This window comes from Paractinoplanes deccanensis (genome assembly GCF_016862115.1).
Taxonomy (GTDB): Bacteria; Actinomycetota; Actinomycetes; order Mycobacteriales; family Micromonosporaceae; genus Actinoplanes; species Actinoplanes deccanensis.
This window is the reverse complement of the sequence record NZ_BOMI01000191.1, coordinates 1-57,671: the sequence shown is the minus strand read 5'-3', so window position 1 is coordinate 57,671 and position 57,671 is coordinate 1. Positions and strand designations below refer to the sequence as shown.

Sequence of the window (57,671 nt, the reverse complement as noted above, 5' to 3'; positions counted from 1 at the left end):
CTGGACGCACCGGCCGGACCGGACGCGCCGGCCGCGCGTGCCGCACACGAGGACTGGAGCTACACGATCGCGTGGCGGCCGCTGGCGATCGGAGCGGCGGCCCCGGCGCCCGGCCGCTGGCTGGTCGCCGGCGATCCGGCCGACCCGCTGGTCACCCGGGTGGCGGCGGCCCTGCGGGCGGCCGGCCTGGAGCCGCACCTGACCGCGCCGGGCGAGACGGTTCCGGACGGCCTGGCCGGGGCGCTGTTCCTGGCCGGGACGGCCGGTGACGACGCGGCCGCGGCCACCGCCGCGCTCCTGCGCGAGCTGGGGGACAGCGGCGCCGACGCGCCGCTGTGGTGCGTCACCTCGGGCGCCGTCTCGACCGGACCCGAAGACCCGCTGGTGAGCGCGGCCCAGGCCGAGGTGTGCGGGGTCGGCCGGGTCGCCGCGCTGGAGCACCCGCGCCGATGGGGCGGCCTGATCGACCTGCCGGCCGACCCGGACGACCGCGCGGTGACCCGGCTCGTCGCGCTCCTCGCCGGCGCCGGGCAGCACGGCGAGGAGGAGATCGCCGTCCGCGAGGGCGGGGCGCTGGTGCGCCGCCTGGTCCGCAAGCCGCTCGCCGAGGCGGCCGAGTGGCGGCCGCGGGGCACGGTGCTGATCACCGGCGGCACCGGCCTGCTCGGTGCCCACCTGGCCCGCCGGCTGGCCGCCCGCGGCGTGCCGCACCTCGTGCTGGCCGGCCTGCGCGGCCCCGCGGCGCCCGGCGCGGCCGAGCTCGCCGCCGAGCTGACCGCGCTCGGCGCCCGCGCCGACGTGGTGGCCTGCGACGTCGCCGACCGGGAGCAGGTGGCCGCGCTGCTGGACACCCTGCCCGGCCTCACCGCGGTGGTGCACGCCGCCGGTGTCCTGGCCGACGGCATGCTGGAGACGCTCACCCCGGAGCGGTTCGCCGCCGTCCGGGGGCCCAAGGTGGACGGCGCCCGCCACCTCGACGAGCTCACCGCGGACCGGCCGCTCGACGCGTTCGTGCTGTTCTCGTCGGTGGCCGGCAGCTTCGGGGCGGCAGGGCAGGGCAACTATGCCGCGGCCAACGCGCACCTGGACGCGCTGGCCCGGCAGCGCCGGCAGCGCGGACTCCCGGGCACCTCGATCGCGTGGGGATCCTGGGGCGCCGGCATGGCCGCGGACGTCGCCGAGCGGCTGCGGACCCGCGGCTTCCCCGCGCTCGACCCGGATCTCGCCCTCGACCTGCTCGACCGGGCCATGGCCGCGGACGAGACCTACCTCGTGGTCACCCACGTCGAGTGGGACCGCGCGGCGCCGGTGTTCACGATGGCCCGGCCCAGCCCGCTGATCCTCGAGATCCCGGAGGCCCGCCGGGCCCTCGACGGAGCCCGCGCGACGGGGGACGCCGGATCGTCGGCCCTGGCGGCCCGGCTCGAGCAGGTGCCCGAGGCCGGACGCGAGCGGGTCGTGCTCGAGCTCGTCCGGGCGGAGGCGGCCGTGGTGCTCGGCCACTCCGGCGCCGCCGCGATCGAGGCCGACCGGGCGTTCCGCGAGCTGGGCTTCGACTCGCTCGCCGCGGTGGAGCTGCGCAACCGGCTCTCCGCCGCCACCGGCCTCGGCCTGCCCGCCACGCTGGTCTTCGACCACCCCTCCGCCCGGACCCTGGCCCGTCACCTGCTCGGCCGGGTGACCGGCGCGGACGGCGCGGTGGCGGTCACCGCCGCGGCGGCCCGCGCCGACGAGCCGATCGCGATCGTCGGGATGGGCTGCCGGTTCCCGGGCGGTGTCCGCACCCCCGAGGAGCTCTGGCAGCTGCTGGCCGACGGCGGCGACGCGATCACGCCGTTCCCGGCCGACCGCGGCTGGAACCTGGCCCAGCTCTACGACCCGGACCCGGACCGGGCCGGGCGCACGTACGCCCGCGCGGGCGGCTTCCTGCACGACGCGGGCGACTTCGACCCGGCCTTCTTCGGCATCTCGCCGCGGGAGGCCCTCGCGATGGACCCGCAGCAGCGCCTGGTGCTGGAGACCTCGTGGGAGGCCGTGGAGCGGGCCGGCATCGACCCGGCCACGCTGCGCGGCAGCCGTACCGGCGTCTACGTCGGCGGCATGTACTCGTTCTACGGCGCCGCCACCCAGCCGAGCGAGCGCCTCGAGGCGCACCTGATGACCGGCGTGTTCACCAGCGTGATGTCGGGCCGGGTGTCCTACGTGCTCGGCCTCGAAGGCCCCTCGCTCACCGTCGACACCGCGTGCTCCTCGTCGCTGGTCTCGCTGCACCTGGCCACCGAGGCGCTGCGCCGCGGCGAATGCGACCTGGCGCTGGCCGGCGGCGCCGCCGTGATGGCCTCGACCGGCGGCTTCACCGGGCTGAGCCGGCAGGGCGTGCTGGCCGCCGACGGCCGCTGCAAGCCGTTCGCCGCGGCCGCCGACGGCATGGGCATGTCCGAGGGGGCCGGCATGCTGCTCATCGAGCGGCTCTCCGACGCCCGCCGGCACGGCCACCCGGTGCTCGCGCTGATCCGGGGCAGCGCCGTCAACCAGGACGGCGCGAGCAACGGCCTGACCGCGCCGAACGGGCCCTCCCAGGAACGGGTCATCCGGCAGGCGTGGGCCGGCTCCGGCGTCACCGGCGACGACATCGACGTGGTCGAGGCGCACGGCACCGGAACGAGGCTGGGTGACCCGATCGAGGGTCAGGCCCTGCTCGCCAGCTACGGCCGCGGCCGCGACCGTCCGCTGTGGCTGGGATCGATCAAGTCGAACATCGGCCACACCGCGGCCGCCGCCGGCGTGGCCGGGGTGATGAAGCTCGTGCTGGCGCTGCGCCACGGCGTCCTGCCGCGCACCCTGCACGTCGACTCGCCGACGCCGTACGTGGACTGGGAGTCGTCGGCCGTCGCACTGCTCACCGCGGAACAGCCGTGGCAGCGGGGCGAGCGGACCCGGCGCGGCGCGGTGTCCTCGTTCGGCATCAGCGGGACCAACGCACACCTGATCATCGAGGAGCCGCCCCCGCACGACGCGCCGGACGCGGCCGCCCGGGTCGTGCCCCCGGCCGTTCCGCTGGTGCTCTCGGCCCGCTCCGAGCCGGCCCTGGACGAGTCGATCGAGCGGCTGCGCGCCCGCTTCGCGGCGGATCCGGGGCTCCACCCGGTCGACGCCGGCTATTCGCTGGTGCACGGCCGCTCGACCTTCGCCCACCGGGCGGTCCTGTTCGGCGACGGCGACGGAGCCGAGGCCGTACGGGGCGTGGCGGCCGGCGACAGCCGTCCCGTCTTCGTCTTCCCCGGCCAGGGCGCCGAGTGGCCCGCTATGGGGCGCGAGCTGCTGGCCACCGCGCCGGCCTTCCGCGCGGAGGCCGAGGCGTGCGACGCGGCGCTGCGGGTCTTCACCGGCTGGTCCGTCCTGGAGGTGCTCACGGGCGAGTCCGAGCTGCCGCTGGACCGGGTCGACGTCAAACAGCCCGCGCTGTTCACGATGATGGTGTCGCTGGCCGCGCTCTGGCGGTCGTACGGTGTGGAGCCCGCCGCGGTGGTCGGGCACTCGCAGGGCGAGATCGCCGCCGCGTACGTGGCCGGTGGCCTCACGCTGGCCGACGCGGCCCGCATCGTGGCCCTGCGCAGCCTGGCCTGGCTGGAGCTGACCGGGCGCGGCGGCATGGCCTCGCTGCTGCTGCCGGCCGAGGAGGCGGCCGCCCGCCTGACCCGCTGGGGCGACCGGCTGTCGGTCGCCGCGGTGAACGGCCCGGCGTCCTGCGCGGTGGCCGGCGACCCCCGGGCGTGCGACGAGCTCGTGGCCGAGTGCGCGGCGGAGGGGGTCCGCGCCCGGCGCATCCCCGGCGTGGACACGGCCGGACACTCCGCGCAGGTCGACGTGCTCCGCGACCGCCTGCTGGCCGACCTGGCCCCGGTCGCTCCGCGGGCCGGGCGCGTCCCGCTCCACTCGACGGTGACCGGCGCCGAGCTCGACCTGACGACGATGGACAGCCGGTACTGGTACCGCAACATCCGCGAGACGGTCGACTTCCAAGGCGCGATGCGTTCCCTGGCCGCCGCCGGGTTCAGCACGTATGTCGAGGTCAGCGCGCACCCGCTGCTGACGATGTCGATCCAGGAGAACCTGGAGGCGGCGCCCGGCCGGCCGGAGCGCGAGCCGGTGATCGTCTCGACCCTGCGGCGCGACGCCGGCGGGCTGCGCCGGTTCCTCACCTCGGCCGCGCAGGCGTACGTGCAGGGCGTGGACGTGGACTGGGCCGTGCTGTACGCGGGCACCGGCGCCCGCCGGGCCGACCTGCCCACCTATCCGTTCCAGCGCCGCCGTTACTGGCTGGAGACCCCGGTCGCGGGCGCGGACGAGCCGGTCTCGTGGCGCTACACGGTCGCCTGGCCGGCGATCGCCGGCTCGGCCGCACCGGGCGGCGCCTGGCTGGCCGTCGTGCCGGAGGGCCTCGGCGAGCACCCGGTCCTGGCGGCCCTGACCGGCGCCGGCGCCACGGTGACGACGGTGGAGTGCTCCGGCGCCGACCGGGAGAAGCTGGCCCTGCGCCTGCGGGCCGCGGCCGGCGCAGCGCCGGTGACCGGGGTGCTGTCGCTGCTCGGCCTCGGCGACTCGCCGGAGCTCTCGGCCGAGGGCGCCGCGGCCGGCGCCACGGCCACGCTCTCGCTCGTGCAGGCGCTCGGCGATGCCGCGGTGTCCGCCCCGCTCTGGTGCCTCACCAGCGGCGCGGTGTCGACCGGGGCCGCCGACCCCGTGCGCGATCCGGCGGCGGCGCAGGTGTGGGGCCTCGGGCGGACCGCGGCCCTCGAGCACCCGGATCGCTGGGGCGGCCTGATCGACCTGCCGGAGGTCCTCGACGAGGCGGCGCTGACCCGCACGCTGTCCGTCCTCGGCGGACCGGAGGACCAGGTGGCGGTCCGCGCGGCAACGGCACACGGCTGCCGGCTGGAGCCCGCCGGACCCGCCGGCGACCGCAGGTGGCAGCCGTCCGGCACGGTCCTGGTCACCGGCGGCGCCGGCGCGCTCGGCGGCCACCTGGCTCGCTGGCTCGCCCGCAAGGGCGCACCGCACATCGTGCTGGCGAGCCGGCACGCGAGCGCCGCACCCGGCCTGCCCGCCCTGGCCGAGGAGGTCCGGCGGCTCGGCAGCCGGGTGACCGTTGCCGACTGCGACATGGCCGACCGCGCCGCGCTGGCCCGCCTGCTCGCGGCCGTGCCCGCCGACGCGCCGCTCACCGCCGTGCTGCACGCCGCCGCCGTGATCGACGACGCCCGGCTCGGCGAGCTCACCGCCGACCGGCTCGCCCCGCTCTTCGCCGCCAAGGTGGCGGCCGTGCGAAACCTGCACGAGCTGACGGCGGATCTTCCGCTGGACGCCTTCGTGCTCTTCTCGGCGGCCGGCGGCACCTTCGGCAGCACCGGCCAGGCGGGCTACACCGCCGCCAACGCCTACCTGGACGCGTTCGCCCGGCAGCGGCGCGCGGCCGGGCGGCCGGCCACCTCGGTGGCGTGGGGCGCCTGGGGCGGCGGCAGCCTGGACGGGCGCGACCAGGTGGAGGCCCGGCTGCGCAGCCGCGGCGTGCGGGCGATGGACCCGGAGACCGCGCTGGATCTGCTCGACCGGGCCGTCGGCGGCGACGAGACCTTCCTGCTGGTGGCCGACATCGACTGGGACCGCTTCGCCGGCGGACTGGCCGCGCTGCGCCCGATGCCGCTGCTGACCGGCGTCCCGGCGGCCCGCCAGGCGCTGGCCGGAGCCGAGGCCGAGGACGGTGCCGCCGACCGGGACGCCAGTGCCGCGCTGCGCGAGCGGCTGGCCGCGCTCACCGGCCCGGAACGCGAGGACACGCTGCTCGATCTGGTCCGGACCACCCTGGCCGCCGTGCTCGGCTTCCCGGCGCCGGACGGGCTCGCCGCCGACGAACCGCTCACCTCGTTCGGGCTCGACTCGGTCATGGCCGTCGAGCTGCGCAACCGGCTCGGCCGCGCGACCGGGCTCCGGCTGCCGGTCTCGCTGGTCTTCGACCACCCGACCGGCCGGGCCGTCGCGCGCCGGCTGCACGACGAGCTGGCGCCGGACGCCGGCCCGGACGGCGCCGACCCGGCCACCGCGCTGCTCGACCAGCTCGAGAACCGGCTTGCGGCGATCGCGGCCTCCGGGCCGGCGCGCCGGGCGGTCACCGACCGGCTGCAGACGATGCTCGCGCGGCTGACCGGCGACGCGGAACAGACCGCCGCCGGCGACCTGACGGCCGCCTCCGACGAGGAATTGATCAATTTCATCGGGAAGGAACTCGGGATCTCCTGATCCGCCCGCACACGCTTTCCGACCCGGAGGGACGAACGACCATGGTGGACAAGGAACAGCTCAGCTACTACCTCAAGCGGGTCACGGCGGACCTGCAGGACACCCGGCGCCAGCTGCGGGCGGCGCGGGAGGAGCGACGCGAGCCGATCGCGATCGTCGGCATGGCGTGCCGTTACGCCGGGGGTGTGTCGTCGCCCGAGGACCTCTGGCGGCTCATCACCGCCGACGGCGACGCGGTCGGCGAGTTCCCGGCCGACCGCGGCTGGGACCTGGAGACGCTGTACGACCCGGACCCGGACCGGCCGAACACCAGCTACACCAACGAGGGCGCGTTCCTGTCCGGCGCCACCGACTTCGACGCCGGCTTCTTCGGCATCTCCCCGCGCGAGGCCCTCGCGATGGACCCGCAGCAGCGACTGCTGCTCGAGGTGTCGTGGGAGGCGCTGGAGCGGGCCGGCCTGGACCCGTCGGCACTGGCCGGCACCCCCACCGGCGTCTTCGCCGGCACCAACGGCCAGGACTACGTGCGCCTGCTGATGACCTCGCACGAGTCCGAGTCGCTGGAGGGGCACCGGCTGACCGGCAACACCGCGAGCGTCCTGTCCGGCCGGGTGTCGTACACGCTCGGCCTGGAGGGCCCGGCCGTCACGGTCGACACCGCCTGCTCGTCGTCCCTGGTGGCGCTGCACCTGGCCGCGCAGGCGCTGCGGCAGGGCGAATGCACGCTGGCGCTGGCCGGCGGCGCCACGGTGATGTCGACGCCGGGCGCGTTCATCGAGTTCAGCAAGCAGCGCGGCATGGCGCCGGACGGTCGCTGCAAGCCGTTCGCCGACCGGGCCGACGGCACCGGCTGGGGCGAGGGCGTCGGCGTGCTGGTGCTCGAACGGCTCAGCGACGCGGTCGCCAACGGCCACCGGGTCCTCGCGGTCGTCCGCGGCAGCGCGGTCAACCAGGACGGCGCCAGCAACGGGCTGACCGCGCCCAACGGCCCCTCGCAGGAACGCGTCATCCGGGCCGCGCTGTCGGCGGCGGCCCTGGGACCGGATGAGATCGACGTGCTCGAGGCGCACGGCACCGGCACCCGGCTCGGCGATCCGATCGAGGCCAACGCCGTGCTGGCCACCTACGGCCGCCACCACTCGCCCGAGCGGCCGCTGCTGCTCGGCTCGGTCAAGTCGAACATCGCGCACACGCAGGCCGCGGCCGGCGTGGCAGGTGTGATCAAGATGGTGCTGGCCCTGCAGCACGGCAGCGTGCCGGCCACCCTGCACGTGGACCGGCCCACCACGCACGTGGACTGGTCGTCCGGCTCGGTGCGGCTGCCCACCACGCTCACCCCGTGGCCGGAGCTGGACCGGCCGCGCCGCGCCGGCGTGTCCTCGTTCGGGGTGAGCGGCACCAACGCGCACGTGATCCTCGAGCAGGCGCCCGCGCCGGACGCCTCGCCGGCTCCGGCGGACGGCCTGTTCGGTGCCGGGCCGGTTCCGCTGCTGTTGTCCGGCCACAGCGAGCCGGCCCTGCGCGAGCAGGCCGCGCGGCTTCTCGGCACCCCGGAGCACGGCCTGCTCGACCTCGCGGCGTCGCTGGCCACCACTCGGTCGGCCCAGCGGCACCGGGCCGCCGTGCTCGCCGCCGGCCCGGACGAGGCCCGGCACGCCCTGGCAGAGCTGGCCCGCGGCGAGCGCCCGGCCACCGTGGCCGGCAACGGCCGGACCGCGTTTCTCTTCGGCGGCCAGGGCGCCCGCCACGTCGCCGCCGGTCGCGACCTCTACGAGCGGGTGCCGCGCTTCGCCGCCCACCTGGACGAGGTGTGCGCCGCGCTCGATCCGGTCGCCGGCTGGTCCGTGCGGGAGGCGCTGTTCTCCGGCGACGGCCGGCTGGACCGCACCGAGCACGCGCAGCCGGCCCTGTTCGCCCTCGAGGTCGCGCTGGCCCGCCTCTGGCAGGACTGGGGGGTGCGGCCCGACTTCGTCCTCGGCCACTCGGTCGGTGAGCTGGCCGCCGCGCACGTGGCCGGGATCCTCTCGCTCGGCGACGCGGCCGTGCTCGTCGTCATGCGGGGCCGGCTCATGCAGGCGATGGCCCCCGGCGTGATGGTGGCGGTGGCCGCCGCCGAGGACGAGGTGGCGCCGCTGCTGACCGGTGACGTGTCGATCGCCGCGGTCAACGGCCCGCGGTCGGTCGTCGTCTCCGGCACCGAGGAGGCGGTCGCCGCGGTGACTGCCGCGCTGCCGGATCGCAAGGCGACCCGGCTGCGGACCGGGCACGCCTTCCACTCGGCCGCCATGGAGCCGATGCTGGACGACTTACGGGCGGTGGCCGAGGGGCTCGACTATCAGCCCGCCCGCATCCCGGTGGTGTCCAACGTGACCGGCCGGCTCGGTGGCATCGGCACCGCCGACTACTGGACCCGGCACGTCCGCTCGGCGGTGCGCTTCGCCGACGGCGTCGCGCTGCTGCTCGACCGGGAGGTGACCACCTTCGTCGAGCTCGGCCCGGATGCGGTGCTGACCGCGATGGCCGCCGCCTGCGTGCCGGCCGGCCGCGCCGGCGTCGCGCTGGTACCCACCCTGCGCCGTGACCGGCCCGAGCGCGACGGCGTGGTCGAGGCGCTCGCGGCGGTGCACACCAACGGGACCCGGGTGGACTGGGCGGCGGTGTTCGACGGCACCGGCGCTCGCGTGGTGGAGCTGCCCACGTACGCGTTCCAGCGCGAGCGGTACTGGCTCGAGCACCCGTTCTCGGCGACGGGCGACGTGACCCGGCTCGGCGTCGGCACGGTCGACCACCCGCTGCTCGGCGCCGCCGTCGGGCTGGCCGACGGCGACGGGCTCGTCCTGACCGGCCGCGTCGCGGGCGCCGCCGGATCGGCCCTGGCCGACCCGCTGACCGCGGCCGCCGCGGTCGTCGAGCTGGCCCTGCACGCCGGCCGGCAGACCGGCTGCGACGAGCTCGCCGAGCTGACCGTCGAGGAGCCCCTCACGCTGCCCGAGCGCGGCGCCGTGCAGCTGCAGGTGCTGCTCGGCGCGGCGGACGAGGCCGGGCGGCGGCCGGTCGGCGTGCACTCCCGCGACGATCGGCCCGGCGCCACGTGGACCCGGCACGCCGCCGGCACCGTCGCGCCCCGCACGTCGGAGCCTTCCGGCGCGGCCGCCAACGATCTGTGGTCGGAGGTGGCGCTGCCCGCCGACCGGCTGCCGGAGGCCGCGCGCTTCGGCATCCACCCCGCGTTGCTGGCCGCCGCGGTCGCGGTGGCCGAGCGGCTGCGGCCGGCCGGCGAGGGCCACGTGCGCCTGCCCGTCCACTGGCGCGGCGTGGTGCTGGCCGCGGCCGGCGCCACGGCGGCCCGGGCCCACCTGACCGCCGCCGGTGACGACACGTTCGCGCTCGACTTGCGCGACGCCGAGGGGCGCCCGGTGTTCTCGGCGACGGCGGTCGGCACCGCCGACCGGCCCGTGCGGCACCGGCGCGGCGACTCGCTGTTCGTCGTCGACTGGGCCGAGGTCCCGGCCGGGGAGGCCGGGCACACCGGCGGCTGGGCCGCGATCGGCGCGACCGGTGTGTGCGGGGTGCCGCCGGCGTTCCCGGATCTCGCGGGGCTGTCCGCCGCCGTGCGCGACGGCGCCGCGGTCCCGGAGATCGTGCTGGCCGCCCCGGCCGCCTCCGGCTCGGTGCGCGCCACCGTCGGCGCGGCGCTGGAGCTGGTGCAGGCGTGGCTTTCCGCGGACGCCCTGGAGCCGGCCAGGCTGGTGGTGGTCACCCGGGACGCGACCGGTGCGGGCGCCGACCCGGCCGGCGCCGCGGCCTGGGGACTGCTGCGGTCGGCGCAGTCCGAGCACCCCGGGCGTCTCACGCTGCTCGACACCGACGGCGCCGCGGCCTCCCACCGTTTGCTCGCCGCCGCCCTCGCCACCGGCGAGCCGCAGCTGGCGCTGCGCGGCGGCCGGATCCTCGCGCCGCGGCTGGCCCGCATGCCGGAGCCGGCCGCGACCCGGGCCCCCGACCCCGCCGGCACCGTGCTGATCACCGGCGCCACCAGCGGCATCGGCCGGCTGGTCGCCCTGCACCTGGTCCAGCGGCACGGCCTGCGGCACCTCCTGCTGGTCAGCCGCAGCGGGGCGGCGGCGCCCGGCGCGGCCGCGCTCCTCGACGAGCTGGCCGCGGCCGGTGCCGAGGCGTCGATCGTCGCGGCCGACGTCGCCGACCGTGACCAGCTGCGCGCCTGCCTCGAGCAGGTGCCGGCCGGCCACCCGCTCACCGCCGTGGTGCACAGCGCCGGCGTCGTCCGCGACGGCCTGCTCACCGCGATGACCCACGAGCAGATCGACGCGGTGCTGCGGCCGAAGGCGGACGCCGTCCGGCACCTGGACGAGCTCACCGCCGGCCTGGACCTGGCCGCGTTCGTCGTCTTCTCCTCGGCGGCCGCCAGCATCGGCGCCGGCGGGCAGGCGAACTACGCGGCGGCCAACGCGTTCCTGGACGCCTACGCGGCCCGCCGCGCGGCCGCCGGCCGGCCCATGGTCGCCGTCGAGTGGGGGCTGTGGGCCGAGCGCAGCGGCATGACCGCCCCGCTCGGCGAGGCGCACCAGGTCCGCGCCGGGCGCGCCGGCATCCTGCCGATGTCCGCCGAGGAGGGCCTCGCGCTCTTCGACACGGTCCTCACCACCGTCGTGCCGCCCGTGGTCGTCGCGGCCCCGCTCGACCTGGCGGCCTGGCGCGCCCGGGCGGCCGCCGGCGAGCTGCCCCCGCTGCTGCGCGGCCTGATCGCCGCGCCGGCCCGCACCGAGGCTCCCGCCGTGGCGGTGGCGGGGATGAGCGACGAGGAGCGCCGCCGGGCCATGCTGGGCCTGGTGCGCCGGCACGCGGCCGCCGTGCTCGGGCACACCTCGTCCGAGGCCGCCGCGCCGGACCGGCTCTTCAGCGACCTCGGCTTCGACTCGCTCACCGCCGTCGAGCTGCGCAACCGGCTCACCGCCGACACCGGGCTGCGGCTGCCGGCCACGCTGATCTTCGATTACCCGACGCCGGACCACCTCGCCGGCCACCTGGCCGCGGAGCTCGCGGGATCGGCGGCCGCGCCGGCCGCCACGACCGCCGCTGCCGCGGCCGACGAGCCCATCGCCATCGTCGGCATGGCCTGCCGGTTCCCCGGCGGCGCCGGATCGCCCGAGGAGCTCTGGGGCATGCTGGCCGACGGCCGCGACGGCATCGGGCCGTTCCCGGACGACCGGGGATGGGACATCGACCAGCTGTTCGGCGAGGGACGCTCCGGGGTCGCGTACGGCGGCTTCCTCGACGGCGCGGCCGACTTCGACCCCGGCTTCTTCGGCATCTCACCGCGCGAGGCGCTGGCGATGGATCCGCAGCAGCGCCTGCTGCTGGAGACGACCTGGGAGTTGTTCGAGCGGGCCGGCATCGACCCGGCCACGCTGCGCGGCACCCGCACCGGCGTGTTCGCGGGCACCAACGGGCAGGACTACGCGCTGCTGCTCCAGGACCTGCCGGAGGAGCTGGAGGGCTACGTCGGCACCGGCAACGGCGCGGCGGTGTTCTCCGGCCGGGTGGCGTACACGTTCGGCCTGGAGGGTCCGGCGGTCACGGTCGACACCGCGTGCTCGTCGTCGTTGGTGGCGCTGCACCTGGCGGCGCAGTCGCTGCGGTCCGGTGAGTGCGACCTCGCGGTGGCCGGCGGCGTCACGGTGATGTCGACGCCGATGCCGTTCGTCGAGTTCACCCGGCAGCGCGGCCTGGCCGAGGACGGCCGGTGCAAGTCGTACGCGGACGGGGCGGACGGCACCGGCTGGTCCGAGGGTGTCGGTGTGCTGCTCGTCGAGCGGCTGTCGGACGCCCGTCGTAACGGCCACCGGATTCTCGCGGTGGTGCGCGGTTCGGCGGTCAATCAGGACGGCGCGTCGAACGGCTTGACGGCGCCGAATGGTCCGTCGCAGCAGCGGGTGATCCGGCAGGCGCTGGCGAACGCGGGCCTGAGCGGCGCGGAGGTGGACGCGGTCGAGGGCCACGGGACCGGTACGCGGCTCGGTGACCCGATCGAGGCGCAGGCGCTGCTCGCCACGTACGGCCAGGGCCGGGAGACGCCGCTGCTGTTGGGGTCGATCAAGTCGAATCTCGGTCACACGCAAGCCGCCGCGGGTGTGGCCGGTGTGATCAAGATGGTGATGGCGATGCGGCACGGGGTGGTGCCGCGCACGTTGCACGTGGACGCGCCTTCGTCGCAGGTGGACTGGGGCGCCGGCGCCGTCGAGGTGGCCGCCGAGGCCGTGCCGTGGCCCGACTCCGGGCGGCCGCGCCGGGCCGGGGTGTCGAGCTTCGGGATCAGCGGCACCAACGCGCACGTGATCCTCGAACAGGCCGCACCGGAGGAGCCGGTGCCGGCCGAGCGCCCGGACGGCGTCGTGCCCTGGGTGCTGTCCGCGCCGTCCGAGACCGCGCTGGCCGCGCAGGCGGAGCGCCTCCTGGCGTACGACGGTGATCCGTTCGACGCGGGCCGGTCGCTGGTCACCACCCGCGCCTCGTTCGGCACCCGGGCCGTCCTGCTGCCGGAGCGCGACGCGGACCGGCCGGCCCTGCTGCGGGCCCTCGCCGACGCCGCGGAGGCGCCGGGAATCGTCCGCGGCACCGCCGTCACCGGCCCCCGGGTGGCGTTCGTCTTCCCCGGGCAGGGGTCGCAGTGGGTCGGCATGGCGCGCGACCTGCTCGCCGCCGACGCCACCTTCGCCGAGCGGATGCGCGAGTGCGCGGCGGCGCTGAGCGACCACACCGACTGGTCGCTGCTCGACGTGCTCGACGACCCCGCGGCGCTGGCCCGCGTCGACGTGGTGCAGCCGGTCCTGTTCGCGGTCATGGTGTCGCTGGCCGGGACCTGGCGCGCGCACGGCGTCGAACCGGCCGCCGTCATCGGGCACAGCCAGGGCGAGATCGCCGCCGCCTGCGTCGCCGGCGGCCTGACCCTCGCCGACGCGGCCCGGGTGGTCGCGCTGCGCAGCCGGGCCCTGGCCGCGCTGGCCGGGCAGGGCGGCATGGCCGTCGTGCCGGCCCCGCCGGAGCAGGTCGCCGAGCGGATCCGGCCGTGGGGCGAGCGCCTCGCGGTCGCCGCCGTCAACGGTCCCGCCTCGGTGGTCGTCTCGGGTGAGACCGCCGCGCTCGACGAGTTCGTGGCCGCCTGCGGCGACCTGCGCGTCCGGCGGGTGGACGTCGACTACGGATCGCACTCCGCGCAGGTCGAGCGGATCGAGCGGCAGCTCGCCGAGGCCCTGGCCCCGATCCGCCCACGCTCCTCGGCCACGCCGTTCTACTCGGCGCTGACCGGCGAGCTGCTGGACACAGCGGCGCTCGACGCCGGCTACTGGTATCGCAACCTGCGGCACACCGTCCGGTTCGAGCCCGCCGTGCGCCTCGCGGCCGAGCACGGTCACACGGTCCTGATCGAGGTGAGCCCGCACCCGGTGCTCGTGCCGGCGCTGCGGGAGATCGCCGAGACCCTCGACCACGACGTCGCGGTGCTCGGCACGCTGCGCCGCGACGAGGGCGGGCCGCGCCGCTGGCGCACGGCCCTGGCCGAGGCGTACGTGCGGGGCGTGGCCGTCGACTGGACCGTGCTCTACCCGGGCGGCCGGACGATCGATCTGCCCACCTACGCGTTCCAGCGCCGCCGCTTCTGGCCGGACACGCTGCTCGCGACCGCCGGGGACGTGACCGGGCTGGGGCTCACCGGGGTCGGGCACCCGCTGCTGCGCACCGTGACCACGCCGGCCGGCACCGACACCCGTCTGCTGAGCGGCTCGGTGTCGATGCGAGCGCACCCGTGGGTGGCCGACCATCGGGTGCTCGACTCGGCGGTGCTGCCCGGCAGCGCCTATGTGGACCTGGCGATCCGGGCCGGTGACGAGGTCTCCTGCCCGCGGATCGAGGAGCTCGTCCTCGAGACACCCTTGGTCGTGCCGGCGCAGGGCGCGGTGCGGCTCCAGGTCACGGTGGGCGCGCCGGACGAGGCGGGTCGCCGGAGCCTGGACGTGCACGCGTGCCGCGACGGCGGCGACTGGGCCCGCCACGCCACCGGGGTGCTCGGCCCGGCCGTGGACCGGGTCGCCGAGGACCTCGCCGCCTGGCCGCCGCCGGGCGCCGCCGCGGTGCCGCTGGGCGACTTCTACGAGCGGGTGGCCGCGACCGGCGTCGACTACGGGCCGGTGTTCCGCGGCCTGCGGGCGGCCTGGCGCGACGGCGACCGGGTCTACGCCGAGGTGGAGTTGCCCGAGGCGCAGCGCGGCGCGGCCGCCTCGTTCGGTCTGCATCCCGCGCTGCTGGACGCCGCGCTGCACGCCACCGGGCTCACCGCGGACCGTGACGGCGCCGCACACCTGCCGTTCACCTGGTCGGACGTAGAGCTGTCGGCGTCCGGCGCCACCGCCGCCCGGGTGCTCATCACGCCGGCCGGCCCGGACGCGACGACGGTGCTGCTCGCCGACGGGACCGGTGCGCCGGTGGCGTACGTGGGCTCGCTGACCGCTCGGCCGGTCGCCGCCGGCGGTATCGCCGGCGCCGCGCCGCTCTACGGCCTGGACTGGGTGGAGGCCGCCGAGCGGCCCGAGTCGGGGCGCTGGGCCGAGCTCGGCGACACCGGCCTCGCCGTCGGCGGCGACCGCTACGCCGACCTCGCCGCCGTGCTCGCGGCCGAGGCGCTGCCGGACGTGGTGTTCGCCGCCGCCCCGGCCGCCTCCGGCGATGACGTTCCCGCCGCCGTCCACGAGAACACCCGCGCCGCGCTCGCGCTGCTGCAATCCTGGTTGGCCGAGCCGCGCCTCGCCGGGGTCCGGCTGGTGCTGACCCTCCGCGGCACGGTGGCCGGCGCGGCCGTGCGGGGATTGGCCCGCTCGGCGCAGTCCGAGCACCCCGGCGCTCTCGTGCTGCTGGACGCCGGCGCCGGGACGGTGCCGCGCGCGGCCCTCGCCGTGGCCGCGGCCGGCGACGAGAACGAGCTCGCCGTCCGCGACGGCCGGGTGTTCGCGGCCCGGCTGGCCCGGCTCCGCGCGCCGGCCGGGGAGCGGCCCGCGCTGGGCTCCGGCACCGTCGTGGTCACCGGCGGCACCGGCGTGCTCGGCCGGCTCCTGGCCCGGCACCTGGTCACCGCGTACGGCGTCCGCCATCTGCTGCTGCTGAGCCGCGGTGGCGGGACGGTCGAGGACCTCGACGCCGACGTGACCGTCCGGGCCTGCGACGTCGCCGACCGGGCCGAGCTGGCCGCCGCGCTGGCCGCGGTGCCCGCCGAGCACCCGGTGACCGCCGTCGTGCACGCGGCCGGGGTGCTGGACGACGGCCTGATCGGATCGCTGACCCCCGACCGGCTCGACGCGGTGCTGCGGCCCAAGGTGGACGCCGCCTGGCACCTGCACGAGCTGACCCGCGACCTGAGGCTGACGGCGTTCGTGCTGTTCTCCTCGGCGGCCGGCACGCTCGGCAGCGCCGGACAGGGCAACTACGCGGCCGCCAACGCGTTCCTCGACGCGCTGGCCACCCACCGCCGGGAGCTGGGGCTGCCGGGGCAGTCGCTGGCCTGGGGGTTCTGGGCCGACCGCTCCGGGCTCACCGGCCGGCTCTCCGGCCGCGACCTCGACCGTCTGACCCGCACCGGGATCCGCCCGCTGCCGGCGGCCGAGGCCCTGGCCATGTTCGACGACGCGCTGACCCGGGACGTGCCGGTCGTGGTGCCGGTCGCCTTCACCGGCACCGGCGCGCGCGGGCGGCAGCAGCCGGTCCCGCCGCTGCTGCGCGGCCTCGTGCACGGGGCCGCCCGGCGCACGGCCGGACAGGCGCCGGACGGCGACCTGTTCCGCCGCCGGTTGCTCGGGCTGCCGGAGCGCGAGCGCGCCGAGCTGATGCTCGCGCTCGTCCGCGACCACGCCGGCGCGGTGCTCGGCCAGGCGGGCCCCGATGCCGTCGCGCCGGGCCGGCCGTTCCAGGAGCTGGGCTTCGACTCGCTCACGGCGGTCGAGCTGCGCAACCGCCTCGCCGCGGCGACCGGCCGGCGCCTGCCCGCCACGCTGGTCTTCGACTTCCCCACCGCGGCCGAGGTCGCCGAGCACCTGCTCGCCGAGCTGACCGGCGGGACGGCGCCGGCCGCCGCCGCACCGGCCACCGCGGGCACCGCCGGCGATCCGATCGCGATCGTCGCGATGAGCTGCCGCTATCCCGGCGGCGTGCGGACGCCGGAGGACCTCTGGCAGCTGCTGCTGGACGAGGCCGACGCGATCTCGGAGTTCCCGTCCGACCGCGGCTGGGATCTCGACCGGCTGTTCGACACGAGCCGCACGGTGCGGTCGTCCGCCCGCGAGGGCGGCTTCGTGCACGACATGGCCGACTTCGATCCGGACGCGTTCGGCATCTCGCCGCGCGAGGCGCTCGCGATGGACCCCCAGCAGCGGGTGCTGCTGGAGACGGCGTGGGAGGCGTTCGAGCGGGCCGGCATCGACGTCACCTCGCTGCGCGGCACACCGACCGGCGTCTTCGCCGGCGTGATGTACCACGACTACGCGTCCCGCCTGCACGACGTGGTGCCCGACGAGCTGGTCGGCTATCTGGGCAACGGCAGCGCGGGCAGCGTCGCGTCGGGCCGGGTGGCCTACACGTTCGGGTTGCAGGGCCCCGCCGTGACCGTCGACACGGCCTGCTCGTCGTCGCTGGTGGCGCTGCACCTGGCCTGCCAGTCGCTGCGCCAGGGCGAGAGCTCCCTGGCCCTGGCCGGCGGTGTCACGCTGATGTCCAGTCCGGCGGTGTTCGTCGAGTTCAGCCGGCACGGCGGGCTGTCCAACGACGGCCGGTGCAAGTCGTTCGGCGCCGGCGCGGACGGGACCGGGTGGTCCGAGGGCGCCGGCATGGTGCTGCTCGAACGGCTCTCCGACGCCCGCCGCAACGGCCACCCGGTGCTGGCGGTGATCCGCGGCTCGGCGGTCAACCAGGACGGCGCGTCGAACGGCCTCACCGCGCCGAACGGGCCCGCCCAGCAGCGGGTGATCCGGCAGGCCCTGGCCAGTGCGGGGATCTCGGCGGCCGAGGTCGACGTCGTGGAGGCACACGGCACCGGCACCCGGCTCGGCGACCCGATCGAGGCGCAGGCGCTGCTCGCCACCTATGGCCAGGACCGGGACGAGCCGCTGCTGCTCGGCTCGGTCAAGTCGAACCTCGGGCACACGCAGGCCGCCGCCGGCGTCGCCGGCGTGATCAAGACCGTGCTGGCCCTGCGCCACGGCGTGGTGCCGCGCACGCTGCACGCCGACGAGCCGTCGCCGCAGGTGCCCTGGGAGAGCGGCGCCGTGCGGCTGGCCACCGCGCGCACCCCGTGGCCGGAGCACGGCCGGCCCCGCCGCGCCGGCGTCTCGGGGTTCGGCGTGAGCGGCACCAACGCTCACGTCATCCTCGAGGCGGCCGAATCCGTCCCGGCGCACACCCCCGAGCCGGCGCCCGGGCCGCTGCTGCCGTGGCTGCTGTCCGCGCGCACCCGCCCGGCGCTGCGCGCGCTGGCCGGCCGGCTGAGCGGCCACCTCGGCCAGGACCCGAACGCCGTCGCCGCCACGCTCGCCACCTCCCGCGCGGGTCACGACCAGCGGGCCGCGATCGTGGCCGCGGACCCCGGCGCGCTGGCCGCCGGTCTCACCGCGCTCGCCGCCGGGTCGCCCGCGCCGGGGGTGATCGAGGGAGCGGTCACCACCGGCGGCCTGGCGTTCATGTTCTCCGGCCAGGGCGCGCAGTACGCCGGGATGGGACGCCGCCTGCACGAGACGTTCCCGGCCTACGCCGCCGCCTTCGACGCCGTGGCCGCCGAGTTCGGCGATCCGCTCGTGCTCGACGGCACGGCCCTGGACGAGACCCGGCACACCCAGCCCGCGCTGTTCGCCGTCGAGGTCGCGCTGGCCGCGCTGCTGCGCGACTGGGGGATCCGGCCGGACCGGCTGATCGGGCACTCGATCGGCGAGATCGCGGCCGCGCACGTGGCCGGCGTCTTCTCCCTCGCCGACGCCTGCCGGCTGGTCGCCGCCCGCGGCCGGCTCATGCAGGCCCTGCCGGACGGCGGCGCGATGGCCGCGATCCAGGCGCCGGCCGCCGAGGTGGCCGCGACGCTGCCCGCGACGGTCGGCGTGGCAGCGGTCAACGGGCCGTCCTCGACCGTGATCTCGGGCGCGGGCGCGGAGGTCGAGCGCGTGACCCGGCTCTGGGCCGAGCGCGGCCGGCGGACCCGCCGGCTGCGGGTGAGCCACGCCTTCCACTCGCCGCTGATGGACCCGATGCTGGCCGACTACGAGCGGGTGGTGCGCGAGCTGCGCCCCGCCGCTCCGGCGCTGCCCGTGGTGTCCACGGTGACCGGTGAGCTGCTCACCGCCGAGCAGGCCACCTCGGCCGAGTACTGGGTGGGCCAGGTCCGGGCCACCGTGCGGTTCGCCGACGGCGTCCGGGCGCTGGAACGGCTCGGCACCGGCACGTTCCTCGAGGTGGGCCCCGGCGGCGGCCTGGCGCCCCTGGTCACCGAGACGCTTGGCGGGGACGTCGCCGCGCTCGCCACGCTGCGGCCCGACCGGGACGAGACGGTGGCGGCGCTGTCGGCCGCCGCCGGCCTTTACGTCCGCGGCGTCCCACTGGACAGCGCCCGGCTCTTCGGCACCGGCGGCCCCCGGGCCGACCTGCCCACCTATCCGTTCCAGCGCCGCCGCTTCTGGCTCGAACCGCACGCCGCCGTGGCAACCGGAAGCGCCGGTGGCCGCCGCTACCACGAGCGGTGGCGGGAGCTGCCCGAGCCGGAGCCGCGCACGCTGGAGGGCACCTGGCTGCTCGTCGGGCCGGACGATGCGGGCATCGGCGCCGCGCTGGCCGCGCACGGCGCGCGGGTCCGCACCGCCGCCACGGCCGCCGACCTGGCCGGCCACGGCGACGTGACCGGCGTCCTCTCGCTGCTCGCCCTCGACGACCGGCCGTCGCCGGAGCACCCCGTGCTCCCGCTCGGCGTGCCCGCGACGCTCGCGCTGATCGAGCGGCTGGCCGAGGCCGGGGTCCGCGCCCCGGTGTGGAGCGTGACCCGCGCGGCGACGGACGCCGGCGGTGACGCCGACGCGCCGGTGCGGCCCGCGCAGAGCCTGCTGTGGGGCCTCGGCCGGGTGATCGCGCTGGAGCACCCGGACCGGTGGGGCGGCCTCGTCGACCTCCCCGCCGACCCGGATGCCGCGTCGCTGGCCCGCCTGCCCGGCGTGCTCGGCGGCCCCGAGGACCAGGTCGCCCTGCGGCCCGGCGCGGCGTACGCGCGCCGGCTGGTCCGGGCGCGGCCGCCGGCGGACCGGCCGGCGTGGACGCCGCGCGGCACCGTGCTGATCACCGGCGGCACCGGCGCGGTGGCCGGGCACATCGCGCGGCACCTGGCCGAGGCGGGCGCCGAGCACCTCGTCCTGCTGAGCCGCCGCGGTCCCGGCGCCCCCGGCGCGGACGAGCTCGCCGCCGGCCTGCGGCGCCGCGGCGCCGAGGTGACGCTGATCGCCGGTGACGTCGCCGATCGGGGCGTGCTCGAAGCCGTGCTGGCCGAGCACCCCCCGTCCGCGGTGATCCACGCGGCCGGCGTGAGCACCGTCGCCCCGCTGGCCGGAACCGATCCGGCCGCCTTCGCCGCGGTCGTCGAGGCCAAGGTGGCGGGCGCGGCCCACCTGGACGAGCTGCTGGCCGACCGGCCGCTGGACGCGTTCGTCCTGTGCTCCTCGATCGCCGCCACCTGGGGCGCCGGCGGCCAGGGCGCGTACGCCTCGGCCAACGCCTTCCTGGACGGGCTGGCGCGCCGCCGGCGAGCGCTCGGCCGGGCGGCCACGTCGATCGCCTTCGGGGCGTGGGCCGGCGACGGCATGGCCGAGAAGGACGAGCTGGTCCGCCGCGGGGTCCTCCCGATGGACCCGGAGCACGCGGTGGCCGCCCTCGTGCGGGCGGTCGGCGACGGCGACACCACGGTCACCGTGGCCGACATCGACTGGACTCGGTTCGCCCCGCTCTTCTCCTCGGTCCGGCCGGCGCCGCTCTTCGGCGACCTGCCGGAGGCCCGGGACGCCGCGGCCGCGCCGATCGCCGCGGTCACGCCGGCCCTGACCCTCGACGGGCTGTCCGGGCCGCGCCGCCACCGGCGGGTGCTGGACCTGGTCCTGGCCCACGCCGCGGCCGTGCTCGGGCACACCGACCCGATCCCGGCCAACCGTGGGTTCCAGGACCTCGGCTTCGACTCGCTGATCGCTGTCGAGTTCCGCAACCGGCTCGCCACGGCCACCGGGCTGGCCCTGCCCACCACGCTCGCCTTCGACTACCCGGCGGCCGGCCCGCTCGCCGGCCACCTCCTCGCGCTGCTGACCGGGGAGGGCGAGCCGGCCGCCGGCGAGGTGGGGGAGCGCCCGGGCACCGATGAGCCGGTCGCCATCATCGGGATGGCGTGCCGCTTCCCCGGCGGCGTCCGGTCCCCCGACGACCTCTGGCGGCTGGTCCGCGACGGGATCGACGCGATCTCGGAGTTCCCGGGCGACCGGGGCTGGGACCTCGGCGCGCTCTACGACGCGGACCCGGAGCGCGCCGGCACGTCGTACACCCGCGAGGGTGGTTTCCTCAGCGACGCGCCGGGCTTCGACGCCGGCTTCTTCCGGATCGGCCCGCGCGAGGCGCTGGCGATGGACCCCCAGCAGCGGCTGCTGCTGGAGACCGCCTGGGAGGCGGTGGAGCGGGCGGGCCTCGACCCGCACGGGCTGCGCGGCACCCGCACGGGCGTCTTCGTCGGCACCAACGGGCAGGACTACGCGTTCCTGGCGCACGCCTCCGGCGAAGACCTCGGCGGCTACGTGGGCACCGGCAACGGCGCGGCCGCGGTCTCCGGCCGCATCTCCTACACGTTCGGGCTGGAGGGCCCGGCGCTCACCGTCGACACGGCGTGCTCCTCGTCGCTGGTGGCGCTGCACCTGGCCGCCCAGTCGCTGCGCCGCGGCGAGAGCACGCTGGCGCTGGCCGGCGGCGCCGCGGTGATGGCCACCCCGGCGGCCTTCGTCGAGTTCAGCCGGCAGCGGGCGCTGGCCCCCGACGGCCGCTGCAAGGCGTTCGCCGAGGAGGCGGACGGCACCGGCTGGGGCGAGGGCGTCGGTGTCCTGCTGCTCGAACGGCTCTCCGACGCGCGCCGCAACGGCCACCGGGTGCTCGCCGTGGTGCGCGGATCGGCGGTCAACCAGGACGGCGCCAGCAGCGGGTTCTCCGCGCCGAACGGGCTGGCGCAGCAGCGGGTGATCCGGGGTGCGCTCGCCGACGCCCGGCTCGAGGCGGCCGACGTGGACGCCGTGGAGGCGCACGGCACCGGCACCGCGCTCGGCGATCCGATCGAGGCGCAGGCTCTGCTGGCGACCTACGGCCGGGACCGGGCGCGCCCGCTGCTCCTGGGCTCGGTGAAGTCGAACATCGGCCACACCCAGGCGGCCGCCGGCGTGGCCGGTGTGATCAAGATGGTGCTGGCCATGCGGCACGGCACGCTGCCGAGGTCGCTGCACGCCGAGCGGCCGACCTCGCACGTGGACTGGTCCTCCGGCGCGGTCGAGCTGCTCGGCCAAGCCGTGGACTGGCCCGCGACCGGCCGCCCGCGCCGGGCCGGCGTCTCGGCCTTCGGCGTGACCGGCACGAACGCGCACGTCGTGCTCGAGCTGCCCACCGAGCCCGAGGAGGAGCGGCGGCCGGAGCCGCTTCCCGCCATCCCGTGGGTGGTCTCCGCTCGCGACGAGGCCGCCCTGCGCGAACAGCTCGCGCGGCTGGCGGAGGTGCGGGCGGACCCCGTCGACGTCGGCTACACGCTCGCCGCCGGCCGGGCCACGATGGAGCACCGCACGGTCCTGATCGGCGCCGACCGCGGCGAGCTGCTGCGCGCGGCCGAGGCCGGAGCCGGCGTGACCGGCCGGGCCCGGCCCGCACCGCGAGTCGTGTTCGTCTTTCCCGGGCAGGGCGCCCAGTGGGCCGGCATGGCCACCGAGCTGCTGGCCACCTCGCCGGTCTTCGCCGCCCGGATGGCCGAGTGCGCCGCGGCGCTGCGCCCGTACACGGATTGGTCCCTGCACGACGCGCTCGCCGACGACGCGGCCCTGGCCCGCGTCGACGTCGTGCAGCCGGTGCTGTTCGCGGTGATGGTCTCGCTGGCCGAGGTGTGGCGCTCGTGGGGCGTCGAGCCGGACGCGGTGATCGGCCACTCGCAGGGCGAGATCGCCGCCGCCGTGGTCGCCGGCGCGCTGTCGCTCGACGACGGCGCCCGCGTGGTGGCGCTGCGCAGCCGCGCCCTGGTCGCGCTGGCCGGAGGGGGCGGCATGGTGTCGGTGGCGGTCTCGGCCGAGCGGGCCCGGCAGCTGATCGGCGACGGCCTCTCGCTGGCCGCGGTCAACGGGCCCGCCTCGGTGGTCGTGTCGGGCACGCCGGCCGCGCTGGACGAGCTCGTCGACCGGGCCACCGCGATGGGCGTCCGCACCCGCCGGATCGAGGTCGACTACGCCTCGCACTCCGCCCTCGTCGAGCCGATCCGGGCCGAGGTCCTCGAGGCCCTGGCGCCGGTGCGGCCGCGCGCGGCCGAGGTGCCGTGCTACTCGACGGTGACCGGGGAGCCGGCCGACACGACGCAGTGGGACGCGGGCTACTGGTATCGCAACCTGCGGGGCACGGTGCGCTTCGAGGCCGCGGCGAAGGCCGCGGCCGGTGCCGGGCCGGCCTGCTTCGTCGAGGTCAGCCCGCACCCGGTGCTGGCGGCGGCGGTGCAGGAGCTCGACGGCGACGTGCTGGCCTGCGGCACGCTGCGCCGGGGCGAGGGCGGCACCCGCCGCCTGCTCGAGTCGGCCGCCGAGGTCTTCGCCTACGGCGTGCCGGTCGCCTGGCCCCGCGTGTTCGACGGCACCGGGGCGCGCCCGGTGGAGTTGCCCACCTACCCGTTCCAGCACGAGCGCTACTGGCTCACGGTGGCGCCCGCGCGCACCGGCCTGCTCCGGGTCGACTGGCCCGCCCTGCCGGCCGCCACCGCGGCGCCGGGGCGCTGGGCCGCGCTCGGCGGCGCCTGGGACGTGCCCACCTACCCGGACCTCGCCGCGCTCCGCGAGGCGGGGCCGGTGCCCGACGTCCTGCTGGCGCGCGCCGGGGACGTCCGGGAAGTGCTGGCGCTGGTGCAGCGGTGGCTCGCCGACGAGGCCACGGCCGCCGCCACGCTGGCCGTCGTGACCTCGGGCGCGGTCGCGACGGCGCCCGGCGAGGACGTGACCGACCTGGACGCCGCAGCGGTGTGGGGCCTGGTCCGCTCGGCACAGTCCGAGGACCCCGGCCGGATCGTGCTCCTCGACGCCGGGCCGGCCGTCCCGCTCCCCGTGCTGGCCGGCGCGCTGGCCACCGGCGAGCCGCAGATCGCCGTGCGCGGTCCGGAGCTCCGCGTGCCGCGCCTGGCGCCCGTCCCACCGGCGACCACGGCCAAGCCTCCGCTCGACCCCGACGGCACGGTCCTGGTCACCGGCGGCACCGGCGGCCTCGGCGCCCTGGTCGCGCGGCACCTGGCCGAGAGGCACGGGGTGCGGCACCTGCTGCTGCTCAGCCGCCGCGGCGGCCCGGCGCCGCAGATCGACGCGGACGTCACGGTGCGGGCCTGCGACGTGGCCGACCGCGCCCAGCTCGCCGCCGCCCTGGACGCGATCCCGCCCGAGCACCCGCTCACCGCGGTCGTCCACGCCGCGGGCGTCCTCGACGACGCGCTGATCGGCGCACTGCGCCCCGACCAGCTGGACGCGGTGCTGCGGCCGAAGGTGGACGGCGCCCGGCATCTGCACGAGCTGACCCGCGACCGGGACCTCGCCGCCTTCGTGCTCTTCTCCGCGGCCGCCGGCGTCCTGGGCAACCCCGGCCAGGCGAACTACGCGGCCGCGAACACCTATCTGGACGCGCTGGCCGCGCACCGGCGGGCCGGCGGACTGCCCGCCGTGTCGATGGCCTGGGGCCTCTGGGCCGACGCCACCACGATGACCGGCCACGTGGCCCGTGAGCTGTCCCGGCACGGCGGCGTGGTGCCGTTGAGCGCCGAGGCCGGCCTCGCGCTGTTCGACCGGGCGCTCTCGGCCGGCTCCGCCGCGGTGGTGCCGATGCCGCTCGACATGGCGGCGCTGCGGGCCCAGCGCCGGGCCGGCCTGCTGCCGCCGATCCTGGCCGGCCTGCCCGGCGAGGATCGTGACCGGCCGGTGGAGGCGCCGCCGGCCGCGGACTCCGGCGCGTTCCTCGGCCGGCTGCGGGCCGCCGGCCCGGGCGAGCGCGAGCAGCTGGTGCTCGAGCTGGTGCTCGGTGCCACGGCCACGCAGCTCGGCTATGCCGATCCCGGCCGGCTCGAACCGGCCCGCAGCTTCGTCGAGCTGGGGCTGGACTCGCTCGGCTCGGTCCGGTTGCGCAACCAGCTGGCGGCCGGCTGCGGCGTGCGTCTCTCGGCCGGCCTGATCTTCGAGTACCCGACGCCGGCCGCGCTCGCCGAGCACCTGCACGCCGCGCTGGTGCCGGCCGAGGCGCCGGTGATCGCCGACGGCGACGTCCCGGCGGACGTGGCGGCCGCGCTGATGGTGCTGGAGGAGCTCACCAAGCTCGACGGCGCGGTCACCGCGCTGCCACCCGAGAACGCGGCCCGGACGCGGATCACCACGCTGCTGCGGACGCTGACCGACAAGTGGGGGAACGACTGACGTGACAGAAGACATTGTGGAGGTCGCCGGGGTCGGCTTCGGGCCGTCCAACCTGGCGCTCGCGATCGCGCTGCGCGAATGCCGCCCGGCCGGGACGGAGGCGGTCTTCTTCGAGCGGCAGCCGTCGTTTGGGTGGCACCGCGGCATGCTGCTCGACGACGCGACCATGCAGATCTCGTTCCTCAAGGACCTGGTGCTGCTGCGCAACCCGGTCAGCTCGTTCAGCTTCCTGGCCTACCTGCACGACCGCGGCCGGCTCGCCGACTTCATCAACCACCAGACGCTCGTGCCCTCCCGCGTGGAGTTCCACGACTACCTGCAGTGGGCGGCCGAGCGGGTCGCCGGCGTGGTCCGCTACGACAGCGAGGTGCTGGCGATCCGCCCGCTCTCCGGCGACGGCGTGGTGGACCTGCTGGAGCTGGTGGTGCGCGACGGCGCGCACCGCGAGCCGTACGTGTGCCGGGCGCGCAACGTGGTGCTCGCGACCGGCCTGCAACCCCGGTTGCCGGACGGCGTGCGGGCCTCCGGCCGGGTCTGGCACAGCGCGGACTACCTGCACCGGCTGGCCGGGCTGCCGCCGGAGGCGGCCGGCAGCTTCACCGTGGTCGGGTCCGGGCAGAGCGCCGCGGAGATCACCAACGACCTGATGTCGCGCTTCCCGGAGGCGACCGTCCACGCCGTGTTCCCCCGGTACGGCTACAGCGTCGCCGACGACAGCCCGTTCACCAACCGGATCTTCGACGCCGCCGCGGTCGACGACTACTACCTGGCCGCTGCGCCGGTGCGCGAGTCGCTGATGGCCTACCACGCCAACACCAACTACTCGGTCGTCGACCTCGACCTGATCCGTGAGCTCTACCGCCGCCAATACCAGGAGCGCGTGCGCGGGCGGGACCGGCTGCGGATCGTCAACGTCTCGCGGGTGCGGCGGGTCCGCGAGAGCGGCGGCGCGGTCTCGGTCGACGTCGAGTATCTGCCCACCGGGGAGCACACCGACCTGCGCAGCGACGTCGTCGTGTTCGCCACCGGGTATCGCCCGCTGGACCCGCGGCCGTTGCTCGGCGAGCTCATGGAGTTCGTCGAGCTGGACGACGACGGCATGGTCCAGGTCGGCCGCGACTACCGCCTGCGCACCTCGGACAAGCTCGCCTGCGGCATCTACCTGCAGGGCGGCACGGAACACACGCACGGCATCTCGTCGAGCCTGCTGTCGACCACCGCGCAGCGGGCCGGTCACATCGTCGAGTCCCTGACCGGCACCACCCCTCAGTGATCACACCGATCGAAGGAGAACCATGGAAACCCAGGAAGCCTTCCCGGCGATGGACTACTACGAGATGGTCGGCCCGCTGCTGCGCCGGGTGTGGGACGACAACTTCCACTTCGCGTACTGGCTCGGCCCGGACGACAAGGCGTCGGTGTCCGAGGCGACCGACCGCTTCACCGACCTGCTGATCCCCAAGCTCGGCGTCGGCGCCGGGCAGCGGGTCCTCGACGTGGGCTGCGGGCTGGGCAAGCCGGCGGTCCGGGTGGCCCGGGCGACCGGCGCCGACGTCGTCGGCATCACGATCAGCCCGTACCAGATCGGGGTGGCCGGCGAGCGGGCGGCGGCCGAGGGGCTGGCCGACCGGGTGCGGTTCCAGGTCGCCGACGGCATGGCCACGCCGTTCCCGGACGCCTCGTTCGACGCGGTGCTGGCGTTCGAGTCCATCGTGCACATGGACCGTGCCCGTGCCCTGAAGGAGGCGGGCCGGGTGGTGAGGCCGGGCGGCCGGGTGGTCCTCACCGACCTGTTCGACCGCGAGGAGATCAGTGCGGACGAGGCCCGCGACCGCGCCGGCCAGCCGGGCGCGCTGCCCCGGCTCGACGGATATCCGGCCCTGCTGGCCGAGGCCGGCCTCGAGGTCGTCGAGCTCGAGGACATCTCGGCGAACGTGGCGCCCTCCTTCTCGATGATGACCGACATCACCTACGACAACCGCGACGAGTTGGCGAAGATCCTCAACTTCACACCCGAGCAGGCGGAAGCGGCCGAGAGCATGGTCGGCCAGATGACGGGCGAGCTGGGCTGCGTGCTGATCGTCGCCGCCCGGAAGGGCTGAACATCATGAACGAAGCGACGTCACCGCGGCGCATCTCGCTGTTCGACGCGACGCTGCGCGACGGCGAGCAGGCTCCCGGCAACGCCATGACGGCCGAGCAGAAGGTGCGGCTGGCGCTGGCCATCGAGGACTACGGCGCCGACATCATCGAGGCCGGCTACCCCGGATCGTCCCCTGTGGACTTCGAGGCCACCCGGCTCATCGCCGCGGCGCTCACCACCGCGCGGTTCGCCACCTTCAACCGCACGTCCATCGCCGACGTCAAGCTCTCCATCGAGGCGGGCGGCACCGGCCCCAACCACCAGGTGCAGATCTGCGGCACCGGCAGCGATCTGCACCTGCGGTACAAGCGGGGCATCTCCCGGGCCGAGGCGGTGCGCGAGACCGGCGAGGCGATCCGGTTCGCGCACGAGATGGGCGCGCAGGACGTCTCGTACGGGGTGGAGGACGCCAGCCGCGGCGAGAAGGACCTGATCGAGGCGCTGGTGACCGAGGCGCTGTCGGCCGGTGTCACGACGGTCATCCTGGCCGACACCACCGGCTGCGCCACCCCGCAGGAGTACGGCGACCTGTGCGCCATGGTGCGATCGCTGCTGCCGGACGACGTCAAGCTCTCCACGCACTGCCACGACGACCTCGGGCTGTCGCTGGCCAACGCCCTGGCCGGCATCGAGGCGGGCGCCGACGAGGTGCAGGCCACGCTGGCCGGCATCGGGGAGCGGGCCGGCAACACGCCGGTCGAGGAGCTGGCGGCCGCGCTGGCCTACAAGGGCGAGTGCTTCGGCGCCACCACGAGCGTCCGGCTGGAGCACCTCTACCGCACGTTCCAGATGCTCTCCGAGACGATCGGCATGCCGGCGCCGCGCAACAAGGCGATCTTCGGGGACAACGCGTTCGCCACCGAGGCCGGCATCCACCAGGACGGCATCCTCAAGAACCCGGCGACGTACGAGTTCATCAACCCGTACCGGTTCGATCGGGAGCGCTCGCTGCTGGTCGGCCGGCACTCCGGCCGCGCGATCATCCGCTACCTGCTCGAGGACCTCGGCGAGCCGGTCGACGAGAAGGTGGTCGACCGGCTGTACCTCGAATATGTCTCCGAGCGCCCGGACGGCCGGGCCGACGAGCTGAACGTGGTGCGCGAGCGGCTGGCCGCGACCCTGCGAGCGCGGGCGTGAGCGAACCGCGCACGCTGGTCGAGAAGATCTGGGACGCCCACCGCATCCCGTCCGGCTCCGACGGCCCCGACCTGCTCTACGTCGATGCCCACCTGGTGCACGAGGCGACCTCGGCGCAGGCCTTCGACGGCCTGCGCCTGGCCGGCCGCAAGGTGCGGCGGCCCGATCTCACGCTGGCCGTCGAGGACCACAACGTGCCCACCGACAGCCTGTCGATCACCGATCCGATCAGCGTCGAGCAGGTCGCGCGGTTGCGCGGCAACTGCGCCGAGCACGGCATCGAGCTCTTCCCGCACGGCGACGCGCGGCAGGGCATCGTGCACGTGGTCGGGCCGGAGCTGGGCGCGATCCAGCCGGGCATGACGGTGGTCTGCGGCGACAGCCACACCTCGACGCACGGCGCGTTCGGCGCTCTCGCGTTCGGCGTCGGCACCAGCGACGTCGAGCACGTGCTGGCGACGCAGACGCTCCCGATGCCGCGGCCGCGCACGATGGCCGTGGAGTTCACCGGCACGCTGCCGCCGGACGTGACCGCCAAGGACCTCATGCTGGCGCTGCTGGCCGAGATCGGGGCGAACGGCGCGCGCGGCCACGTCCTGGAGTACCGCGGCGCGGCGATCCGCGGTCTGTCCATGGAGAGCCGGATGACCCTGTGCAACCTCAGCATCGAGGCCGGGGCGCGGGCCGGCATGGTGGCGCCGGACGAGGTCACCTTCGAGTACCTCGCCACCCGCCCCCGGCGGCCGGCCGGAACGGACTGGGACGAGGCGCTGGCGCACTGGTCGACGCTGCACACCGATCCCGGCGCCGTCTTCGACCGCACGGTGACGCTCGAGGTCGGCGCGCTCAGCCCGGTCGTCACCTGGGGCACCAACCCCGGTCAGGCGGTTCCGCTCAGCCAGGCGGTGCCGGACCCGGCGCGGTTCACCGACGCCGCCGAGCGGGCCGCCGCCCGCCGAGCCCTGGAGTACATGGCCCTGGAGCCCGGCACCCGGATGCGCGACATCGAGGTCGACACCGTCTTCCTCGGCTCCTGCACCAACGGGCGCATCGAGGATCTGCGGGCGGCGGCCGCGGTGCTGCGCGGGCGGGTGCTGGCGCCGTCGGTGCGCATGCTCGTCGTGCCCGGCTCGATGCAGGTGCGCGACCAGGCCGAGCGGGAGGGCCTGCACGAGGTCTTCCGGGCGGCCGGCGCGGAGTGGCGGCTGTCCGGGTGCTCGATGTGCCTGGGCATGAACGCCGACCGGCTCAGCGGGCCGCGGCGCTGCGCGTCCACCTCCAACCGCAACTACGAGGGCCGGCAGGGCGACACCGCGCGCACCCACCTGGTGTCGCCCGCCGTGGCGGCGGCCACCGCGGTCGCCGGGCGTCTCGCCGCGCCCGCGGACCTGAGCTGAACGACGACTGGAAGCGAGAGGCACGCGCGTGGAACCGCTGACCGACCACACCGGGCGGGTCCTGCCGCTGCGCCGCAGCGACGTGGACACCGACCAGATCATCCCGAGCCGCTTCTGCCGCCGGCTCACCAAGACCGGGTACGCGGACGGGCTGTTCGCCCGCTGGCGGGAGGCGGACGACTTCGTGCTCAACGACCCGGCCCGCGCCGGCGGCTCGGTGCTCGTCGCCGGGCCGAACTTCGCCACCGGCAGCTCCCGCGAGCACGCCGTCTGGGCCCTGCGGGACTGGGGCATCGCCGCGGTGCTGGCGCCGAGCTTCGGCGACATCTTCCGGCGCAACGCGCTGAAGAACGGGCTGCTCGCCGTGCAGCTGCCGGACGCGGTCGTGTCCGGCCTGCTGGACGCGGCCGACCGCGATCCGGGGTTCCTGGTCACCGTGGACCTGGTGGCGTGCGAGGTGCGCTGGGACGGCGGCCGGCAGGCGTTCGAGGTCGATCCGCGGGCCCGCCGGCTGCTGCTCGACGGGCAGGACGACATCGCGGTGACCTTGGCCGACGGCGACCGCATCGCCGCGTACGAGCGCGGCCGGCCGCACTGGCTGCCGGTCTTCGGCGCGGCCCGGGCCGGGTGAGGGCGATGACCCGGATCACCGTGATCCCCGGCGACGGCATCGGGCCGGAGGTGACCGAGCAGGCCCTGCTGGTGCTCGGCGCCTTCGGCCTGGGGCTGGAGCTCGACGTCCTCGACCACGTCAACGCGGGCACCTTCCTGGAGACCGGCGTGGCGCTCTCCGAGGTCGACCTCAAGCGGATCACCGGCAGCGCGGGCACCCTGCTCGGCGCGGTCGGCGACCCGCGCGCGGCGGGCACCCGGTATGCCCGCGACGTTCTCCTGCGCCTGCGTTTCGAGCTGGACCTCTATGTCAACTACCGGCCGGTGCGCCTGCTGGACGCCCGGCTCAGCCCGCTGCGCCGGGCCGGCCGCCGGGAGATCGACTGCGCCATCGTGCGGGAGAACACCGAGGGCCTGTACGCCGACATCGGCGGCGCGCTGCGGTCGCGGACCGAGGCCGAGGTCGCCATCGACACCGAGGTCACCACCCACCTCGGCGTGCGGCGGGTCATCGATTACGCGATGTCGGCCGCGTCGCGGGCGGTGTGCATGGTCGACAAGTCGAACGCCGTGCCCAACGGCGGACGGGTCTGGCAGCGCCTGTGGCGCGCGGCGTGCGCCGAGCGCCCGGACCTGGAGACCACCCACCTGTACGTCGACGTCGCGGCGATGCGGCTGGTGCAGGACCCGACCCAGTTCGAGGTGATCGTGACCAACAACTCCTACGGCGACATTCTCAGCGATCTCGCGGCCGAGCTGGCCGGGGGCCTGGGCACGGCCGCCTCGGTGAACCTGAACCCCGGCACCGGGTTCGGCCTCTACGAGCCGGTGCACGGCAGCGCGCCGGACATCGCCGGCACGGACACCGCCAACCCGATCGGCGCCGTGCTGTCCGCGGCGCTGCTGCTCGACCGGCTCGGGCATCGGGACGAGGCCGCGGCCGTGCGCGCCGCGACCGATCGCGCGGTGGCCGACGGGCGGTGCACGGCCGACATCGGCGGCTCGCTCGGCACCCGGGCGGCGGGGGAGGCGATCCGTGACCTCCTCGCTTGAGCATCCGCCGCGCGCCGGCGCCCGCCTCTCGCGCCGGGTCTCCGGCATCGGGTCGATGCGGCTGGCCGGGCTGATGCGGCTCGCCGCCGAGATCGGCGCCATCGACATCGCCCTCGGCATCCCGCCGGGAGAGCCGCCCGCCGAGGCCGTACGGGCGGCCACCGGGGCCCTCACCGGCGGCCGCAACCAGTACGCGCCCCCGGAGGGCCTCCTCGCCCTGCGCGAGACGATCGCCGAGCTGGCCCGGCGCCACCGCGGCGTGAGCGTCGACCCGGCGACCGAGGTGACCATCACCTGCGGTGCGACCGAGGGGGTGCTGAACGCGCTGCTGGCGGTCACCGACCCCGGCGACGAGGTCGTGCTGTTCGAGCCCTTCTACGAGAACTATCCCGGCATGATCGAGCTGGCCGGTGCCGTCGCGCGCCCGGTGCCGCTGGACGGGCCCGGCTGGCGCCTCGACCTGGCGGCCGTGCGCGCCGCGCTGACCCCGCGCACCCGCGCCGTGCTGCTCAACACCCCGCACAACCCGACCGGCCGCGCCTTCGACGAGGACGAGGTGGCCGGCCTGCTCGAGCTCTGCGCCCGGCACGGCCTCGTGCTGATCACCGACGAGGTGTACGAGGGGTACGTCTACGACGGCCGCCGGCACGTGTCGCCGCTGGGCCGGCCCGGCGCCGGCGAGCACGCGATCGTCGTCGGCAGCCTGTCGAAGTCGCTGCAGATGTCCGGCTGGCGGCTCGGCTACTGCCTCGCGTCGCCGGCGCTCACCGCGGCGGTGCGGCGGGTGCACGAGCGCACCACGGTCGGCGCGCCCGGCCCGCTGCAGGTGGGCGCGGCCGCCGTCGACGTGGCGAGTCTGGCCGACGACTCGGCGTCCTTCCAGCGGCGCCGCGACCACCTCGTGGACCGGCTGGCGGAGCTCGGCCTCACCGTGGCCCGGCCCGAGGGCGGCTGGTTCGTGCTGGCCGCGGTGGACACCCTCGGCCGGCCCAGCGACCTGCTGGCCGAGGAGCTGGTGCGCTCGGCCGGTGTGCTGGTGGCCCCGGGCACCAGCTTCTTCACCGACCCGGCCGGCGGCCGGCGGTGGGTGCGCATGACGTTCGTCCGGGACGGGGGCCGTACGGAGGAGGCCCTGGACCGGATGCGGAAATTCCTGAGCGGAGGACACCATGACCGTTGACGACAAGTCCGAGAAGGTTCTCGACGACGAGGTGCAGAGCACCTGGAAGGGGGTCGCGCGGGCCGGCGCCGGCGAGCTCGCGTCGTCCTACGTGCTGTGCACGGCGATCGTGGGTCTCGCCCGCTCCGGCGTGGCCGGCCGGATGTCGCGGGACTTCACGCCCCTGGACCGGCTGGCCGTCGACCCCGCGCGGACCGAGAAGACCGGCCAGGTCCTGCGCTATCTGGAGCTGCGCGAGGTGGCCGAGTCCGACGGCGATCGCTGGCGTCTCACCGAGCGCGGCGAGGGGCTGTTCAACGAGGTGGCCGAGTCGCTGATCGGCTACTACGTCGACGCGTACGGGCCGGTGCTGCACAACATCGCCGGCCTCGTCGACGGCAGCCGCACGTACGGCATCGACGTCCACCGTGACACCGAGCAGCTGGGCCTGCGGTGCGAGGTCCTGTTCCGCAGCTTCGGCGGCAGCATCGTCCGGGACGTGGTGCGCGACCGCGGCGCGCGTGGCGTGCTCGACCTCGGGTGCGGCACCGGCGGCCTGCTGCTCGACCTGGTGCGCTCGGAGCCCGGCCTGCGTGGTTTCGGCCTCGACATCGCCGAGGACGCCATCGGGTACGCCACCCGCCGCGCCCACGACGAGGGGGTGGCCGACCGTCTCTCGTTCGTGGTCGGCGACGCGTTCAAACCGCAGTCGTGGCCGGCGGAGGTCGCCGAGACGGCCGACCTGTACGTGGCGGTCGGCGCGCTGCACGAGCACTTCCGCGACGGCGAGGACGCGGTCGTCGACCTGCTGCGCCGGTACGCGGACATGCTTCGCGCCGGGCCGGACCGGGGCATGCTGCTGTGCGAGCCGGAGCTGTACGTCGACGGCTCGGACGCCGACTTCTACCTGGTGCACGTCCTCACCGAGCAGGGCTTCCCCCGGCCGCGCGACGGCTGGCTGAAGGTCATCGAGGCGGCCGGGCTCACCTGCCGGCGCATCCTCTCCGCTCCGAACACCGCGTTCCGGTTCGCCTACTACGAGATCGTGGCCGGCTGACCCGTACACCTTGGAGGTTTTGATCATGTCGGCAGAAGCGCCAGCGGTGCGGCCGGGACTCGAGATGCTCGATTTGTGCCGGACGATGCGCGACAACAGCCCGGTGGTCCGCGACCCGGCCAGCGGCGTTTACCAGGTCTTCCGGTACGACGACGCGGTGAGCGTGCTCCACGACCCGGAGACGTTCTCATCGGACTTCGGCTCCGTCTATCCCGATCAGGTCCAGCTCATGGAGGGGCACATCGGCACGCTCGACCCGCCCCGGCACCACCAGCTGCGGCGCCTGGTCAGCCAGGCGTTCACGCCGCGGTCGGTGGCGCGGCTCAAGGACCGGATCGAGCAGCTGGCCGGGGATCTGCTCGACCGCGCTCCCGACCCGGGCCGGCTCGAGCTCGTGGACGACTTCGCCTACCCGCTGCCGCTCACGGTGATCACCGAGTTGCTGGGTGTGCCCGAGCGGGACCGGCCGCAGTTCAAGGACTGGGCCGATGCCCTGTACGCCGGTGGCGCGTTCGACCCGAACAACGAGTCGGCGGTGAACGCGTCCAAGTCGTTCCACGACTACCTGCTCGACCTGGCCGTCCGGCGCCGCGCCAAGCCCGAGCCCGGCCTGCTCAGCGACCTGGTGACGGCCGAGGTCGACGGCGTGCGGCTCACCGACCGCGAGATCGCCGGATTCGCCACCGTGCTGCTGCTGGCCGGGCACGTCACGGTCACCCTGTGGCTCGGCAACGCGATCCTGTGCCTGGCGGAGAACCCGGGGGCCGAGGAGCTGGTGCGCCGGCGGCCGGAGGTCATCCCCACCGCGCTGGAGGAGGTGCTGCGCTACCGCAGTCCCGTGGGCATCGTGCCGCGGGTGACGAAGAAGGCCACCGAGCTGCGCGGCGTGGCCATGGAGCCGGGCCAGATCGTGGTGTGCTCGGTGCTGTCGGCCAACCACGACGAGCGGCAGTTCGAGCGGCCCGACGAGTTCGACCCGGAGCGCTCGCCGAACCCGCATCTGGCCTTCAGCAAGGGCATCCATTTCTGTTTCGGCGCGCCGCTGGCCAGGCTGGAGGCGCAGGCGGCGCTCGGCGTGCTGCTGCGCCGCTTCGACCGGATCCGGCTCGATCCGGACCGCCCGATGCGGCCGCACCCCGACCCGACCATGAACGGGCCCAAGAAGCTCCCTCTGCTCGTCGGATAGGCGCCTCGTCCGGCCGTGCCCGGGGCTCGTCGCCCCGGGCACGGCCGCGGGCGAATCGGCGGCTGTGAGAAACTGCCGATATGTCTACAGTCCGACTGCGTACCAGCTACGGCGACATCGTGCTCGAGCTCGACGAGGCGAACGCGCCGAAGACCGTCGCGAATTTCCTGAACTACGTCAACTCAGGCCACTACACCGGAACGATCTTCCACCGGGTGATCGGCACCTTCATGATCCAGGGTGGCGGTTTCGACACGACCATGCGGCAGAAGCCCGCTCCCCACCAGGTGGAGAACGAGGCGAAGAACGGACTGAAGAACGTCAAGTACAGCCTGGCCATGGCCCGGACGTCCGATCCGCACTCGGCCGGGGCGCAGTTCTTCATCAACACTGTGGACAACGCGTTCCTCGACTACCCGGGCCAGGACGGCTGGGGCTACGCGGTGTTCGGCAAGGTGACCGAGGGCTTCGACGTCGTCGACCGGATCGCCCAGGTGCCGACCGGCGCCCAGGACGTCCCGCGCGAGCAGATCGTCATCGAGTCGGCCACGGTCGAGTAGGGTCCGCATCCCTCATCACTTCAACGAAGTGTTGACAACACTTCGTTGAAGTGATGAGATCAACGCATGACGGAGACGAGTACGGCACCGGCCGCGGACGTCGCGCGGCAGCAGTGGGCGGCGCTGAGCCGGATCGCGGAGCGGCACGCCGCCACCGACGAGCAGCGGCGGCGGTCCGCCCATCCGGTGGCCATCGAGCCCCACGAGGCGGTGCGCCTGGTGGCCGGGCTGGCGCTGGGCACGATCGACCTCGAGCTCGGTGAGCCCGACATCGCCGACGAGGACGTCCTGGCCGCGCTGGCGCTGATCGCCCACGTGCGGGCCGACGTGGACCAGCTGGAGCTGGGCCTGCTCAACGCCGCGCGAGGCCGGGAGCTGACCTGGCAGGCCATCGCCCAGGGCATGGGCCTCAACAGCGCGCAGGCGGTCAAGCAGCGTCACGACCGGCTGACCGAGCGGCAGCCGTCCTGACCGCTCGCCGGGGTCACAGGATGCGGCGGATCGGGTCGGGCTCGGCGGCGCGGCGGCTCCACTCGCGGGGGTAGCCCAGCGAGACCTCCTCGAACCGCACTCCGTCGTACTCCGTGGTCCGGGGGATGTGCAGATGACCGTAGACGGCGACGACCGCCCGGTAGCGGGTGTGCCAGTCGGCCGTGCGCTCCGTCCCGCACCATTGCGCGAAATCCGGGAACCACAGGACGTCCGTCGGCCGCCGGACCAGCGGCCAGTGGCTGACCAGGACGGTGGGCAGGGTGGGGTCCAGCGCGTCCAGCCGCCGTTCGGTCTTGCGGATCCGATCCCAGCACCATTCCTCCCGGCTGGGGTACGGGTCCGGGTGCAGCAGCATCTCGTCGGTGCACACCACCCCGGCCTCGTAGGCGCGCCGCAGCGCCTCCTCCTTGGTGTGCGCGCCCGGGACGCGGAACGAGTAGTCGTACAGCTGGAAGAGCGGCACCACCGTGACCGGGCCGCCGGCGCCTCGCCAGACCGGGTATTCGTCCTCGGGCGTCAGCACCCCGATGTCGCGGCACATCCGCACCAGCGCCTGGTAGCGCTGCTCGCCGCGCAGCCGCACCGGGTCGTCCGGGTGGGTCCACAGCTCGTGGTTGCCGGGCGCCCAGATCACCCGCCGGAATCGATCGCGCAGGCCGCGGAGGGCCTTCTCGACCTCGGCGAACATCTCGGCCACGTCGCCGGCGACGATCAGCCAGTCGTCCGGCGACGTGGGGCGCAGCCGATCGAAGACGCGGCGGTTCTCGGCGTGCGAGACGTGCAGATCGCTGACCGCGAGCAAGGACCCCGTCACATCGACGATCTTCGCATGTGGCGCGCGGCGGCGGGTGAGGCGCCCGTCACATCGCGGTCACGGCGGTCAGGATCAGGCCGCGGCCCACGCGGAAGCGGCCGTTCAGGACGGTCAGCGAGGGGCCACCGTCGACGCGGGCGCCGTCCACCAGAAGCTTCGCCGTGAACGTGCCCGCGTCCGGGTCGATGGTCAGGCGGGCCTCCTCGAAGCCCAGCCAGCGCCGGGTCACCGGGAACCAGGCCTTGTAGACCGATTCCTTCGCGCTGAACAGCAGCCGTCCCCAGTGCGTGCCCGGGTGGGAGCGGTCCAGCCGGTCCAGCATCTCGAGCTCGCCGGGCACGGTGACCGACTCGGCGACGCCCTCCGGCAGCGGCCCGTTCGGCTCGGCGTCGACGCCGAGCAGGGGAACGTCGGCGGCGCGGGCGACCGCCGCGGCCCGGTAACCGGCGCAGTGGGTGATGCTGCCGGTCATCCCGGCCGGCCACCGGGGCTCGCGCCGGGGCCCGGGAAGGATCGGCGCGTCGGGGTGGCCGAAGGTGCGCAGCGCCGCCCGCGCGCAGCGCCGGGCGGTGACGAACTCGCGGCGGCGCGACTCGACCGCCTCGGCGATGAGGTGCTCCTCACCGGGAAACGGTGGCTCCCCGGGTATGTCGTCGAACGCCTCCACGGCCACCACCGCAGGGGGCAGAATCGCCTCGATCAAGCCTGGTCCTCCACGCCGTCCCGACCCCTAGGCGAGCGCGGCGCGCAGCGCTTGTAGGGGTTACCGTCGCCCGCCGCGCCCTCTTAGAGTCCGCATTGATCCGGCAGTGCGGCCGCGCGAAACGACGCGATCAAGGGGTGGCGATGACTGTACAGGAGCATGGGATCGCTGCTGGGCACGTGCTGCTGCTGCGATATCTGAACCGGGCCGCCGTCCTGTGTGAACAGGGATACGTGCCCGGCTCGGCCCTCGACACCGCGATGCGCCTCGGTTGCGGCCTGGCCGCCGGCCCACTGTCCGTCATGGACGCGATCGGCCTCGGCCGGGTGCTGGAGCTCATGGCCGGCGCGGCCGTGACCCCGGCGCCCCTGCTGACCGCCATGGCGCGGCAGGGACGGCTCGGCTTCGGCGACCACGCGCGGCCCGACGAGCCGGAACCGGTGGCCGCCGTGCCGCCGGCCTCCGCCGGCATCGTCGGATCCGGGACGATGGCCGCCGGGATCGCGCAGGCCCTTGCCGTGCACGGCGTTCACACCACTCTCGTGGCGCGCGGCGCCGAGCGGGCGGCGGCCGCTCTGCGCTCCGTCTCGGCGGCGCTCGACAAGGCAGTCGCCCGGGGCCGCCTCGAGCCCGCGACGCGGGAGGCGGCCATCGGCCGGCTCCGCGCGAGCGTCTCGATCGACGACCTGGCCGACTGCGACTTCGTCATCGAGGCGGTGGTGGAGGAGGAGGACCCCAAGCGCGCCGTCTTCGCCGCCCTCGACCGGGTCTGCCGTCCCGGCGCCGTTCTCGCGACCACCACCTCCAGCCTGTCGGTGGCGGACTGCGCCGCGGCGACCGGCCGCCCGGCCGACGTGGTCGGTATGCACTTCTTCAACCCGGCGCCGGTCATGAAGCTCGTCGAGGTCGGCCACACCCCGCACACCGCCCCGCGGACCACCGCGGCGGCCCGTGCCCTCGCCCGCCACCTGGGCAAGGTGCCGGTCTCCTGCCCGGACAGGTCCGGCTTCATCGTCAACTACCTCTTGTTCCCCTACCTCAACGACGCCATCGGCATGGTGGAGCGCGGCCAGGCGGGCGTCGCGGAGCTCGACCGGGAGATGCACGAGGTCCACGGCTTCCCGATCGGCCCGTTCGCCCTGCTCGACACCATCGGCCTCGACGTTTCCCTGGCCATTCTGCGCCGCCTGCACCAGCAGTTCGGCGACCCGGCGACCCGGCCCGGGCCGATGCTCACCCGCCTCGTCGCCGAGGGCCGGCTCGGCCGCAAGTCGGGCGCCGGCTTCCATGTCCAGCGCCCGAGCGAAGGGGCAAGTCGATGAATCGTGCTTTCGTGGAGACTCTCGAGTCGGCCGACGCCGGCCGGGGAGCCGTCGAGGCGCTGCCCGTGCCGCAGAGCTATCGGGCGGCCGTGCTCCTCGAGGAGGAGCAGGAGATGTTCGCCGGGGTGCCGATGGCGGACCGGCAGCCCGGCAAGGCGCTGCACCTCAGGGAGGTGGCGACCCCCGAGCCCGGACCGGGCGAGGCCCTGATCGCCGTCATGGCCAGCGCCATCAACTACAACACCGTGTGGAGCGCGCTGTTCGCCCCGGTGCCGACCTTCCAGTTCCTCAAGCGGTACGCCCGGACCGGTGGCCTCGCGGCCCGGCACGACCTGCCGTACCACGTCCTGGGCTCCGATCTGTCCGGCGTCGTACTGCGGACGGGTCCCGGGGTGCGCCTGTGGAAGCCGGGCGACCGGGTGGTCGCGCACTGCCTCTCGGTCGAGCTGGAGGAGCCGGAGGGCCATGACGACACGATGCTCGACCCGCAGCAGCGGATCTGGGGATACGAGACCAACTTCGGTGGCCTGGGCGAGCTCGCCCTGGTCAAGGCCAACCAGCTGATGCCCAAGGCGGCGCACCTGACCTGGGAGGAGGCCGCCGCGCCCGGCCTGGTCAACTCGACCGCCTACCGGCAGCTGGTCTCGCAGCACGGCGCGGTCATGCGGCAGGGCGACAACGTGCTGATCTGGGGCGCCGCCGGCGGCCTGGGCTCGTACGCCACCCAGTACGTCCTCAACGGCGGCGGAACCCCCATCTGCGTCGTCTCGAACGAGCAGAAGGCCGAGATCTGCCGGGCCATGGGCGCCTCCGCGGTGATCGACCGCAGCGTCGAGCAGTATCGGTTCTGGGCCGACGAGCAGACTCCCGATCCGCGCGAGTGGCGGCGTCTCGGCGAGCGGATCCGCGAGCTGACCGGCGGCGACGACCCGGACATCGTGTTCGAGCACCCCGGGCGGGAGACGTTCGGCGCCTCCGTCTACGTCGCGCGCCGCGGCGGCGTCGTCGTGACGTGCGCCTCGACCTCGGGTTTCCGGCACGAGTACGACAACCGGTACCTGTGGATGCACCTCAAGCGCATCGTCGGCTCCCACTTCGCGAACTACCGGGAGGCGTGGCTGGCGAACCGCTTGGTGACGCGGGCCCGGATCCACCCGACGCTGTCGGCGGCCTACCCCCTCGACCGGGTGCGGCAGGCCGTCGACGAGGTGCACGGCAACCAGCATCACGGCAAGGTCGGCGTGCTCTGCCTCGCGGACGAGGGCGGCGGCGTCTCGGACCCCGAGACGCGTGCTCGCCACGAGAACGCCATCAACCGATTCCGGGCCGCCGTCCCGGACAGGAAATGAGGCTCCGCTATGACGATGGCCGAGGTAAGTGACGCGGCGGCTCCGGACACGGGCGATCCTCGTGCGCCGCTGACCCGCCTGGCGCAACTGGTCGATCCGGGCTCGTTGCGGTTGTTCGCCCCGGACGACGCGGTCAAGGCCGGGCACGCCCGGATCGGCGGCAGCCCGGTGGTGGTCTTCTGCACCGACGCGACCCGCGTCGGCGGCTCGCTCGGCGCCGAGGAGAGCATGCAGATCGTGACGGCCATCGACCTCGCGGTGCGGGACAGGGTGCCGGTGATCGGGCTCTGGCACTCCGGCGGGGCCCGGCTCACCGAGGGCGTGCAGTCGATGGACGGCGTCGGCCGGATCTTCGCCGCGATCATCCGGGCGTCCGGGCGGGTCCCGCAGATCTCGGTCGTCCTGGGCCCCGCCGCGGGCGCCGCCGCCTACGGCCCGGCTCTCACCGACGTGGTGGTGATGGCCGACGGCGGCCGGATGTTCGTCACCGGCCCGGACGTGGTCCGCTCGGTCACCGGGGAGCAGATCGACATGGAGGGGCTGGGCGGCCTCGAGGCGCACGGGCGCAAGTCCGGGGTCGTGCACGTGAGCGCCGGCTCGGAGAGCGAGGCGTACTCCACCACACGTCATCTCGTCGGCCTGTTCGCCCGCCCCGGCTGGTTCGACCTGTCCTCGGTCAAGGACGACGAGGGCCTGGCCGAGGTCCTGCCGGCGTCGGCGCGCCGGGCCTACGACGTTCACCCGCTCATCTCGCGCCTGGTCGACGAGCCGGGCGACGACGGCCACGGCCGCGCCTTCCTGGAGTTGCAGCCGCGCTGGGCCCGCAACATCGTCGTCGGCTTCGGCCGCCTCGCGGGCCGGGCGATCGGGGTGGTGGCGAACAATCCGCTGCACCGCGGCGGCTGTCTCGACTCGCTCAGCGCGGAGAAGGCGGCACGGTTCGTCCGCAAGTGCGACTCGTTCGGCATACCCCTGCTGGTGCTGGTCGACGTGCCCGGCTATCTGCCGGGCGTGAACCAGGAGTGGGGCGGGGTGATCCGCCGCGGCGCCAAGCTGCTGTACGCCTTCGGCGAGGCGGTCGTGCCGCGGGTGACCCTCGTGGTGCGCAAGTCCTACGGCGGGGCCTACATCGCGATGAACTCTCGCTCGCTCGGCGCCACCACCGTGCTGGCCTGGCCGGATGCGGAGGTCGACGTGATGGGCCCGGAGGCCGCGGTGGGCATCCTGCACCGCCGCGCGCTCGCCGCGGCGCCGGCGGCCGATCGGGAGCGCCTGCGGCAGGACCTGACCGCCGAGCACCGCCGCATCTCCGGTGGCACCCAGCGCGGGGTGGGGTTGGGCGTGATCGACGAGGTGATCGACCCGGCGGTGAGCCGCCGGCGGATCGCCGAGGCGCTGGCCACCGCTCCGGCGGGGCGGGGCAACCACGGCAACATTCCCTTGTGAGTGCGGCCGGGCCCGCCCGGCTCCGCACACACCGGTCGGCACCCCGGCGATCGAGCCGGGGTGCCGACCGGTGTCGAGGCAGATCCGCCGAGCGCGCGATCACCACCGCACGGGCAGGGCGGTGAGGCCGCGGATGAAGGTTCCCTCGCGCCACTTGAGGTCCGCACCGGTCAGCCGCAGTGTCGGCAACTCGCGCAGCAGGCCCGAGATCGCGGCGGTCAGCTCGATGCGGGCCAGCGACGCGCCGAGGCACACGTGGCGGCCGTGGCCGAACGCCAGGTGCGGGTTGGGGCTGCGGTCGAGGATGATCTCGTCGGGCCGGTCGAACGCCCGGGGGTCCCGGTTCGCCGCCGCGAACACCGGCACCATGACCTGGCCGGGCTCGACCGGCGTGTCGCCCAGGGTCGCCGGGACGGCGGCGATGTGCGGCGCGCCGCCGGTGGACAGCAGCGAGGTCGAGCGCAGCAGCTCCTCCACCGCGGTCGGGACGAGCTCCGGCTCGGCGCGCAGCCGCTCCCAGCGGTCGCGCTCCGACAACAGCAGATAGAGGCAGATGGCGAGCTGGTGGCTGGTCGTCTCGTAGCCCGCCATGAGCAGGCCGTACCCGGCGTTGATGGCCTCCTCCCGGCTCATCGGCTCGCCGGAGCGGGTCGCCTCGATCAGGTCGGTGAGCACGTCGTTCTCCGCCGGGCTCTGCTGGGCCGCGCGCTGGTCGTAGAACTCGGCGAAGTAGGCGAAGAGCTGACCGTGCGCCTGGCGGACCTGCTCGGGCGGGTACGCCGTCGCCGACATGAGGATCTCCACGAGCGGCCCGAAGGTCTTGTAGTCCGCGTAGGGAATGCCGAGCAGCCGGCAGATCACCCGGACCGCCAGGGGCTGGGCGAAGGCGTCGTGGAACTCGGCCTCGCCGCCGCGGGCGCGAAGGTCGTCGATCAGCTCCGCGACGATGGCCTCGATCTCGGGCGTCAGCGTCTGGGCGCGCCTGGCCGTGAACGCCGTCGTGATGGTCCGGCGGCGGCGTGCCGGGTCGGGCGCGTCGGCCTCGTTGTGCTCCAGCGAGTCGGGGGAGCGGTTGGTGAGCCCGACCCGCGCGGCGCCGACCCGGTCGAAACGTGGATCCGTGACCACGCGGCGCACGTCCTCGTACGCGGTGAGCAGCAGCGCCGGGGCGCCGCCGTACAGGGAGACGGGGCAGGGACGGCGATCGGGGATCTCGTCGAACTCGGGTGCGGGGCCGGCGCCCCCGGACTCCGGAAACGGAAATCTGGCGTCTGGCATGGTGCCTCCGTGGTCGTCTGTCGTCGCCCGCTCAGGCGCGCGAGGCCAGATCGAAGCTAACGTCGGGCACGGCGGCCGTTAACCCCTATCCCTGCGAGGCAAGGGGTGCCACGATGTGTGACGCAGCGCACACTTCGGGCATTCGTCCTGCATGCCGGGTCATTTCCGCCCTACTCGCGCCAAACCTTGTTGCTCGCGGTGATCCCTGGCACACTGACAGCGATGTTGGTCAGTCTGACGAATGGATCGCGTGATCGATCATCGTCAATCAGAGCGTGGGATGCCGCGTCCCGCTGTGCGGACGTGCAGCCACCTCGGCGCGGAACACCTTGGCGCGTGCTACGCGGTGCCGGCGGCAATTACTGACGTCGATATCACATGTCGTGCGTCCGATGTGTTTCGGGGAGTTGAGCGATTCGTTGCCACTGCGTGTGACCTGGGAATCCGTGGCCCCTACGGGCATAGGAGAACTAGGGGTTCACCGTGCTGGATCAGCGGTGATAGTCATTACGTCGGTATGCCCTGTGGCGACGATCGATCAAGGATGTGGTTGGCTTGATGGATAGCAGAATGGCCGCGATCGCCGATCTGACAAACGCGGCGGGCCTGGACGACGAAGCTATTCTCCGAATCGCGAACCGGCGGCAGCACCAGTGCGTCCTGGAGTTGCTGTACCAGGAGGTTCTGCTGGACGTCCTGCCCCATGACGGCCGGGAGAAACTGGTCGTGCAGCACGACCTCGAGATCGCCCGCCACGTGGTGGGCTACCTCGTCCGCGCCGAGCGCGACCGGGTGACCGTCGAGCCGCTGCCGTGGAGCCAGGATCTTTCCCGGGACGGTGCAGCCGAGGCTGACCTGCGCATTCATCAGGATCTTTCGGCCTTCGCGGGTATGTTGCGCGCGGTGTTCGGGCCGGAATCGGGCTCCGGGCTGGCGTCCGTGGCGGACGTTCTCGCGGCCGGCGACCGGGGCACCGGCCTGCCGTGGGGCGAGATCTTCGCGCAGCGGGCCCGCCGCAACGCCGACCTGGCCGGTCTCGCCCTGCGCTTCGGCTCCGACAAGTGGGGCGCCCGCTGGTACGCCCGCCAGTACGAGCGATTCTTCCACGCCTATCGCGACCGGCCGGTCCGCATTCTCGAGATCGGCATCGGCGGTTTTCAGGAGGCCGATCGAGGTGGCGCCTCGCTGGAGATGTGGAAGCGCTATTTCCCGCGGGCGCTGGTCTATGGCATCGACATCGAGGACAAGCGCTTCCTGGAAACGCAACGGCTGCGCACTTTCCGCGGCAACCAGGCCGATCCGGAATTTCTGTCGAAGGTGCTGGAGGAGACCGGCGAGCTGGACATCGTCATCGATGACGGCAGCCATTTCTGTTCCGACCAGATCAAGTCGTTCGAGTTTCTCTTTCCGCGGCTCGCCGCGGACGGTCTCTATGTCATCGAGGACATGGAAACGTCGTACTGGCCCGGTTTCGGCGGCTCCAGCAGCGATTTCACGAGCCCGTCCACCGGCGTCGGCTATCTCAAGGAGATGGTCGACGGTATGAACTACGAGGCCATGACCTCGGACACGACCTACCGGCGGAGGCCGACCGATCGCAGCGTGGTGGGAATTCATTTCTTCCATTCCATGGCGATCGTCGAGAAGGGCATCAACGAGGACGGCGGTCTCGGCGCGATGATTCCCGACGAGGTGAAGCGTCAGGGGCCTCGCTACCTCATGCCCGACTATCCGGTGCCGCCGGAGTTCGAGAACACCGAGGACGCGGCGAACGCCGCCACACCGTCGAAGAAGCCGGTGGCCAACGGCTCCAAGACCGCCACCAGGCCAGTGCCGGCCGCGGCGGACAAGCCGGAGGTAAGCGCGACAAGCGGTAAATGACGATCGCGGTCGCGGTGGCGCCGGGCCACGAGCGACCGCGGCAGCACACGGGGAAGCGGGAATGTCCATGGCGCTGACGGAGCGAACGAACGAACTGTTTGTCCTCGACGAAATGCTGTCGGCATGCAGAAGCGGAGTGGGTCAACTGGCTCTGATCAGCGGGCCGGTCGGCTGTGGAAAGACGGAAGTGCTGGACGCGTTCGCGGATCGGGCGGTGCGGGCCGGCGCGCTTCTTTTCAGCGCCACCGCGAAAAGATCCGGTGCCGAGGTGCCGTACGACGTTCTGGTGCAGCTGTTCGGCGCCGGCACGGCACCCGGGCGGCTCCGGGCGCAGATGGACAAGTTCGTGGACGCGGACCTGGCCGACCCCTCCGGTACGCAGGCGTTGCGCATCCTCTACGCCGAGTTGCTGGCCTGGACCGCTGACCGCCCCGTGGTGATCCTGGTCGACGACGTCCAGTGCGCCGATCACGAGTCCCTGCGGGAGCTGCTCGACCTGGTCTCGCGGTTGCGGCGGGCCTCGGCGCTGCTCGTCTTCACCCAGTCCGACGACGAGAACGCGGCGACCGCGCTGGTGCGGGCCGAGTTGCTGAGGCACCACCACTGGCGGCGCATCGACCTCACCCTGCTGTCGGTCGAGGGCGTCGCGGCGCTGGTGCGCGCACAGACGGACCCGGCCCGCCTGCCGCTGTCCGCCGCGGAGATCCATCGGCTCAGCGGAGGCAACCCGTTGCTGGTGCGTGCTCTGCTCGACGACGTGCGCACGGCGGATCCGCGCCGGCCCGACAGTGCGTTCGGGCAGGCTCTGCTTGCCTGTTTGCACCGAAGCTCGCCGGAGACGCTGGCAGTCGCGCGCGGTATCGCGGTCCTGGGCCGGCCCACCGGCGTCCCGCTCCTGGCCGATCTCGTCGAGCTCGGCCAGGAGCAGACCCGGACCGCGCTGCGCCGGCTTGAGTCGGCCGGTCTGGTGACCGGCGGAGACTTCCGCAACCCGGCGGGCGGGGCCGCCGTCCTGGCGGAGCTGCGCCCCGAGGAGCGGAGCCGGCTGCACCAGCGCGCCGCCGAGCTGCTGTACCTCCAGGGCGCCTCGGCCTCGACGGTGGCCCGGCACCTCCTCCAGACGGGGGAGACGCGGCAGCGGTGGACCCAGCGGCTGCTGCGCGAGGCCGCCGAGGTCGCCACCGCGTCCGACGACCTCGACTTCGCCAGCGACTGCCTCGGCCTGGCGCTCGAGAGCAGCCCGGACGATCACGAGCGCGCGACCGCGCTCGCCCGGTTGGCCGGGGTCGTGTGGCGGCGCAACCCGGTCGCCGCCGTACGCCACGTCTCCCTGCTGATCGAGCCGTCGCGCCGCGGGCTGCTCTCCGACCGGCAGGTCACCGCGGTGGCCAGGTCGCTGGTATGGCACGGCATGACCGGCGAGGCCAAGGAGGTCATCGAGGCGACGGGCCGCATCGGCGAGGCGGGCGGCGAGCGGCGCGACGCCGAGCTCGGCATGATCCGGCGGTGGCTGCGGTCGTGGCATCCGCCGCTGGCCAAGATGGTGACCGGGGCGCCGCGGCAGCCGGAGACGCTGGACGCTGCGGATCTCGCCGACGAGCGCCTCCTCGGTGCGGCGCTGCTGTCGGAGGTGCTGACGCGTGGCGCCGAGGACGTCGTGCGCCGCGCGGAGGACATCCTGCGCGGCTGTGGGACCGAGGTCGACGAGTCCACGCTGGAGCCCGCCGAGTCGGCGCTGCTGGCCCTGCTCTACTCCGATCACGCGGAACGGGCGCTCACCTGGTGCGATCCGCTGCTCGCGGCGGCGTCGGAACGATACGCGCCGACGTGGAACGCCCGGCTCGAGGCCGTACGCGGAGAGATCGCGCTGTACCAGGGCGACCTGCCCAACGCCGAGCGATACTCCCGCGCCGCCCTCGACCGGATCGCCCCGCGTGGCTGGGGCGTGGCCGTGGGGGCGCCGCTGGCCACGTACATCCAGGCGACCACGATGATGGGCGACCTGGACGCGGCGGGCGCCTACGCCAAGGCGCCGGTGCCGCAGGAGATGTTCAAGACTCGGTTCGGCCTGCGCTACCTCTACGCGCGGGGTCTCTACCTCTCCGCGTGCGACCGCTGGCATGCCGCCCTGAGCGACCTGCTCACCTGTGGCGAGCTGGCCTCGGAATGGGAGATGGACGTCCCCTCGTTCGTCCCGTGGCGCGGCGCCGCCGCACGGCTGTACCTGAAGCTCGGGGACCGGGACCGCGCCCAGAAGCTCGCCGGGGCGCAATTGATACGTGCCAAGCAAGGGCTGACCCGTACGGCCGGCATCTCGCTGCGTGCGGTGGCCGCCTGCGGTGGCACGCGCGGGCGCCTGCAACTGCTGCGCGAGGCCGTCGATGTGCTGCATGCCTCCGGCGACCGCTTCGAGCTGGCCTGCGCGCTGGCCGACCTGCACCGGGCGCATCAGGCGACGGGCGAGCGGCAGCGGGCGAACGCGGTGTTCCAGCAGGCTCTCCGCCTGGCCACCGAGTGCCGGGCCGAGCCGCTGCGCCGGGCCCTGTTGCACCAGTCCTCCGACGAGCACGCCGAATCGATCGTGACGAAACAGCCCAACGGCGGGCTGGTGAAGCTGAGCCGGGCCGAACGGCGGGTCACCGCCCTGGCGGCCACCGGGCACACCAACCGGGAGATCGCGCAGAAGCTCTACATCACCGTGAGCACGGTCGAGCAGCACCTCACGAAGGCCTACCGCAAACTCAATGTGACCAATCGGGCCGACCTGGCGGCGGCCTGCATGCCGACCATGGCGGATTCCGCCTGACCGCCGGCCGTCAATTTCCCGGGGTCTGGGGCGCTTAGGGGTTGGGGCATCGAATTGCGCCTTAATAGGGTCGAAGATGCCTGACCGGGATCGATGTCCCGGCAGCAGATCTCCGAGAGAATGGCGGACGCGATGCCGAAGGTAATTGTCATCGGTGGTGGGCCCGGCGGTTCGACCGCCGCCGGGCTTCTCGCAAAGGGCGGGGCTGAGGTCAAGCTGCTCGAGCGCGCCGAATTCCCGCGCTATCACATCGGCGAGTCCATCACGACCTCCTGCCGTGCGATCATCGATTACGTCGGCGCTCTCGACAAGGTGAACGCGTGCGGGTTCACCTCGAAGACCGGCGTGCTGATGCGGTGGGGCCAGGAGAGGGACTGGGTCATCGACTGGACGGCGCAGTTCGGGGCGGACACGCGCTCGTGGCAGGTCGACCGCGACGTCTTCGACAAGGTGCTGCTGGACAACGCGGCCGACAGCGGCGCCGAGGTCGTGCAGAAGGCCCACGTCAAGCGGGTTCTGTTCGACGGTGACCGGGCGGTCGGCGTCGAGTGGCAGCCGGCCGGCGGCGAGTCGCGGATCGAGACGGCCGACTACGTCGTCGACGCCTCCGGCCGCGCCGGCCTGATCTCGGCCCAGCACTACAACAACCGGCGACCGCACGAGATCTTCCGCAACGTCGCGATCTGGGGTTATTGGGAAAACGCCGAGCTGCTGCCCGAGAGTCCGGCCGGCGGCATCAACGTCATTTCCTCCCCGGACGGCTGGTACTGGCTCATCCCGCTGCGCGACAACCGTTTCAGCGTCGGTTTCGTGACGCACAAGACGAATTTCGTGGAAAAGCGCCGCGGGTTCGATTCGCAGGAGGCGATGCTCACGGCGATGATCGACCAGTCGGACACGATGAAGCAGGTTCTCGCCAATGCCACCCAGCTGCCCGACGTGCGGGTGGAGCAGGATTTCTCGTACGCCGCGGACAAGTTCTGCGGTGACGGCTATTTCCTGGTCGGCGACTCGGCGTGCTTCCTCGACCCGCTGCTGTCCACCGGGGTCCACCTCGCCATGTACAGCGGCATGCTCTCGGCGGCGTCCATCCTCTCGCTCACCCGGGGTGAGGTGAACGAGCCGGAGGCCCAGGCGTTCTTCGAGTCGCTCTACCGCAACGCCTACCACCGCCTCTTCACCCTCGTCATCAGCTTCTACCAGCAGCACGCCGGCAAGGACCGGTACTTCGCGCTGGCCGACACGCTGAGCCGGGCGGCGCAGGGCAACGGCGCCAAGAGCGCCGACCTGGCCTTCGGCGAGATCATCGCCGGCCTCACCGACCTGCGGGAAGCCGCCGACCAGACGGGCGCGGCGGCGGAGCCGATCACGGAGACCATCGACGCGGCGGCCACCGGCGGCGCCAAGCCCGTCCAGGAACTGCTCGGCGCCGCCGAACAGGCCCGGCTGCGGGCCGAGGAGGCCGCGCCGAACCAGCGCGTGACCATCGCGCCGATGTACATCGACGCCAACGACCTGTACGACGCGGCCAGCGGCCTCTATCTGGTGACCGAGCCGCGTCTGGGCATCAGCCGGGTGAGCTCGGAAGCGACCGTCGCGGCCGGCTGAGTCATCGGTGCTCCTCCCGGGTGTGCCCGCTCGCCACGGCGGGTGGGCCACCCGGTCATGGCCGTCGGCCGTCACGCCCCCACATCCGAGGAGTAACTCATGACCCCACCCGTCCGGCTCCCCGACCGGCTGCCCTCGCTGACCGGGCTCCGCTTCTTCGGAGCCGTAGCCGTCATCGTCTTTCACGCGATCGTCCTGCCGCCGATCACGGTCTTCCAGGACGAGAAGGTCAACGGCATCCTGGCGTTCCTGGTCGGCAAGATCGGCTTCGTCTCGGTCACGTTCTTCTTCATCCTCAGCGGCTTCGTGCTCACCTGGTCGGCCCGCGCCGACGACACGCCGCGCATGTTCTACCGCCGCCGCTTCTTCCGGATCTTCCCCAATCACGTCGTCACCTGGGCGGCGTGCCTCATCCTCCTCGGCGGGGCGCCGGTCTGGATCGCGCTGCTCAACCTGCTGCTCGTGCAGTCGTGGGTGCCCCGGCTGGAGGTGGCCTCCAGCGTCAACATCGTCACGTGGTCGCTGTCCTGCGAGGTCTTCTTCTACGCCCTCTTCCCGTTCCTGCTGCGTGGTGTGCAGCGCATCACGCGGGGGAGACTGTGGTACTGGGCGGTGGGCGCTCTGCTGACGACGATCGCGGTGCCGTTCATCGCGGTCCTCGTGATGCCCGACCAGCCGGTCATCCCGGTGATCAACGTGCCGACGTACGAGTACTGGTTCTCCTACAACTTCCCGGTCGCCCGCCTGGGCGAGTTCGTCCTGGGCATGGTGCTGGCCCGGATCGTGCGGGAGCGGTTGTGGTTCGGGCTGCCGCTGTGGGCGGCGCTGGCGATCCTGGGCGTGACCTACCTCGCCATGCTGCCCGTGCCGATCCCGTACGGCATCGTCGCCGTCGAGGTCGCCCCGTCCGCCCTGCTGGTGCTCGCGGCGGCGACCACCGAGATCCGTGGCACGAACAGGTTCTTCGGCAGCCGGCTCTCGCTCTGGCTCGGCAACATCTCGTACGCCCTGTTCATGTCGCACGCCATCGTCCTCTACTGGGGACGGCCGTTCTTCCTCGGCGACCAGAAGTTCAGCACGCCGGTCGCGCTCGGGCTCGTGGCGCTGGCCGTCGCGCTGAGCATCCTGCTCGCCTGGCTGCTCTACATCACCGTCGAGCGGCCGATCGCCCGGCGCTGGAGCCACCCCGCCCCGGCCCGCACGCGCAGCGTGCCGGCGGTCACCTCGTCGGGCGCCTGACCGGACCGCTCCGCCGATCTGACGCGTATCCCGGCGACGGGATACGCGTCAGCGTGTGCGGGTCAGTCCCAGCGCACCGGCAGCCGGTGCACGCCGTAGATGGTCATGTCCGCGGCGACCTCGACCTCGTCGGCCGGCACCGCCAGGCGCAGGTTCGGAAAGCGCTGGAAAAGGCGCGTGTAGGCGATCCGCATCTCCATTCTCGCCAGCTGCGCGCCCAGGCACTGATGCGCGCCGTGCCCAAATGCGAGATGGCCCGAGGCGCTGCGCTTGATGTCGAACCGGTCGGGTTCTTCGAATTTCGCCGGATCACGATTCGCCGCGCTCAGCGAAAGGGTGACGCTCTCGCCCTTGTGGATCGTGACCCCGTCGATCTCCACGTCCTCGAGAGCGGTGCGGACCGGCCCGATATGGATGATGGTGAGATAGCGCAGCAGTTCTTCGACGGCGCCGTCGACAAGTGCCGGGTCGGCCTTGAGGGCGGCCAATTGGTCCTGCTCGGTAAGCAGCGCGTAAGTGCCCAGGGCGAGCATGTTGGCGGTGGTCTCGTAGCCCGCCGAGAACAGCAGGAATGCCATGCTCTTGAGCTCTTGCACCGTCAGCTCCGGCAGCGCCGCCAGGCTGCTGAGCAGATCGCCGGCCGGTTGCGCGCGCTTGTCGAGCACCAGCTCCTCGACGAAGCGGTCGGCGCTGCGGTGCGCCGCGACGATCGCCTCCACCGTCGAGGTCATGTTGAGCAGCGTGGCCACGTCGCGCTGGAACTGCTCCCGGTCGGCGTACGGCACACCGAGCAGCTCGCAGATGACCTGGGACGGGATGGGCAGCGCGAACACCTGAAGCAGGTCGGCACGCGTGCCGGAGCCGGCCATGGCGTCCAGCCGGCCATCGACGATCTCGGCGATCCGGGGCTCCAGCTGCTTGAGCCGGCGGGCGGTGAACTGGCTCATCAGCAGCCGGCGGTAGCGGGTCTGCTCGGGTGGGTCCATCCGGATGAAGTTGCCCGGGTCGGCCGGCACGCGCGGCTCCGGCACCGGCAGCGAAATGGGTGAGCGCAGCAATTCTTGACGAGAGCTGAACCGGGAGTCGGCGAGGACCGCCCGCGCCGCCGCGTGATTGGTGATCAGCCGGCCGACGTGACCGTCGGGAAATGTCATGTGCGAGATCGGGCACTGCTGCCGCAGTTCCTTCAACGGTTCCGGCGGATCGAATGGCGACGTGCGCGCGGTCGGCAGCGGGGGAGCGTTCGATACTACCTCGGTCATTTCTTCTCCCAACTCGAGGTGACCGGACCATGACGACCCGAGCCTAGAGCCGAAAGGCATTCACGAGTACTCCGGAAAACGGTTTGCCAGGGCCGTAGGGGTTTCTTAGGGGTGTCCGGCCGCTAGGTGCCGTGTGAGGCTCGATCTGCGTTGCGGTGTCATTCGAGAAGGAGCCGTGGTAGCGGATGAGCGCCAGCCCTGCAGAACAATTCCTGCCGTGGGTCCTGCCCGGAACCGGATCACCCGCCCGGCGCGCGCGCATCCTCCGGGACCATCTGACGGCCCTGGGCGACGCGCATCCGCGAGAGGTGGCGCACGCCCTGGCGCTCCTCGCCGCCGGGCACGAGTCCCGGGCGCCACGGGCGGCCGTCGTCGCCGGCGGCCTGGACGAACTGGCCGCGGCGCTGGACGCGCTCGCGGCCGGCGACGACACCCCCGCGCTGGTACGCGGCGAGCCGGTGGACGACGACCGTGTGGCGTTCGTCTTCCCCGGCCAGGGCGCCCAATGGGACGGCATGGCCGCGCGGCTTCTGGACACGTCACCGGTCTTCGCCCGCCGCGTCGACGAGTGCGCCCAGGCGCTCGAGCCCTTCGTCGACTGGCCGGTCCTCGACGTGCTGCGCGGCCACGCGCCGGCCGAGACGTTCCAGCGGACCGACGTCATCCAGCCTTCGCTGTACGCCGTCACCCTCGGCCTCGTCGAGGTCTGGCGCGCCGCCGGGGTCGAGCCGTCCGCGGTCATCGGGCACAGCATCGGCGAGGTGCCCGCCGCCGTCGTCGCCGGCGTGCTCGGCCTCGACGACGGCGCCCGCATCATGGCCCTCTGGAGCCGGGCTCAGCAGACCCTGGCCGGAGCGGGCACCATGGTCTCCGTCCTGGCGCCGCTCGACGACGTCCGCCGCATGCTCGACCGCTGGGCGGGCCGGCTGGTCGTCGGCGTCGTCAACGGGCCCACCTCGGTCGTCGTCACGGGCGACGCCGACGCGGCCGCCGAGTTCCGGCGGGTCTGCGAGGAGCGCGGCATCCACGCCCGCAACGCCGCGGTCGCCCACGCCGCCCACTCGGCGCACATCGAGCGCATCGTCCCCCGCATGGCTGCCGACCTGGCCGGCATCCGACCGGGCCCGGCCGCGCTGCCCCTGTTCACCGCGTCGCGCGGCGGGCCGCTGGGCGACACGCTCGCCGACGCCGGCTACTGGTGCCGTTGCCTGCGGGGCCTCGCCCGCTTCGATCTGGCGACCGAGGCGGCCCTGAACGCCGGCTACCAGCTCGCCCTGGAGATCAGCCCGCATCCCGTGCTCACCGCCGCGATGCTGCAGACCGCGGAGCGCGTGAACCGCCCGCTGGCCGCCGTCGGCTCGCTGCGCCGCGGCCAGGGCGGGCCCGGCCGTCTGGCGACGTCCCTGGCCGAGCTCTACGTGGCGGGGGCGACGCTGGACCCGGCGACCGTCTACGGCGACACGGCCGCCGCCCTGCCCGGCGACCTCGGCCGCCGCCTCTACGAGCGGGAGGCCGGCGACAGCGTGCCGGGGCCCTCGGCGCTGGCCGCCGAACTGATCCCGCTGACCCCCGACGAGCAGCGCGGACGCCTGATCGACCTGATCCGCCACGAGTGCGCCGCCCTCGGCGTGGAGACCTTCGCCGAGGACCGGACGTTCGGTGAGCTCGGCTTCGACTCCGTCACCGGCATGGCCGTGCGCAACCGGGTCGCGGCGGCGACCGGACTGCGGATCCCGGCCACCGCGATCTTCGACTACCCCAGCCCCCGCCGTCTCGCCGAACACCTGCACGCCGAGCTCGTGCCCGGGTGGGAGAGCACCGCGGCCGGCGAGGCGCCCGCGGAGCCGGCCGACGACGACCCCGTCGTCATCGTCGGCTGGGGCTGCCGCCTGCCCGGCGGAGTGACCGGGCCCGAGGAGCTCTGGCCGCTGCTCGTCGACGGCGCCGACCTGGTGTCCGAGTTCCCCACCGACCGCGGCTGGGACAACGAGGGCGCCTACGCCGAGCCGCCCACCGGGCCGGGCCGCTACTACCAGCGGGAAGCCGGCTTCCTGTACGACGCGGACCTGTTCGACGCGGACTTCTTCGGCATCTCCCCGCGCGAGGCGCTGGCGATGGACCCGCAGCAGCGGTTGTTGCTGGAGACCACCTGGGAGATGTTCGAGCGGGCGGGCATCGACCCCACCACGCTGCGCGGCGGCCGGACCGGGGTGTTCGTCGGCGCCATGGGCATGGAGTACGGCCCGCGTCTCGACGAGGGCTCCGGGCACGAGGGGTTCGCCTTCACCGGCAACACGATCAGCGTCATCGCCGGCCGGGTCTCCTACACGTTCGGGTTCGAAGGCCCGGCGGTGACCGTGGACACGGCATGCTCCTCGTCGCTGGTCGCGCTCCACCTCGCGGTGCAGGCCGTACGACGGGGCGAGTGCTCCCTGGCGGTGGCCGGCGGCGTGACCGTCATGCCCAGCCTCGGCATGTTCATCGAGTTCAGCACGCACGGCAACCTCGCGCCGGACGGGCGGTGCAAGTCGTTCGCCGCGGCCGCGGACGGGTTCGGGCTGTCCGAGGGCGCCGGCGTGCTGCTGGTGGAGCGGCTGTCGGACGCCCAGCGCCACGGTCATCAGGTGCTGGCGGTGGTGCGTGGCTCGGCGGTCAACCAGGACGGTGCGTCGAACGGGTTGACCGCGCCGAACGGTCCGTCGCAGCAGCGGGTGATCCGTCAGGCGCTGGCCTCGGCGGGCCTGGCGGCCGCCGATGTGGATGTGGTGGAGGCGCACGGCACGGGCACGCGGCTGGGCGACCCGATCGAGGCGCAGGCCGTCCTGGCCACCTATGGGCAGGACCGGGAGCGGCCGCTGCTGCTGGGCTCGATCAAGTCGAACGTCGGTCACACGCAGGCGGCGGCCGGGGTCGCCGGTGTGATCAAGATGGTGCTGGCCATGCGGCACGGAGTCGTGCCGCGGTCGTTGCACGTCGACGAGCCGACGCCGCAGGTGGACTGGTCGGCCGGCGCCGTGAAGCTGGCGGCGCGGACCAGCGAGTGGCCGCGGGTGGACCGTCCGCGGCGGGCGGGTGTCTCGTCGTTCGGGGTGAGCGGCACCAACGCGCACGTCGTCCTGGAGCAGGCCCCGGAACCCCTGGAGACGCCGGTCGCCGAGGCCGAGCCGGTGCCGACGGTGTGGACCGTGTCGGCGCGTTCGGCGGACGCGCTGCGGGCGCAGGTCGGCCGGCTGGCCGCCTACACCGAGCAGCGGCCGGACGTGCCGGCGCAGGCGGTGGCGGCCGGGCTCGCCGCGCGGGCGCTGCTGCCCTACCGGGCGGTCGGGGTCGGCGTCTCGGCGCCGGAGTTGCTGGCGAGCCTGCGGCAGGCACCGGACCCGGTGGCCGCGGGTTCGGGTGTGGGCGTGGCGTGGGTGTTTTCGGGTCAGGGTTCCCAGCGGCAGGGCATGGGTTTCGGGCTGGCGCACCGATTCCCCGTGTTTGCTGAGGAGTTCGCGCGGGTGTGCGAACTGTTGGATGAGTTGTTGCCGCGGCCGTTGCGTGAGGTGATCGCCGAAGGCGGTCCGTTGTTGGACCGAACCTTGTATGCGCAGACCGGGCTGTTCGCGGTGCAAGTCGCGCAGGCGGCGTTGCTGCGCTCGTTCGGGCTGCGCCCGCAGACAGTGATCGGGCATTCCGTTGGTGAATACGCGGCCGCCGTGGTTGCCGGAGTGTTGGACCTGTCGGATGCGTGTCGGTTGGTGGCGGCGCGGGCGCGGTTGATGGATGCGTTGCCGGCTGGTGGGGCGATGCTGGCGGTGCAGGCGGACGAGTCGGTCGCTTCGGGTTTGGATGTGGCGGCGGTCAACGGCCCCGATCAGGTCGTGTTGTCCGGCTTGGAATCTGCGGTGGATGCGGTCGCGCAGGAGTTGACGGGCCGGGGTGTGCGGGTGCGCCGGTTGCGGGTGTCGCACGCCTTCCATTCGGTGTTGATGGAGCCGATGCTTGCCGAGTTCGCTGAGGTGGCGGGGTCGGTGGAGTTTCGGCCGGCGAGGGTGCCGTTGGTGTCGAGCGTCGAGGTCGGCGCCGATGTGACCGTGACCGACTATTGGGTGCGGCAGGTTCGGCAGACGGTGCGGTTTGCCGAGGCGATGGGTGTGGTGGATGCCGGGTTGTGTGTGGAGGTGGGTCCGGATGCGACGTTGACGGCGATGTTGGCGGATCGTCGGGTGGTGCCGGTGTCGCGCCGTGACGGCGATGAGGCGGTCACGTGTCTGAGCGCGTTGGGTGCTCTGCACACCGCCGGGGTGCCGGTGGACTGGACGCCCGCGCTGCCGGCTATTGCCGGGCCGCTGGACCTGCCGACGTACGCCTTCCAGCGGCAACGCTTCTGGCTGCCGCCGCGTCCCGCCACGACGGACGACGACAGCGGGTTCTGGAACGCCGTGGAAAGCGGCGACATCCCCCTCGACGAGAACCTCGCCGCCCTGCTGCCCGCCTTCACCGCCTGGCGGCACCGGCAGCGGGACGAGGCCGAGTTGCGCGGCTGGTGCTACCGCGAGACATGGACCAGCGTGCCGCGGCTCGACCGCACCCGGCGCCCCGGCCGATGGCTCGTGGTCACCGGCAACCGTGACTCCGGCGGGTGGGGCGATCTCGCCGCCACCGCGCTCGCGGCCGCCGGCGCCGACGTCACCAGGCTCGTCGTCGACCCCTCGGCGCCGCTCGACCCGATCGGGGACGACTACGACGGGGTCCTCTCCCTGCTCGGCGCCGACGGCCCGGACGATCCGGCCGCCGCCGTGCCCCCGAGCCTCGCCGGGGTGCTGAGCCTGCTTCACGCCATCCCGGACACGGCACATCACTGCCGCCTGTGGGCGGCCACCACCGGCGCCGGGGAGGACCCCGCCGCCGCGGCCGTCTGGGGCCTCGGGCGGGTGGCAGCCCTCGAACACCCCACGCGGTGGGGTGGCCTCGTCGACCTTCCCGCCGCCGGACGGGCCGCCGCCGAGCGCCTCGCCGACGTCCTGCTCTCCGGCGGCGACGAGGACCAGATCGCCATCCGGACGGCCGGAGTGCTCGCCCGCCGGCTCGAGCGGCTGCCGCTGAGCGGGCGCTCCACGGGAGACGCTCCGTGGGCACCGCACGGCACGGTGCTGATCACCGGGGGAACGGGTGCGCTCGGCGCCGCGGTCGCCCGATGGGTGGCGCGCGGCGGCGCGGACCACGTCGTCCTGCTCAGCCGGCGCGGCCCGGACGCGCCCGGCGCCGCCGATCTCGTGCGGGAGTTGCGGGAGCACGGGCCGCAAGTCACCGTCCTGGCGTGCGACGTCGCCGACCGCGAGCAGGTCGCGGGCGCGCTCCAGGCTGTCGGCGCGGTCACGGCCGTCTTCCACGCCGCCGGCGTCCTCGACGACGGCGTGATCGAGTCGTTGTCGCCCGCCCGGTTCGAGACCGTCCTGGCGGCCAAGGCGCACTCGGCGCGCCTGCTCGACGAGCTGACCCTCGACCACCCGCTGACGGCGTTCGTGCTGTTCTCCTCGGTCGCCGGAGCCATCGGAACGCCCGGGCAGGCCAACTACGCCGCCGCGAACGCCTACCTCGACGCCCTCGGCCGCCGGATGCGCAAGGCCGGACGGCCCGCCGTCGTGATCTCGTGGGGCCCCTGGGCGGGCGGAGGCATGGCCGACGGCGTCCGCGAGCTCCGCCGCACCGGCTACACGCCGCTGCCACCACATCGGGCCCTGGACGCCCTCCGCTACGTCCTCGAGCGCGGCGACACCGCGGTGGTGGTCGCCGACATCGACTGGGAGAGGTTCCCGGCCGCCTTCACCGCCACCCGGCCCAGCCCGCTGCTGAGCAACCTCGCCGCCGCCGCGCCGCCGGCACCGGACCGCCGCCCGGCCGCCGAGCTCGGCAAGCTCACCCCCGACGCGCGCCGGGCACGCCTCACCGAACTCGTCCGCGAGCACACCGCGCTCGTGCTGGGCCAGACCGACCCGAGCCGGATCGACCTGGAGCGGCCTTTCAAGGATCTCGGCTTCACCTCGCTGAGCGCCGTCGAGCTCCGCAATCAGCTGTCGACGGCCGTCGGCGAACCGCTACCGGCGACGCTGGCGTTCGACTATCCGTCGCCTGCCGTGCTGGCGGGTCA

The 57,671-nt window shown here is 74.3% G+C and carries 25 protein-coding genes and 1 pseudogene (1 of these 26 running past the window's edge); 22 read left to right on the top strand and 4 right to left on the bottom strand.

Annotated features, from left to right (window positions below; translation table 11 throughout):
• From Ade02nite_RS45425 to Ade02nite_RS45365, 14 genes and pseudogenes are all read left to right on the top strand, one after another.
• A protein-coding gene (locus tag Ade02nite_RS45425; RefSeq protein ID WP_203777651.1) for a type I polyketide synthase crosses the window boundary here: on the top strand, positions 1-6,297 show its 3' portion. 2,724 nt of this gene lie to the left of the window's left edge; the window shows 6,297 of its 9,021 coding nt (coding positions 2,725-9,021); its start codon lies off the left edge, out of view; its stop codon occupies positions 6,295-6,297.
• 44 nt (positions 6,298-6,341) lie between these two features.
• A pseudogene (locus Ade02nite_RS45420) lies at positions 6,342-18,902 on the top strand (SDR family NAD(P)-dependent oxidoreductase); the annotation flags it as partial.
• Complete coding sequence (locus Ade02nite_RS51020) at positions 18,891-25,034, top strand: type I polyketide synthase (protein WP_438871023.1); 6,144 nt, start codon at positions 18,891-18,893, stop codon at positions 25,032-25,034. The pseudogene Ade02nite_RS45420 and the gene Ade02nite_RS51020, both read left to right, overlap by 12 nt.
• A 1-nt stretch (position 25,035) precedes the next feature.
• The gene (locus tag Ade02nite_RS45415) at positions 25,036-26,307 is read left to right on the top strand and encodes a lysine N(6)-hydroxylase/L-ornithine N(5)-oxygenase family protein (RefSeq protein ID WP_203777649.1); all 1,272 of its coding nucleotides are present in this window, start codon (positions 25,036-25,038) and stop codon (positions 26,305-26,307) included.
• 22 nt (positions 26,308-26,329) lie between these two features.
• On the top strand, positions 26,330-27,136 hold the full coding sequence (locus Ade02nite_RS45410) for an SAM-dependent methyltransferase (RefSeq protein WP_203777648.1): 807 nt from the start codon (positions 26,330-26,332) through the stop codon (positions 27,134-27,136).
• A 5-nt stretch (positions 27,137-27,141) separates the two neighbouring features.
• Positions 27,142-28,314 (top strand): LeuA family protein, encoded by a 1,173-nt coding sequence (locus Ade02nite_RS45405; RefSeq protein ID WP_203777647.1) that lies wholly within the window; start codon positions 27,142-27,144, stop codon positions 28,312-28,314.
• Positions 28,311-29,711 carry a 3-isopropylmalate dehydratase large subunit gene (gene leuC / locus Ade02nite_RS45400; RefSeq protein ID WP_203777646.1) on the top strand — a complete coding sequence of 467 codons (1,401 nt, stop codon included), beginning with the start codon at positions 28,311-28,313 and terminating at the stop codon, positions 29,709-29,711. Before Ade02nite_RS45405 ends, leuC begins: the two co-directional genes overlap by 4 nt.
• 28 nt (positions 29,712-29,739) lie before the next feature.
• The gene (leuD, locus tag Ade02nite_RS45395; RefSeq protein ID WP_203777645.1) at positions 29,740-30,342 is read left to right on the top strand and encodes a 3-isopropylmalate dehydratase small subunit; all 603 of its coding nucleotides are present in this window, start codon (positions 29,740-29,742) and stop codon (positions 30,340-30,342) included.
• A 5-nt stretch (positions 30,343-30,347) separates the two neighbouring features.
• Positions 30,348-31,376 carry an isocitrate/isopropylmalate dehydrogenase family protein gene (locus Ade02nite_RS45390; RefSeq protein WP_203777644.1) on the top strand — a complete coding sequence of 343 codons (1,029 nt, stop codon included), beginning with the start codon at positions 30,348-30,350 and terminating at the stop codon, positions 31,374-31,376.
• Positions 31,360-32,556: a pyridoxal phosphate-dependent aminotransferase gene (locus Ade02nite_RS45385; protein ID WP_239169535.1), complete on the top strand. Its 1,197-nt coding sequence runs from the start codon at positions 31,360-31,362 to the stop codon at positions 32,554-32,556. Before Ade02nite_RS45390 ends, Ade02nite_RS45385 begins: the two co-directional genes overlap by 17 nt.
• A complete protein-coding gene (locus tag Ade02nite_RS45380; protein WP_203777643.1) occupies positions 32,546-33,592 on the top strand; it encodes an SAM-dependent methyltransferase in 1,047 nt (348 codons plus the stop codon). The genes Ade02nite_RS45385 and Ade02nite_RS45380 overlap by 11 nt, the downstream gene beginning before the upstream one ends.
• Positions 33,593-33,617: 25 nt before the next feature.
• Positions 33,618-34,778 carry a cytochrome P450 gene (locus Ade02nite_RS45375; RefSeq protein WP_203777642.1) on the top strand — a complete coding sequence of 387 codons (1,161 nt, stop codon included), beginning with the start codon at positions 33,618-33,620 and terminating at the stop codon, positions 34,776-34,778.
• 80 nt (positions 34,779-34,858) lie between these two features.
• Complete coding sequence (locus tag Ade02nite_RS45370) at positions 34,859-35,338, top strand: peptidylprolyl isomerase (protein WP_203777641.1); 480 nt, start codon at positions 34,859-34,861, stop codon at positions 35,336-35,338.
• A 66-nt stretch (positions 35,339-35,404) separates the two neighbouring features.
• The gene (locus Ade02nite_RS45365; RefSeq protein WP_203777640.1) at positions 35,405-35,809 is read left to right on the top strand and encodes a DNA-binding protein; all 405 of its coding nucleotides are present in this window, start codon (positions 35,405-35,407) and stop codon (positions 35,807-35,809) included.
• A gap of 13 nt (positions 35,810-35,822) precedes the next feature.
• On the opposite strand, the gene Ade02nite_RS45360 is transcribed toward Ade02nite_RS45365, so the two are convergent.
• The gene (locus tag Ade02nite_RS45360; RefSeq protein ID WP_203777639.1) at positions 35,823-36,644 is read right to left on the bottom strand and encodes a metallophosphoesterase family protein; all 822 of its coding nucleotides are present in this window, start codon (positions 36,642-36,644) and stop codon (positions 35,823-35,825) included.
• Positions 36,645-36,690: 46 nt separating this feature from the next.
• On the bottom strand, positions 36,691-37,347 hold the full coding sequence (locus Ade02nite_RS45355; protein WP_203777638.1) for a 4'-phosphopantetheinyl transferase family protein: 657 nt from the start codon (positions 37,345-37,347) through the stop codon (positions 36,691-36,693).
• Between the two features lie 143 nt (positions 37,348-37,490).
• Between Ade02nite_RS45355 and Ade02nite_RS45350 the strand changes: the two genes are divergently transcribed.
• Genes Ade02nite_RS45350 through Ade02nite_RS45340 form a run of 3 tightly spaced genes read left to right on the top strand, consistent with a single transcriptional unit; the run spans position 37,491 to position 41,464 of the window.
• On the top strand, positions 37,491-38,669 hold the full coding sequence (locus tag Ade02nite_RS45350; RefSeq protein WP_203777637.1) for a 3-hydroxyacyl-CoA dehydrogenase family protein: 1,179 nt from the start codon (positions 37,491-37,493) through the stop codon (positions 38,667-38,669).
• Positions 38,666-40,018: a crotonyl-CoA carboxylase/reductase gene (gene ccrA / locus Ade02nite_RS45345; RefSeq protein ID WP_203777636.1), complete on the top strand. Its 1,353-nt coding sequence runs from the start codon at positions 38,666-38,668 to the stop codon at positions 40,016-40,018. The genes Ade02nite_RS45350 and ccrA overlap by 4 nt, the downstream gene beginning before the upstream one ends.
• A gap of 9 nt (positions 40,019-40,027) precedes the next feature.
• Entirely contained in the window at positions 40,028-41,464 is a 1,437-nt protein-coding gene (locus Ade02nite_RS45340) for an acyl-CoA carboxylase subunit beta (protein WP_438871022.1), read from the top strand.
• Positions 41,465-41,563: 99 nt separating this feature from the next.
• Here Ade02nite_RS45340 and Ade02nite_RS45335 read toward each other — a convergent pair whose 3' ends face one another.
• Positions 41,564-42,742 (bottom strand): cytochrome P450, encoded by a 1,179-nt coding sequence (locus Ade02nite_RS45335; protein WP_203777634.1) that lies wholly within the window; start codon positions 42,740-42,742, stop codon positions 41,564-41,566.
• 570 nt (positions 42,743-43,312) lie between these two features.
• Here Ade02nite_RS45335 and Ade02nite_RS45330 point away from each other — a divergent pair.
• The 4 genes from Ade02nite_RS45330 (at position 43,313) to Ade02nite_RS45315 (ending at position 50,276) form a co-directional block, all read left to right on the top strand.
• Positions 43,313-44,623, top strand: coding sequence for a class I SAM-dependent methyltransferase (locus Ade02nite_RS45330; RefSeq protein WP_203777633.1), 1,311 nt, complete (start codon positions 43,313-43,315; stop codon positions 44,621-44,623).
• Positions 44,624-44,684: 61 nt separating this feature from the next.
• On the top strand, positions 44,685-47,429 hold the full coding sequence (locus Ade02nite_RS45325) for a helix-turn-helix transcriptional regulator (RefSeq protein WP_307871258.1): 2,745 nt from the start codon (positions 44,685-44,687) through the stop codon (positions 47,427-47,429).
• 132 nt (positions 47,430-47,561) lie between these two features.
• On the top strand, positions 47,562-49,037 hold the full coding sequence (locus Ade02nite_RS45320) for an NAD(P)/FAD-dependent oxidoreductase (protein ID WP_203777631.1): 1,476 nt from the start codon (positions 47,562-47,564) through the stop codon (positions 49,035-49,037).
• A gap of 99 nt (positions 49,038-49,136) precedes the next feature.
• Positions 49,137-50,276 (top strand): acyltransferase family protein, encoded by a 1,140-nt coding sequence (locus Ade02nite_RS45315; RefSeq protein ID WP_203777630.1) that lies wholly within the window; start codon positions 49,137-49,139, stop codon positions 50,274-50,276.
• 62 nt (positions 50,277-50,338) lie between these two features.
• Here Ade02nite_RS45315 and Ade02nite_RS45310 read toward each other — a convergent pair whose 3' ends face one another.
• A complete protein-coding gene (locus Ade02nite_RS45310) occupies positions 50,339-51,538 on the bottom strand; it encodes a cytochrome P450 (protein WP_203777629.1) in 1,200 nt (399 codons plus the stop codon).
• 185 nt (positions 51,539-51,723) lie between these two features.
• Here Ade02nite_RS45310 and Ade02nite_RS45305 point away from each other — a divergent pair.
• A partial coding sequence (locus Ade02nite_RS45305; RefSeq protein ID WP_203777628.1) for a type I polyketide synthase occupies positions 51,724-57,671 on the top strand: 5,948 nt, incomplete at its 3' end.

Bases quoted from the DNA above. Each gene is read 5' to 3' on its own strand.
- Ade02nite_RS45340 (WP_438871022.1), top strand. From the start codon at position 40,028: ATGACGATGGCCGAGGTAAGTGACGCGGCGGCTCCGGACACGGGCGAT.
- Ade02nite_RS45380 (WP_203777643.1), top strand. From the start codon at position 32,546: ATGACCGTTGACGACAAGTCCGAGAAGGTTCTCGACGACGAGGTGCAG.
- Ade02nite_RS45405 (WP_203777647.1), top strand. From the start codon at position 27,142: ATGAACGAAGCGACGTCACCGCGGCGCATCTCGCTGTTCGACGCGACG.
- Ade02nite_RS45335 (WP_203777634.1), bottom strand. From the start codon at position 42,742: ATGCCAGACGCCAGATTTCCGTTTCCGGAGTCCGGGGGCGCCGGCCCC.
- Ade02nite_RS45410 (WP_203777648.1), top strand. From the start codon at position 26,330: ATGGAAACCCAGGAAGCCTTCCCGGCGATGGACTACTACGAGATGGTC.
- Ade02nite_RS45390 (WP_203777644.1), top strand. From the start codon at position 30,348: ATGACCCGGATCACCGTGATCCCCGGCGACGGCATCGGGCCGGAGGTG.
- Ade02nite_RS45310 (WP_203777629.1), bottom strand. From the start codon at position 51,538: ATGACCGAGGTAGTATCGAACGCTCCCCCGCTGCCGACCGCGCGCACG.
- Ade02nite_RS45325 (WP_307871258.1), top strand. From the start codon at position 44,685: ATGTCCATGGCGCTGACGGAGCGAACGAACGAACTGTTTGTCCTCGAC.
- ccrA (WP_203777636.1), top strand. From the start codon at position 38,666: ATGAATCGTGCTTTCGTGGAGACTCTCGAGTCGGCCGACGCCGGCCGG.
- Ade02nite_RS45375 (WP_203777642.1), top strand. From the start codon at position 33,618: ATGTCGGCAGAAGCGCCAGCGGTGCGGCCGGGACTCGAGATGCTCGAT.
- Ade02nite_RS45315 (WP_203777630.1), top strand. From the start codon at position 49,137: ATGACCCCACCCGTCCGGCTCCCCGACCGGCTGCCCTCGCTGACCGGG.
- Ade02nite_RS45330 (WP_203777633.1), top strand. From the start codon at position 43,313: ATGGCCGCGATCGCCGATCTGACAAACGCGGCGGGCCTGGACGACGAA.
- Ade02nite_RS45320 (WP_203777631.1), top strand. From the start codon at position 47,562: ATGCCGAAGGTAATTGTCATCGGTGGTGGGCCCGGCGGTTCGACCGCC.
- Ade02nite_RS45365 (WP_203777640.1), top strand. From the start codon at position 35,405: ATGACGGAGACGAGTACGGCACCGGCCGCGGACGTCGCGCGGCAGCAG.
- Ade02nite_RS45370 (WP_203777641.1), top strand. From the start codon at position 34,859: ATGTCTACAGTCCGACTGCGTACCAGCTACGGCGACATCGTGCTCGAG.
- Ade02nite_RS45350 (WP_203777637.1), top strand. From the start codon at position 37,491: ATGACTGTACAGGAGCATGGGATCGCTGCTGGGCACGTGCTGCTGCTG.